Here is a 56,208-nt window from a genome sequence, read left to right on the forward strand (position 1 = left end):
TGCCGGGGCGGGGATCCCGTCGCGGCGGGCCAGGGTCCCGGCCATCGGGCGGAAGGGGACCACGAACGGGTAGACGCCGCGCTCGATCAGCGCCGCCGCACCCGCCACGAGCTCGTCGGGATCCTCGCCGAGGCCGATGAGGAGATAGGTGGACACCTGGTTGCGGCCGAAGACCTCGACCGCGCGGTCCCAGGCGGCCTCGTACTCGGCCATCGGGACGGCGCCCTTGCCCGGCATCCACTCCCGGCGGATCCGGTCGTCGAGCGACTCGACGTGGATCCCGATCGCGGCGGCGCCGGCGTCGTACAGGTCGTCGATGGTGCGCAGGTCGCCGGGCGGCTCGATCTGCACCTGGATCGGCAGGCCGGGCACGGCGGCGAGGACGGCCCGCACCGAGCGGACCAGGTTGCGGGCGCCACGGTCGAGGCCCGTGGTGGTGCCCGTGGTCATGACCATCTGCGTGATGCCGTCCAGCCGGACCGCGGCCTCGGCGACCTCGGCCAGCTGCGCGGGCGTCTTGGCCGCCACGGTCGCCCCGGCGCGCAGGGACTCCTCGATCGTGCAGAACCGGCAGCGCTGCTCCTCCGCGTACCGGATGCAGGTCTGCACGACCGTGGTGGCCAGGACGTTCGTGCCGTGCAGGCGGGCGATCTGCTCGTACGGGATCCCGTCCGCCGTTCTCAGGTCGTAGAACTTCGGCCGATGCACGACGCGGAGGCTGAGGCCGGTGTCCACCTCGCCGAGCCAGACCTTCTCGTCGCGGACCTCGTACGGGGAAAGGGTGTTGATCGGCAGTGCCGCATGTCGGCCGTCGACGATGACATGCCCGTCGTCGCTGGGACCGGCCCCGGCGGGGCGGCGCACGGGAGTGGGCACCCGCACGCCGCGGACCGCGAGGTCGGCATGGACGTCGAGCGACATCAGAACATGTACGTGCTGTTGATGATGGCGCCCTTGCGGGCGTAGTGGATCAGCGCGTCCTGCACGTCGAGCGGGTGCGTGGGGATGACGCCCTCGATCAGGTCCTCCTCACGAGCGCCGTGCAGCGACAGGCCGAAGCGGCAGGCGTAGACCTTGCCGCCCTCGGCGATGAACGTCTTGAGCGAGTTGTTGATGTTGTGCTCGCCCGGGAAGGCCGAGTTGCCCGTGGTCGGGAAGCCGCGCGTGGCCAGGGCGTTGAGCGAGCCGGGGCCGTAGAAGTAGATCGCCGACTCGAAGCCCTTGCGCAGCGCCCGGGTGGCCTGCAGCACCGCGACGAAGCTGACCGACGACTCGTGCGCGATGCCGTGGACGAGGGTGAAGTAGCTCTCGCCGTTCTCGGCCTTGTAGTCGGGGAAGACCTTGGTGCCGCCGTAGATGCTCGAGCCCTCGGGCAGCGACGGGTGCGGGATCTCGTTGAGAGACTGGGTCTCGAGGTCGCTGAGGTCGGTCATGGTGGGGCCCCTTATCCGTAGAGTTTCTCGAAGGTGTCGTGCAGGAAGGCCTGCTCGAGCGTGGTGCTGCCCACGGCGGCGCGCAGACGGGCCAGCTCGCCGGCGTGGTCGCCCCACGGCTCGTCGCTGGCGAAGAGCACCCGGTCGTGGCCGAGGCCGCGCCGGTCGATCTCGGCGGCGAGCCAGCGCGGCGCGAAGCCGATGGCCCACGACAGGTCGGTGTAGACCTGCTTGCCCGCGGCGATCCAGTCGAAGAAGCGCGAGCCGATCAGCTTGATGTGGCCGCTCATCCCGCCGCCGAAGTGGACGAGATGGATCCGGACGTGGTCGCCGTACCGGTCGACCAGGGATCCCACCCGGTCGATGTCGGATGCGGCGCCCGGCGAAGTGTGTACGTGGACGACCAGGTTGTGCGCCCGGGCCGCGGCGAAGACCGTGTCCACGCCGGGATCGTCGACGCTCCCGCCGAGCAGGAAGCTCATCTTGAGCGCCCGGACACCCGGCTCGCCGGCGTTGCGCAACGCCTTCTCCGTGCGGTGGGCGTCTTCCGCCCGGGCGGACACCCACAGGCCGGCGCGGATCCGATCGTCGCGCTGGGCGGCCTCGATGACGAGGTCGTTGAATCCAAAAGCCACGTCGGGATCGGGGACGCCGTAGTTGGGCAGGATCAGCGCCCGCTCGGTGCCCTCCCGGTCCAGATCTTTCAGCAGCTCGTCGATGGTCGCTCGCGCGGTCACGTCCGGCTGCACCGGCGGACCGCCATAGAAGGGGTACGCCGGGAGCACGCCCAGATGACGATGGGCATCGTTCGTCACGCCGCCCACCTCTCCAGATCGGGATACGTCTCGGTCGGCGTGCCCGCGAGCCAGCTGACCTCGTCCGTGACCCGTTGCCGGCGGGCCGCCGTGATGCGCTCCGCCAGATAGAGCGCGTCCCGGGACACGCCGGCGAACCGGCCCGACCCCCAGGTGTACTGCCACGGCAGCCCGAGGAAGTACAGCCCGGGGCAGCTGGTCACACCGCGCTCGTGCGTCGGGTAGCCACGGCCGTCGAAGACCGGCACCTCCACCCAGCGATGGTCACGGTGGAACCCGGTCGCCCACACCACCGCGCTCAGCCGGGCGGCGGGAAGTGCATCCACCGGCGCCGCACCGGGATCCCAGACGGGCACGTAGCGGGCCTCTGCCGGCGCTGCGATCCCCCGGGACTCGATGTGGCGGTCGATGGCGTCCTTGATGCCCTCGGCCACGGCGTCCGCCCGGTCCAGGTTCGCCCGGAGGTCGTCGCCGAAGGTAAGCGTGCCGTCCGCTATGGAGCGCAGGCGGCCGTACAGGTGCATGCCCTGACTCGCGAAGAGCCGCAGGTCGATGTCGCGGCCCCCGTCGCGGCCGGTCATGTAGTGGTTGGCGCGCAGCCGCACCTCGTCGGCGTCGCCGAACTCGTCGATGCCCTTGCGGTAGTGGCCCATCTCGTCGAGCCACGCGAGCGTGTCGCGCCCCCGGTAGCGGCGGGCCGCACGGGGCGCACTGCCGACGGCGAGGTGCACTGTCCTGTTCGCGAGATGGAGATCCTCCGCGATCTGACAACCGGACTGGCCGGTGCCGACCACGAGCACCTCGCCCTCCGGCAGCTGCGCCGGGTTGCGGTACTGCGAGGAGTGCAGCTGGGTCAGGCCCGCGGGCAGCCGCTCGGCGATCCGGGGCACGGCCGGGTTGTGGTACGGCCCGGTCGCCACGACCACCTGGTCGGCGGTGCACCGCCCGGCGCTCGTCACCAGCTCGAAGTGGTTCGCCAGGCGGCGCAGCCGGGTCACGGCGACGCCCTCGGCCAGCGGCGGGTCGAAGGAGGCGGCGTACTTCTCGAGGTGGCCGACGACCTCCGGGCCCGGCATGAACCCGTCCGGGTCGTCGCCGGCGTAGGGCCATCCCGGCAGGTCGCACTGCCAGTTCGGCGTGACCAGGCAGAAGGAGTCCCAGCGGCGGGTACGCCACTCGTGTCCGACGCTGTTCTTCTCCAGCACGACGTGGTCGATGCCGCGCTGCCGCAGGTACCAGCTCATCGCGAGCCCGGCCTGCCCGCCGCCGATCACGGCGACCGTGTGGTGCGTGTCCGCGACGTTCACGCGCCGACCCCCAGCACCGTGACGTCACCGGCGGGGAAGCGGGCCGCGTGCGCCTCGATCGCCGCGAGCGAGCGGGCGGCGTTGCCGCAGGGGAAGCCGTACGCGGCCTGCACGCGATCACTCGCGATGGTCAGCGCCTCGCGGCTGCGGGTCAGGAAGTCGGCGACCGGGAGGGACTGGCCGGCCTGGAAGTAGTCCTCGACGACCGTCGAGGGCGAATAGATCCTCTGCTCCGGCCCGCCGGGCCAGCGCACCGTCACAAAGCGCTCCGGCATGGCTCTCACCTCGCCGTTCTGAGGGGTGGTGAGAGCCAGTCAAAGGATGATCGATGTCGGCGAGGTTTCGTCCGGAACAACCGGGCGTTGAATAGTCCTCACTTGGAGTGGCCGTTTCCCGCCTGTTACGGGAAACGGCCGGCGAGCGTCAGTCGAACTCGGGGTCCACCCCGACCTTCTTGCACGCGGCGTCGAGCTTGAGGCCGGCCTTCTCGAAGCCCGCGCTGTCGCTCGCCGCCGCGGGGTCCGCCGCCTTGGCGGATTCCGCGGTCACCTTGGCCACCTCGCGCAAGGCCCGGGCCACCTCGCTGTCGCCCTCCGGCGTCGCAGCGGTCAGGTCCTTCCCGAGGTCGGTCAGAATCGTCCGGAACATCTCGTCGGCGTCGTCCCCGCCGCCCTGCAGCGCCTTGGTGAGCTGCTCGGCGAGCTCGGCCTTCATCTCCTTGCCCGCCGTCTTGACGGTCTGGCAGGCCTCCTTGTCGCTTTGGTCTCCCCCACCGTTCTTGTCGCCGGCCGGGGCGGACGAGGTGGCGGCAGCGGACGTGGCGGCGACGGTCGCGGGGGCGTTCTCCGCCTCGGTCTCCTCGCCACCACCACAGGCGGCGAGAGCGAAGGCGGCAGCAAGGACAGGAGCAGCAGTAAACATACGAAGGCGTTTCACAGCTGCGCAGCGTAGTGGATCATGGCAACTCGTGACCCCTCGTTTTCTCCTCCCCGCCGCACTCCTTCTCCCCCTGGCCGCTTGCTCGGGTTCCCCCGCCGCCGCGCCTTCCGCCGCCCCAACACCGCCGGCCGTCACTGTCGGCGGCCCGGGCTCGGCCTGCGAGCTGCCGGTGACGCTCGGCGTCGCGGACTCCTGGAAGCCCAAGGCCGTCTCCTTCGCGGCGGACGATCCCTTCGCCGAGCTCGCCCGCCGCGGCCCGCTCACCATGGCCTGCGAGATCGACGCCAAGCCCGCGGGCAACATCGGCTTCCTGCGCGTCTGGACCGGCGCCGGCCAGGACCTGCGCCCGGCCCTGCAAGCCTTCATCGGTACGGACGTCGTGTCGCCGCAATTCACGGACGTCACCATCGGCGGCAAGCCCGGCGTCGAAGTCGTCTACCAGAGCAAGAGCCAGCTCGACGACGAGCTCGAGAAGGAACGCGCCTTCGCCGTGCCGACGGCCGAGGGCATGGTGGCGGTCGTCCTCGACAGCTTCGACGACACCGAGCACGAGGAGATGCTGCCCGCGTACGAGCTGGCGAAGTCCACCCTCACCGTGACCGGCTGACCGCCCCCACCAGACCGGGCCGTTAGGGTTCTCGCATGGCAGCGCGCATCACCGAGCTCGTCCTGGACGCCCGCGATCCCGAGCTGCTGGCCCGGTTCTGGTGCGAGATCCTGGGCTACGCCGAGATCGACCGCGACGGCGACGACATCGAGATCGGCCCGCCCGGCACCGGATTCGGCGGCCCCCAGCCCACGATCATCCTGAGCCGCTCCGACGACCCGAAGACCGGCAAACTCCCCCTGCACATCGACCTCAACCCCACCGACCGCGACCAGGAGGCAGAGCTCGAACGCCTCCTGGCCGCCGGCGCCCGCCCCGCCGACGTAGGCCAGACCGGCAACGAATCCTGGCACGTCCTCGCCGACCCCGAAGGCAACGAATTCTGCCTCCTCCGCCGCCGCGTCCCGCCCGTGTGACCGCCCGGCATTCAGTGCGTCGCGCCGACCGTGGCGGCGGGCCCGGCCGACGGTGAGCACTGCCTCGGCCGCCTGCCCGCGGATCTCAAGACGCCAGGTGGAATCCATCACGGGCAGGCCGGACGGACCCTCCACGCGGGCGACATCTGCCGTTGCGCGGGTGATCTGACGCTTGCGCTTCGCGACGAACATGGTGCGATCATCGGCTCGGCCACTGTCCATCCGGGACGTATCTCCTGGGAACGACAGACTTTCCGTAATGACATTCTTGGTCGAAACGATGGTGCCTTGCGGCTCATGCTCGCCCGCGCGGGCGTTCCTGGTTCGTCCCGGGCCCTGCTGGACGACTTGCTCACCGCTCTCGACCGGAGAGAAGGTGCAGTGCAGTTCCGGCCCGCGGGTGATGCGGCAGCTCTGCGATCCCACCGCGTTCCGCCGGCTCTGTGGGCCGTATCGGGGAATCTCTCGGGTGAGCAGGCCGCCGGTGTCGACGACGAGCTGGTGGACCGTTGGACGGAGCGGCTGGTCGATGTGCTCGGCGACACGCGCAAGGCCGTTCGCCAGGTCTTCGAGTGGGTGGGGTCCGCGACGTGGCCGGCGGAAGCGGTTGCGGGCGACGGTCAGCTCGCACGTCGGATGCTGGAAAGGTTCAGCATGAGCGACGTCGCAGCGGAGCTGCCGTTGCTGTCGGAGCCGCGGCAGCTCATGGGCGCCGTGGCATGGGCCGCCTTTCAGCAGGACGACGCCTCGGTCATGGGTGCCGTGGGACCAGCGCTGACCGGCTTGCTGGCACGGTCACGGATGGCGGGCACTTGGACTCCGCGGACGGCGGGAGCAGATTCAATGGGGTAGTTGCCGATTCAGCATCTGCGAAAGCGCACGTTCAGGATCGCTCGCCGGCCGGCCCGCGGATCTCGACTCGCCAGGTGGCATCCATGCCGGGCGCGTCGAGCGGACCGTCCACAGTGCAGCCGCTGTCGGCCGGCTGCCGATCGCCCCAGGAGCCGGGGGCGCTCATTGCGAACAGGACGTCGCCCGCAGAATCCATTCGCAGCTGAGTTCCCTGCAGGAAGAGTCGCCGATGCCGGCGGGCACCAGGTACAGCTCCCGGACGATCTTGCTTGCGTGAGCTGCGGTGACGGCTGTACGACGTGCGCTTTCCTGCGCCGCCGACTCCTGCGTTGTTCCAGCGGCCGGGCGGGAAGCGGACGGATGAGCATGCGCCGGCGCGGCGGCACCTACGAGTGCGACATTGATGAGTGCCGTGAAGGCGCCAACGATGACCTTCTTCATAGCGAGCCCCTCAGCGCCTTGACGGAGGCCCGGTGCCGGGCCGTGAGGTTCGGCAACCTTGAACTCCTCGGGCGGGGGCCTTCGCCGGTGCTCGGGTGTGCCAAGATCGGTAAGTGAGCTACGACCTGGCGGTGTGGGACGGCGACCGACCACCCGGCGACGAGGCTGCCGGAGAAACGTACGAGTCGCTGTTCGACCAGTACCTGGAAGCCGACGGTCCAACTCCACCGACGGCTCGGGTCCGCGCCTACGTTTCCGCAATCACGAAGCGCTATCCCGACACTGAGCCGGACAGTCCTTGGTCCAGTTCACCGATCGTCGACGACGCTGCCGGTCCGATCGTCTACCTCACTATGAGCTGGAGCCGGTGCGAGGAAGTTTCGGCGGCGGCGGCACAGCTTGCCGCGGAGCATGGCCTCGTTTGTTATGACCCGCAGATGGAACGGCTGCGACCGTAGTCGCAGGTCGCCGTCCTGGGGCTCGGCCCGGCGTTCAGTCAGGTCGGCTCGACAGCGAACGGTCAGCGGGCGCCGGGGACCAAGGGCCGGCCTGTCGAAAGGGCGGGCACAGCGAGCGGTCCCGGCGCGCTCGGTCAGGAGAGGGCGCTGCCGGTGCTGCGGGCGCTCAGGATCAGCGCGGCGGCGCCGAGGGCGGTGGACATGCCGGCCAGGGCGGCGGGTTCGACGGTGAGGGGGGCGGTGGCGACGGGGAGGGCGGTGCGGTGGAGGCTGGCCCGGATGGGGTCGAGGAAGAGGTCGCCGGCGTCGGTGAGTTCGCCGCCGATGAGGATGCGGTCGGGGTTCCAGACGTTGACGACGGTGCCGAGGGCTTCGCCGAGGTGGCGGCCGGCGGTGGTGACCAGGTCGCGGGCGAGGGGGTCGCCGGCTCGGGCGGCTGCGGCCAGCTCGGTGAGACCGGGCCAGGGGCGGCCGGCGGCGTGGGCGCGGCCGAGGATGACGGCGCCGCCGGCGTACTGTTCGAGGCAGCCTCGGTTGCCGCAGCGGCAGGGGTCGCCGGCGCGGTCGAGGGTGACGTGGCCGATCTCGCCCGCGGTGCCGGCGGCGCCCCGGTAGAGGACGCCGTTGATGACGAAGCCGGCGCCGATGCCGGTGGCCGCCTTCACGTACATGAGGTTGCGGCTGGTGCGGGCCCGGCCGAAGATGTGCTCGCCCAGCGCGCCCAGGCTGGCGTCGTTGCCCGCGGTCACGGGGACGCCGTCGAGCGCGGCGCCCAGGATCTCGCCGGGGACCAGGCCCGCCCAGGCCGGCAGCCACGTGTCCGAGCCGATCCGGCCGTCGAGGGTCAGCGGCGCGGGGACGGCGAGGCCGGCGCCCAGCACCGCGCCCGGGGTGAGGCCGAGACCGGTCAGCAGCTCGCGGGCCAGGGCGGCGGCCTCGCGGAGGACCTCGGCCGGGCGGGTGTCGGCGTCGGCGGAGGCGGACACGGCCCGCGACGCCAGGATCTCCTGCCCCGCGCCCACGACGGCGACGCGCAGGTGGCGGCGCGCGACATCCGCGCCGACGGCCACGCCGTAGGAGCGGGCGACGGCGGGCGGCCGGAGAACCTGCGACGGGCGCTTCTCGGCGGGCATGCGGTCGATTGTCCTGGTAGCGCCCCCGGCCCACGCACCGGGGTGCGGCCCGGCGGTCCCGGTGCGCGCACCGGGACGCGGCCCGGCGGTCCCGGTGCGCGCATCCGGAAGCGGCCCGGCGGCTATGGAAGCGCTCCCGGAAGCGGCCCGGCGGCTATCGAAGCGCACCCGGAAGCGCGTCGCCCTGGCGGACGAGGCCGCTCTGGTACGCCAGGACGACCAGCTGCGCCCGGTCGCGTACGCCGAGCTTGGTCATCGCCCGGTTGACGTGCGTCTTCGCGGTCAGCGGGGAGACGAACAGCCGCTCGGCGATGTCGTCGTTCGAGAGGCCGTGCGCCACCAGGACCAGGATCTCGCGCTCACGCTCGGTGAGCAGGTCGAGCCCCGGCGCCGTCCCGGCGGGCGGGCGCAGGCTGGTGAGGAAGCGGCTGACCAGCCCGCGGGTGGCCTTCGGCGACAGCAGCGCCTCGCCCGCGGCGACCACCCGGATGGCGTGCAGCAGGTCCTCCGGGGCGACGCCCTTGCCCAGGAAGCCGCTCGCGCCGGCCTGCAGGGCGAGCACGACGTTGTCGTCGTTCTCGAAGGTGGTGAGCACCAGCACACGCACGCCCACCAGGTCGTCGTCGGCACCGATCCGGCGGGTCGCCTCCAGGCCGTCCATCCGGGGCATGCGGATGTCCATCAGTACGACGTCCGCCCGCTCGCGCCGCGCGAGATCGATCGCCTCCCGGCCGTCGCCCGCCTCCCCGACCACGGCGAGCCCCGGCTCGGAGTCGATGATCATGCGGAAGCCGGCCCGGATGAGCGCCTGGTCGTCCGCGAGCAGAACCCGGATCGTCACGCCGGCTCACCCTTCAACCGGCGCAGCCCGAAGCCGAGCGGCTCGCAAGAGGGCTCCGGGGAAGACGGCAACGGCGAAGGCGACGCGAAGGACGCCGTGGGCAGAACGGCATGCACCCGGAACCGCCCGTCGCCAAGCGCACCGGCCGTGACCTGCCCGCCCGCGGACGTGGCCCGCTCGCGCATGCCGACGAGGCCGTAGCCGGTGCCGGACTGGTCGAGACCCGCGCGGACGTCGTTGGTGACCTCGACGATCACGCCGCTGGGCGCGTACTCGACGAGCAGATCGGCCACCCCGGTACCGTACCGGTGGGCGTTGGTCAGGGCTTCCTGCACGATCCGGTACGCCGCCAGGTCCACGACGGCGGGCAGCTCGCGGACCTCGCCGCGCTGCTTCGAGCGTACGCGGAAATCGGTGGAAGTGAGCCCGGCCACCAGCTCGGGCAGGCGCGTCAGTCCCGGGGCCGGCTCGGTGCTCTCCGCCTCGCCCTCGTCGCGCAGGACGCCGACCACCGACTGGATCTCGCGCAGCACCGTGTCGGACGCCTCGCGGATGCGGCCCAGCACCGGGCCGACCTGCTCGGGGCGGCGGGGCAGCACGTGCGCCGCCGCGCCCGCCTGCACGCTGATCACCGCGATGTGGTGGGCGACGACGTCGTGCAGCTCGCGGGCGATGCGCATGCGCTCGTCGAGGACCCGGCGCCGCGCCTCCTCCTCGCGGGTCTGCTCGGCGCGGCGGGCGCGTTCCTCGACCTCCCGGATGTACGCGTGGTGCGAGCGCTTCGCGTCCCCGGCGGCGGCCGCCATGAAGATCCAGGCGACGGGGCCCAGGGTCGCGAACCGCCACCAGTCGTCGACCGCGACGACGAGCCCGGCGACATAGAGCGCGGCGGACGCGGACACCGCGCAGATCCAGCCCTGGCGACGGCCCTCGTGCGCGGCGATGGCGAACGTGGTCACGCCCAGCGCCGCGATCAGCCCGTAGTTGCTCACCCCGTTGAGGATCGCGCCGACCGAGGCCACGGTGATGACGCCGAGCGCGAAGAGCGGCTTGATCCGGCGCAGCAGCACGCCCACGAAGGCGCTCAGCGCGACGAGCGTGTCGCCCACCGCGGGATGGCCGTCGACCGCCGCCTTCTTCATGACCGCGAAACCCAGCACGACGGCGAGCAGCAGATCGAGCAGGATCGGCCGCTCCAGCTCCCGTTTCCACGCCTGGACATCGCTTCGCATCACCCTTGCACGGTACGCGGCGCGGGGTGCCCGTACGTCGTCCGCGCGCAGTAGCCGGGCTCCGGCGCCCGTACGACGAACGCGGTAGCCGGGTGTCTACGGCCGGACGACGCTTTCGGCCCCCGATGCCAGAAGGGTTCTGTGCCATGGCTACCTACCTGTACCGGCTCGGGAAGCTCAGCTTCCGCCGCCGCCGACTGGTCCTGGCGCTGTGGCTCGCGGTGATCGCGGCCCTCGGCGCCGGGGCGTTCACCCTGAGCGGGCCGACCGCGGACAGCTTCGAGATCCCGGGCACCCCGGCGCAGGAGGCCCAGGACCTGCTCGCCGCCCGGTTCCCGCAGGCGGGGGCCGGCAACGCGCAGGCCCGCGTCGTCTTCGCCGCCCCGGCCGGCACCCGGCTCTCGTCGGAGCGCGCCGCGATCGAGGAGACCGTCGCCGAGCTGCGCAAGGGCGCTCAGGTCGCCGACGTGACCGACCCGATGCAGGCGGTCAACCCGACCGGGACCGTGGCGTATGCCCAGGTCACGTACAAGGTGCAGCCGCCCGGCCTGACCGAGGCCGACCGGGAGGCGCTCACCGGGGCCGGCGACCCCGCCCGGGCCGCGGGACTGACCGTCGAGGCGGGCGGCGACGCGCTGCAGACGCCGGTCGAGATGGGCGCGGGCGAGGTCATCGGCTTCGGCATCGCCGCCCTGGTGCTGCTGATCACCTTCGGCTCGCTCGTCGCCGCCGGGCTGCCGCTGCTCACCGCCGTCTTCGGGGTGGCCGCCGCGATGGCCGGCGTCCAGATCCTCAGCGGCTTCGTCGACCTCAGCAGCAACACGCCGATCCTCGCGCTGATGCTCGGGCTGGCGGTCGCGATCGACTACGCCTTGTTCATCGTGTCGCGCTACCGGCACGAGCTCGCCGCCGGGCGTACGCCCATCGAGGCCGCCGGGCACGCGACCGGCACCGCGGGCTCGGCCGTCACCTTCGCCGGGCTGACCGTCGTCATCGCGCTGGCTGCGCTGGCCGTCGTCAACATCCCGTTCCTGACGCAGATGGGCCTGGCCGCCGCCGGGGCGGTCGTGGTGGCCGTCGTGATCGCGCTGACCCTGCTGCCCGCGATGCTGGGCTTCGCCGGGCCGCGGGTCGCCAAGTCGCGGCGGGTCTTCCGGGGGGCTTCTCCCGCTGGGCGGCGGTGGGCCCAGCTGGTGACGCGGCGGCCGGTGCTCTGGACGGTCGCGTCGGTGCTCGGGCTGCTGGTCGTGGCGATTCCGGCGCTGGACCTGCGACTCGGGCTGCCCGGCGACAACGTGGCCGGCCCCGAGACAACCCAGCGGAAGGCGTACGACCTGCTGGCCGACGGATTCGGACCGGGCTTCAACGGGCCGCTCGTCGTGGTCGTCGACGCCGCCGGGGCCGATCAGGCGGCCGCCACCGTGCGGTCGCTGCCCGACGTCGCCATGGTGACCCCGCCCGTGGTCAACCCGGCCGGGGACACCGCGATCCTGCAGGTCGTCCCGGCCAGCGGTCCCGACGACGCGCGGACGACCGACCTGGTGCACGCCATCCGCGACAACGGACTGGTCGTGACCGGCCTCACCGCCGTGAACATCGACATCGCCGCGCGGATGGGTGACGCGCTGGGTCCGTACCTGGCAGTGATCGTGGTCCTGGCGTTCCTGCTGTTGACCTTGCTCTTCCGGTCGCTGCTCGTGCCGGTGAAGGCGATCGCGGGCTTCCTGCTCAGCGTGGTCGCGACGTTCGGCGCGGTGGTCGCGGTCTTCCAGTGGGGCTGGCTGGCCGACGTCTTCGGCGTCGCCGCGACCGGCCCGATCGTCAGCATGATCCCCGTCCTGTTGATCGGCATCGTCTTCGGCCTGGCCATGGACTACGAGGTCTTCCTGGTCAGCCGCATGCGCGAGGAACACGTCCACGGCGCGTCCCCCCGCGACGCCGTCGTCAACGGCTTCGCCCACGGCGCCCGCGTCGTCACCGCCGCCGCCATCATCATGATCAGCGTCTTCGCCGGCTTCGTCCTGGCGCCCGACCCCACCATCAAGTCCATCGGCTTCGCCCTCGCCGCCGCCATCCTCTTCGACGCCTTCGTCGTCCGCATGACCCTGGTCCCGGCCGTGATGACGCTGCTCGGGCGGCGGGCGTGGTCGCTGCCGCGCCGGCTGGACCGCATGTTGCCGGACGTGGACGTGGAGGGCGAGCGGCTGCGGGCCCCGGAGGCCGTCACCCCGTCGTCTCCCTCGTCGCCGTCTGACCTGGTGGGAGCGGGCCGGTAGTTCCGCTGGTCCGGTGGCCGGTCGCCCCCCTCGCCGGGGCGGCCGGCCACGCTGCATCCGGATCTGTGCCGACCGACCCTTATGCTGCCCGGCGTGGAGTCCCACCGGCCGTACGAGAGCCGCGACCTCGAGCTCGGCGCCGCCCTCCGGTCCTGGGCCGACCGGCAGCCGGCCGACAGCGACTGCACTGTGGACGGTCCGCTCGACGCGCCCGGCATGGATCCCACCTGGCGAGTCGAGATCCGCGGGCCGGCCGGCGAGGCGATCCTGAACCTGTTCTACGGTCCGGTCGTCGACGTCACCGCCGTTCGCCGGACGGACCTTTTCGTCGGCGGCGCGGAGGACCTGACGCCCGCCGAACTGGTCGCCATGGTCGACGACCTGCGGCAGGCGACCCAGGACGGGGCCATGCCGGCCTGGTTGCGCCGGATGCCGTACGACGGTCCGGCGCACTGAGCGCTTCCGCCTGCTGAGCACGCCGGCAACTTGGCCCGGCTCATATCGGACCCTGGTCCTGCCGCGCGCTGACCGCGGCGGGCCGAGTGCGGCTGAAGCGTGAGATCGCGGCCAATTCCTGGTTCTTGCAGCGGCTTACGTGCCGTCGTCACGCGTGGCTGAGTGATCGGCGGATTGCGTCGCGTACCGAGTCGTCCTGCTCAGTCTTGAGGAAATTGCTGAGTGCATGCGCCAGTCGGGGAGCCAAGTGTCGGCCACCGGGTGCATTCGTGCACATCATGATGGCCGCAAGAGATCGAACACGAGGCGACGGATCCGTCATGGCCACGGGAAGCAACGAGCGACCACGTTCTCCTTGGGCAGCCATCGCTCGCACGATTGTTTCTCGTACCGTCGGATGCGGTTCCGTCGACAGAGCCTGTGACAGAACTGTCGGGAGGGAGCGGCTCGGCGCCGGGTAGGTGATGAATGTGTACGCGGCGGCCCGCCGCCGGGTGGCACGCGCATCGGCGAGCAGGGTCGTGAGCAGTTCGCCCTCGTCTCCGGCCATCTGCTGTGCGAACCACGTCAGGTCCCGATGTCCGGACAAGGTGAAGTCAAGCCATCGCTCGTACCAGGAAAGAAAGCCGGCGTCGGAATGAAAGTAGGGCGCGAAGAACCGGTCGGCGTTGACTTCGGCCAGACGGCCGTGACCGGGTCCAGCGACCACCAGGACGGTGTAATCCGAGCAACCGCGGTACACCACGGTGACAGCGCCAGGATATGGACGAAGGTCATCGCTGTATCCTTCGGTGAACTTCTCGGGAAGCTCCGCATCCGGGATCAGTGGGAACGCTCCGCCGGGCCGAGCTGGTCCGCTCAGCCACCGGTTCATGGGAAGCAGCCCGTAAGTGGGGCCGTATCCGCCGTGACCGACGCGGGTGACGAACTGGCGGAACTCTTCGGGAAGCCGGATACCGTGGAGCTTCTCGAAGGTCATGACTTCTAGTGCATGCCCGGCTCGATGTCCGGCAGCACCCCCCAGCATGCCGACGGCAGGGCGGGACGCGTCGACGCCCGGGAGAAACCGCCGATCAGGTGAGGACGCGGAAGGGGGTGCCGTCGGGGTCGGTGAGGGCGTAGCGCCCCCGGTCGTCGGGCCCGTCGACAAGGGTCGCGCCCAAGGCGACCAGGCGGTCGAGGTCGGCGGCCGGCGCGGCGAGGTCGAAGGTCACGCGGTCGGCGCCCGTGCGGTCGCCGTAGGGCGGGCCACCCCAGGTGATCTTCGTGCCACCGCGCGGGGACTGGATGGCGGTTTCCTCGTCCTGATCCCAGACGAGGGGCCAGCCCAGGGCCGAACTCCAGAATTGACCCACCGCGGGCGACCCGTCGCCGGCGAGGGCGCCGATCAGGCCGGTGTCCTTGAGGAAATTGTTGCCGGGCTCGATGACGTCGACCTCGTTGTCCTCCGGGTCGGCGAGCACCACGTGCCCCTCGTCGCCGGTCTGGCCGACGTCCCAGTGCTTGCCGCCCAGCTCGAGGATCCGCGCGACCTTCTCCTGCTGGTCCTCGAGCGAGGTGCTGGTCAGGTCGAAGTGGGCCAAGTTCTGGACGGTCTTCGGCGTGGTGGTGTGCCGGAAGCGGATGCGGTAGCCGCCCTCGACGACAGGGGCCAGGGCGGCGTCGGCGTGGGGGTCGTCGACGAGCGGGCGGCCGAGGACATCGGACCAGAAGCGGGCGAGGCCGGCGGGGTGCAACGCCGCGAAACAGATGGCGTCGAGGTGGGCGGTCATCGCCGCAGCCTAAGGCCGGCCGGGTGAGAAAGCAGCCGCTTTAGTGGTGCGGCGGGCGTCGCGCCAGGCGGTCAGGGCGGTGCGCAGGCGCGGGGAGGTGACCGGTTCGCCGCGGCGGCGCGCGGTCACCGCGGCGACCAGCGCGGGCGGGCCGGCGACCTGGGTGGCGGCGCGGGACTTGGTGAGCAGGGTGCCGGTGGCGACGGCGTGGCGGCCGCGGGCCATCGAGGTCAGGCTCAGGTCGGCGAAGGCCGGGTCCAGGAAGAACCAGGGGCGGCGGGCGGCCCACGCCCAGTAACCGGTGAGCTCGGCGCGGGCGGCGGCCCGTACGTCGTCGGGGGTCATGGGTGGCAGCAGGGTGCGGGGGTCGCCAGCGAGCCGGCGACGAGGAGGTCCGTCACCCAGCCCAGGGCGGCGAGCCGGTCGCCGAGGTGCCGCAGTGCTTCCACCCGTCAAGGTTTTCACAAGGATCAATGACACAGGGGGCGCCGGTCTCGATGAAGTTCGATAGGTTCGGGCCGACTCGACCTCGCGGGCCCCCGGGCCCGCCGGAGGAAAGGACGTTCGACCGTGCGACGACTTCTGGTGGCCGCAGCCGCCACCGCGCTCGTTCTCGCCGGAACGGGCACCCCCGCGCAGGCCGCCCCCGTGGACGGCAGCGCCGGGATCGGCGACGTGTACTACCCGGACTACGGCAACGGCGGGTACGACGTCTCCCACTACGACATCCGATTGCGCTACTGGCCCGACTCGGACCGGCTGACCGGCACGACCACGATCCTCGCTACCGCCGAGCAGGACCTGCGCTCGTTCCACCTCGACTTCGTGCTCGACGTCGCGTCGGTGCAGGTGAACAACCGGCCCGCCACGTTCCGCCGCGAGGGCGACCACGAGCTGGTCGTCACGCCGGCGCGCACGCTCGCCGCGGGGCAGTCCGCGACGATCGTCGTGCAGTACTCGGGCGTGCCGTCGAGCAAGGTGGCCGCGGGCTACACCGCCTGGATCCGCACGCCGGACGGCGCCGCCGCGGTCGGCGAGCCGGAAGAGGCGTGGTGGTGGTTCCCGAGCAACGACCACCCGGCGGACAAGGCGACCTTCGACGTCTCGGTCGCCGTGCCGGACGGCGTGGAGGTGCTCAGCAACGGCGTGCAGCCGCGGGCCAACACCCGGGAGCTGCTCGGCTGGACCCGGTGGTACTGGCGGTCACCCGCCCCGCAGGCCACCTATCTGGCGTTCATCACCATCGGCCAGTACGACATCACGCGCGACGTGACGGCGGACGGCACCCCGGTCATCAACGCCTACTCGGAGCTGCTGCCGGACGACTTCGACGCCGCCGCGCGGGCCAGCGTCGAGCGTACGGCCGAGATCACCGACTGGGAGACCACGGTCTTCGGCCCGTGGCCGTTCAACGCGCGCGGCGGTGTCGTCACGCCGCCGAACACGCTCGGTTTCGCGCTGGAGAACCAGACGCGCCCGAACTACTCGGCGAACTTCTTCCGGGGCGGCTCCAACACGTACGTCGTCGTGCACGAAAACGCCCACCAGTACTTCGGTGACTCGGTGTCGCTCGAGCAGTGGCGCGACATCTGGCTGAACGAGGGCTTCGCCAGCTACGCCGAGTGGCTGTGGTCGGAGAAGCAGGGCGAGGGCACGGCCGACGAGGTGTTCGACTTCGTCTACGCCACGGCCCCCGACGACGTGTGGAGCGTCCCGCCGGGCGACCCGGGCGTCCCGGACCTGTTCAGCAACTCCGTCTACGACCGCGGCGCCATGACCCTGCACCAGCTGCGCAAGACGGTCGGTGACGACGACTTCTTCACCATCCTGCGTACGTGGGTCGCGGACCACCGGCACGGCAACGCGACCACGGACGACTTCATCGCCCTGGCCGAGAAGATCTCCGGTCAGCAGCTCGACGAGCTGTTCGAGGCGTGGCTCTTCACCCCGTCCAAGCCGGCCGTGGTCTCCACGCTGACCACGCCGAGCGAGCCGAAGTCCTTCGACAAGATGCGACAGGCGCACCTAGCGACCTCGTAGAGCACTGCTCAGCTGGGCGGCCAGGTTCCGGGGCAACTGCGGGGCCTGGCCGGTCAGCACCTTGGCGACCTCGGTGTGCAGGACCTCGCTGAAGTCCACATAGTACGGCGACACGGGGCGCAGGCGGGCGCTGTCGACGGCGGCGCGCAGGGTTTCGGCGTACGGGAACCGCTTCTTGATCGTCTCGTCCTCGTAGACGCGGGCGCGCGTGGCGGCGAAACCGCCCGGGTCGAAGAGGGTGCGCTGGCTGGGCTCGCTGGTCAGGAACTCGATGAGCGCCTGGGCCGCCCGGGGCTGCTCGCTGCGCTCGCTGACGGCGAGGTTCTGGCCGCCCAGGACGCTCGGGCCGGGCAGGCGATCGACGGCGAAGGGCACCGGGGAGTCGCTGCTCTGCATCGCGCGATAGGCGACCGGCCAGTTGCGCATGAAGAGCACCCGTCCGTCCGCGAAGGCGGTCCGGCTGCCCGTCTCCTCGAACGTCGTCGAGTCCCGCAGCACCACCGGCCCCGGCTTGAGCCGCTCGACCGCCGCGTCCCACTTGGCCAGGTCGAGGGTGACCGTGCCGCCCTCGTCGATCGTCAGGTCGCCGCCCTCGGCCCAGACCGCCTCGAGGATGTTGACCGTGAGGCCCTCGTAGTCGCCGAGCTGCCCGGTGTACGCGGCCTCGAAGCCGGGCCGCGGCTTGATGTCGGCCCAGGTGAACGGTCCCTTCAAGCCCTGGTCGGCGCGATAGTAGAGCAGCCCGGCGTCGGTGTTGAAGGGCAGCGCCCACAGCTTGCCGTCGTAGACGCAGGTCTCCAGGGGCTTCTTCATGAAGGACCGCTCCGGGGGTACGGCCAGCCGGCCCGCGTCGATCGGCCGGATGAGCGGGCGCCCCGACGGCGGGTGCGCGAAGAGCGCCGTCCACGTCGAGTCGAGGTTGAAGATGTCCGTCTCGGTGTCCTGGGCCCGGGCCATCATCTCGATCAGCTGCTCGTCGGCGACGCGCGGGATCGGCTCGATGCGGGCCTGGTTGCGGGGGTGGCTCTTGTTCCAGAGTTCGATCAGAGCCTGCCTCTGGCCACCGGAGCTGTCATCGGCTCCGCTGAGGACGACCAGCTCACCGGGCTCCAGCTCGGGCTCGGCGACGAACGGTCCCCACAGGAACAGCGCCGCCACCAGCGCCGCGCCGGTCACGTTGCCGATGGCGAAGAGCCACCACGGCTTCCCTCTCATCCCCACACCGCCCGGAACATCCCCGTCAGGACCGACTCCGGCGAGTCCTGGCCCGCGTCGAAACAGCGGCCCCCGGTGCCGGCCGCCAGCCGGTCGAGCTTCGCGCCGGCGCAGCTCACGTCGCCGGTGGCTATGACGAACACGCGCACGCCCGCCGATCGGCTCACCGCGGGCGGCGGCCGGCCACTGCTGTCCCGGCCGTCGGTCAGGACGACGAGGGCGCGCAGGTCGTCCCGCCCCGAGCCGGCGCGCAGGATGTCGGTGCCGCGCGCGATGGCCGCGTACAGGGGGGTGCCGCCCTGCGGGGTGACGGGCGCGACTGCCGCGCGTACCTGGGAAGGGGCCCGGGCGCCGCGGGGCGCGACCGGCAGCACCTCCCGGACCGACTCCCCGGCGAAGGTCATGAGGCCCAGCCGGTCGCGGCCGCCGAGCCGCCCGGCCGCGCGCTCCACCGCGGCGAGGGCGCTCTCCCAGCGGGTCCGCGTCGGGTCGGCGGTCACGGTGTCCATGGACCCGGACGCGTCCAGCGCCACCAGGAACCGCCCGGCCCGGCGCGCGGCCTCGTAGCTCGCGGTGATCTTGCGGCGGGTGGCGGCCGCGGGCTCGGGCTCGGCGATCCGAGAGAACGGCCAGTCCGGGTCGGCCCCGAGGGCGCCGGTCAGCGGCGCGCCGATGGCGATCCCCGTCGGCCGCAGCCCGGCCCGCAGCAGCTCGGCGCGCCCGTCCGGCTGCACGAGCCACCGCGCGAACCAGTCCGCCACCTCCTGGACCCGCGTCGACTGCACCCGCAACGGCCAGTGCAGGGTCACCACGCTCTTGGCGACCTTGGGGGTGAGCTCGGGATAGTAGGCGATCAGCCGGTCCTGCGGGCCGGGCGCCGCGACGGCCTCGAGACACGGCGAGCTGCCCTGGTTGAACCGGACGAGCTGCTGCTCGGTGAGCACGAGCGACGTGCGGCCGCGGAGCCGGCCCTGGCGGCAGAGCAGGTCCGTCTCGCTGTCCAGCGGGAAGCGGCCCGCGTCGGCGGCCTGCTCGATCGGCCGCTCGATCTGGTCGCGCGCCGTGGTCGCGCCGACAGTCCCGTCGTCGTAGAGCTTGGTGGTGGCCATCAGCGCCACCGCCGAGTCGGCCGGGTCGGCGCGGACGACGCCGCCGGCCTTCCGGGCCAGCGCGAAGAGCTCGGGCCAGCTCTTCTCGGCGCGCTGTCCGGCGGGCAGTTTCACCCGGGCGGGGACGCCGAGCACGATCGGGGTCTCGGCCACCTGACGGACGGTGTGGATCGGGTCGTCGCCGGGCGGCGGGAGATCGCTGTCGGCGCCGGGCAGCCACAGGTCCGGGTGGGGTCCGACCTCCGCCAGGTACGCGCGGCCGTTCTCGTCGGTGCCCCAGCCGGTGCGCAGCCCGTCGGCCATCGTGGCACCCGGCACCGGATAGACGTAGAGGTCGGCGGTGCGGCAGCCGTGGCGGCCCCGCGCGACCCAGTCCTCGAAGGCCTCGGCGAGCTGGCGCGAGGCGGCGAGCCCGGCGGGGTCGGCGGCCACCCGGACGCGCGCCGGGGCGGGACAGCCACCGTCGGCGACCCGGCTGTCGGCCTGGACGGCGCAGCCGGCGAAGAGGAGGGCGGCTGCGGCGGGTGCGGCCAGCTGGGCCCACTGCCCGCGGCTTTTCCCGCGTACGGGAGGCGGGGCCGGCCGGGCGGGCGGCACCTCGACGACCTGCGGCACTTCGGCGCCGGGGCGGGTGGCGACGCGCAGCAGCCCGATCACGTTGTGCGCCGTGTACGTGGGCTGCTGGCTCGCCGTGGCCCCGAGCTCGCGCATCCGCTCGGCGACGTGGAGGAAGAGCTCGTGGGTGTCGACGACGCCGTCGCCGTTCAGGTCGGCGGCGCCGGTGGCCAGGCCGTGCACGACACAGCGGGTGAAGATCCCGCCCGTGTTGCCCTCGATCGCCTGCTGCACGCTCGTCGCGGCCGCGATCACGACATGCCCGCGCCCGTCCCGGGGCATCCGGCCCGCCGCGGTCCCCAGCGGCTTCGGCACGAACGGCGACGCGATCATCAGCGCCGGCGTCTCGTCGAACGCCCCGGCGTAACAGCAGTCCAGCAACACGACGATGCGCCGGGCCGCGCTGCTCTCCATCTCGCCGGCGACGTCGGGCGCGGCCAGCGCGGTGTGGAACAGCTCGCCCGGCTGCGTGTCCTCGACGGCGAAGAACAGCCGCCCCTTGTCGTTGCGCACCCCGTGCCCGGCGATGTGCAGCAGCAGCGTGTCCTCGGGCCCGGCCTCGGCGAAGAACCGCGCCACGCCCCCGGCCGCCGCGTGCAACGTCGGATCCCGCAGCACCTCGACCTCGAAGCCGCCGATGCCGGGCGCCGCGAGGACAGCCCGCAGCTCGTCGGCGTCGCGCGCGGTTCCGGGCAGCCGGTCGTACCGGGCGTCCCGGTACGACTCGGTGGCGATGATCAGAGCCCGCCGCCGCGGGCCCGGGGGCGGTTCGGGGCTCAGCGTCGCCTCATCTCCCGAATGAAGGCGTCGATCAGCTTCCGGCGCTCCTCGGCCGACGGGTTGTCCAGCGCGATCTCCTTGCCGTCGGGCATGCGCAGGTGGATCGAGCCGCGCCGGTTGCCCGGCCGGTGCAGCCACTCCCCCAGATAGCTGAGCACGCCGCCCAGCACCTCGGGGGTCATGGCGATCGTGGCCAGCAGCGTGCCGACGGCGATGATCTCGGGACTGCGCAGGTCACCGCCGGGCCGGTCACCGGCCGCGACCGGCACCCGCTCGCGCTCGGCCCGGCGCACCTCGTCGAGCCCCCGCAGCTCGGCGAGCAGCCGCAGGGCCGCCTGATCGGTCGCTTCCGCGTCCCCGTAGTCGAGTGTGATCCGTGCCACTGTTGTCGTCTCCACGACCCCACAGCCTACACAGTGGAGTCAAGATCACACTCTTGGTGATCAATGCAGAGTGGCCTGATCGGCGGCGCTGCGCCCCGACTCCCAGCCCTCCTCGTTGTCCACCCGGAAACCGCGCCCCCGGACCGTACGCGGGAAGGCCTTGTCTCTTGCTTCTTTCACCTGGACCTCGCGCGAGGCCAGCACCGGCAGCAGCGACGCGGCGTCCCGGGCCCCGGCCAGCGCCGCCCGGTCGGCCTCCGCGAGCCGCTCCCCGATCCGCACCGCATAGCCGACCAGGAACGACTGCCGGAACGTCTTGAGCCGCGCCCGCCCCGCCTTCCCGCCCGGCGGCTCGGCTCGCGACATCGCCCGATGCGCCTGCACCAGCAGGGACGCCTGCAGCAGATCGACCGCCGCCAGATCCGCCTCGAACCCGAAGACCGTCGCGAACCCGAACTCCGGCGACCACACCACGTGGCACCGGTTGGCCCGGGCCACCGCGTCCAGCAGCGAGGCCTTCTCACTCTCGTACGGGTGATCGATGCCGATGCGCCGCGCGTGCGGGGTCACCGTGATCCCGTCGGCGCCGCCCGCCAGCACCGCCTCGTCCAGGCTGTGCTTCGAGATCAGCTCCTGCGCCTTGGCGCTGAACGCCTCCGCCTCGGCCGGGAAGGTCGTCGACTCCGCCTTCGCCAGCAGCGCCCGCACCCGGTTGAGCAGGGCGTTGTCTGTCCTGGTGCCGGCGCCGGCGACCCGCGCGACCTGCCCCGGCGGGGGAACGAGCGTCTCGATCGGCGGCAACGTGGCCAGCACCCGGAGCGTCCCGAGCACCGCGTCGATCAGGGTCACCCGGTCGGCGCGGCGGTGCCGGGTCACCTCGGTCAGATAGGTGGCGTCCGCGCCCCACCAGACCTTCGCCCCGAGCTCGCCGGCCTGCTCCCGCCACCGGGCATCGACCGCGCGCGGCTTGAAGTGGCGCAGATGGGCGGCCGTGGCGTCGGCGATCAGCGGCGCGGCGGCCGGGTCACCCCGGCGGGCGACCACCCGGTGCAGCTCGACGGGCTGCCACCCGGCCCGGAACAGCCGGGCCACGCCGTCGAACAACGCCCCGGCCAGCACCGGATCGACCTCCGCGGCGGGCGCGACGGTGAGCAGGTCGAGGCCGCTCTCGTACGCGATCCGCCCGCCGACGATCCCCGCCACCGTCTCCCCTGCCGCACTCACCCTCCCAGCGTATTTCGCGCCGATCCCGCCCGATTGGCCGCTCGCCTCTTTGCGCGCCGCATCACAGGGGGCCGGCGCTCGAAAAGATGTTGCGGGAGGGGGTCGTGGCGGGCGACAGTCTTCGCATGACGTTCTGATCAGCGCTGCCGCGCTCTTTGCCGCGAGCGGGCCACCGATCCGTCACACCCCTTCACGTGCCAGGAAGAGCATCCCACCCTTCCTCGTCGGCTCGGACATCGGCTGCGGGATCGCGGTCTTCCCGATCCGCCTCAAGCGCCCGGTGCCCGAGCGCCTCGCCGCGCGCTTCCCCGACCTCGACACCCCGCTGGACCCCGGCCTCGTCGATCTCGCCGGCCTCGGCTTCGGCAACCTTCCCGCCGGGTACGCCGACCAGCTCGCCACCGTCGGCCGGGGCAACCACTTCGTCGAGCTCGCCCGGGTCGACGAGGTGCACGACAAGTCCCACCCCGTCGCGGAGACCGAGCTCGTGCTGATCGTCCACAGTGGCTCACGCGGACTGGGCGAACGCATCCTGCGCGCCCACACGGAAGTCCACGGCGCGGGCCCGGCGCCGGACGCCGACTCGTACCTGCAACAGCACGACGAGGCCGTACGCTGGGGATCACTGAACCGCCGCCTCATGGCCGCCCGCGTCGCCGAGGCGCTCGGCGCCACCGCCCAGCCGGCGATCGTCGACGAGTGCCACAACTCCGTCGAGGTCCGGGACGGCCTCTTCCTGCACCGGAAGGGCGCGGCGAACGGCGACGGGCGCGACGTGCTCGTGGCCGGCACGCGGGGCACCCGCTCGTACCTGGTGAAGGGGCACGCCGGGGCCGGCGCCAACTGGTCGGTGGCGCACGGGGCCGGCCGCAAGATGTCCCGCTCCGACGCCCTGCGGCGCAACAAGGCGAAGCACACCGTCGAGGAGCTGCGCCGGACGCCGCTGGGATCCCACGTCGTCTGCGGCGACCGTCAGCTGCTGTTCGAGGAGGCGCCCGGCGCGTACAAGCGCATCGAGCAGGTCATCGGCGACCTCACCCGCCATGGTCTCGCCACGCCGGTGGCGACCACAGTGCCGCTCGTCACGTACAAGACGCTCGGAAAGCACCGCTGACGCCGTCGGGCCTTTGTAAGCCGTGGGCGAGTCGTCTGCCTCCGAGACTGGGGCTGCGGGCGGGTCGTGTGCCGGCAACCACCCGGCCCGCCCGCAGCGGCGGGAACCGGGCCCGGCGACCGGCGGGGGCGGCAGCCGGGGCCCGGTTCGCGGCCGGCCCCGCCGAGGGCAGGCGGCGAGGCACGGCGGGAGGTAGTCGGGGCCAGTCTTCTCCTGCTGTGTTACGGGTCCGCTAACGTGCGCCCATGACGTTCTCGATCGTGGCGCGCTCGGCCGACGGCCGCGCGCTGGGTGTGGCGGTGGCCAGCAAGTTCCTGGGCGTGGGCGCGGCGGTGCCGGCGGCGCTGGCCGACGTCGGGGCGGTGGCGACCCAGTCGTACGCCAACCTGGCCTACCGCCCGCAGGCCCTCGCCCTCCTGGGCACGGGCGTCGCCGCGACCGAGACCGTGGCGGCGCTGCTCGCCGGGGACGCCGGGCCGGTCGACCACCGGCAGGTCGGCGTGGTCGGCCCCACCGGCGACGGCGCCACCTTCACCGGCACGGCGTGCCACGACTGGGCGGGCGGCACGGCCGGCGACGGCTACGCCATCCAGGGCAACATGCTCGCCGGCCCCCAGGTCGTCGAGAAGATGGAGGCCGCATGGCTCGCCGGCACCAGCATCGACCGCCTGGCCCATAGGCTGCTCGCCGCGCTCCGGGCCGGCGACGACGCGGGCGGCGACCGGCGCGGCCGCCAGAGCGCGGCGCTGCTGGTGGTGGCCAAGGGCATGGGCTACGGCGGCACCAGCGACGTCCTCGTCGACCTGCGCGTGGACGATCACGCCGCGCCGGTCACCGAGCTGGGGCGCCTGCTGGAGATGCACACGCTCTACTTCGAGCGTCCCGACCCGGCGACATTGCTGGAGCTGACCGGCCCGCTGGCCGACGAGGTGCGCGACCGCCTGTCCGCCGCCGGCCATTCGGGCGATCTGGACGAGGCGCTCGCCTCGTGGGCCGGCATCGAGAACCTCGAGGAGCGCATCGTCCCCGCCGCCATCGATCCGCTGGTCCTGGCCCACCTCCGGGCCGCTCAGCCCGAGTCCGCCACGGTCGCGGCCCCCGGTTCGCCACTCCCGCCAGGATCGGTCCCGGCCGACAAGCCCAGCGCCGCCCGAGCACCCCGTCCGCCGGCCTGAGCCCGGCACAGCCCCGCGCGCCATCCCCGGCCGGCGGCCCTGGCCACCAGACGCGGCTGCCCCGGGCGGCGGCGAGGCCGGCGACGATGGTGAGGCCTGGGCCGGAACCGGTCAGCCCTCCCGCAGGTAGGTGAGAACGGCCCGGACCCGCCGATGGTCGTCGGAGGCGGGCGGGAGGTCGAGCTTGGCCAGGAGGCTCCCGATGTGCTTGGCCACGGCTGCCTCGCTGACGCTGAGGGTGCGCGCGATCGCGGCGTTCGACCGGCCCTCGGCCATGAGGGCGAGAACCTCGCGCTCCCGGGTCGTCAGGCGCCGGAGCGGATCCTGACGACGGCCGAGAAGCTGACGGACGACCTCGGGATCGACGACCGTGCGACCGGCGGCCACCTGCTGCACCGCCTCCACGAACTCGGTCACCTCGCCGATCCGATCCTTCAAGAGGTAGCCGACGCCCGCCGACCGCCCCGAGTCGAGCAACTCGGCGGCGTAGGTCTGCTCGACATACTGACTGAGCACCACCACTGGCAACTCCGGATCCGCGGCGCGCAACGCGATGGCCGCCTGAAGCCCCTCGTCACTGAACCCCGGCGGCATCCGGACATCGGTCACCACCACATCCGGCCGACACTCCGGCACGGCAGCCAGCAGGCCGGGCGCATCACCGACCGCAGCCACCACCTCGTGCCCGAACCGCCGCAACATCCCGGCGATCCCCTCCCGGACGATCAGCCCGTCCTCGGCGATCACCACCCGCACAACAACCCCCGCCCCACACCAATCCTCACAACCCGCCCACCGGCCCCGCTCCGCCAACCCTCACGACCCGCACGTGAGCCCCATCGCACCACCACACGCCAAGCCCCACCACAACGTTCGACGGCTGCAGCCCGCAGAGGTCCCGGCTCGAGGCGGTCATGGCACGCACGGGATCTCGACGTGCACGAGGGTAGAGCCGCCGGGCGGGCTCGACAGGGCCACACTGCCGTGTGGTCATGGCACGCACGGGATCTCGACGTGCACGAGGGTGGGACCGCCGGGTGGGCTCGACAGGGCCACGCTGCCGTCGACAGCGGCGACGCGGTCCGCCAGGCCGACGAGACCGGTGCCGCGTTGCGGATCGGCGCCTCCGCGCCCGTCGTCACGAACGTCGAGGATCAACCGCCCCGTGAGCACAGCGGCCGAAACTGCCGCCCGGGTCGCCTGGCTGTGCTTGGCCACGTTGGCGAGGGCCTCGACCACGACGAAGTAGGCCGTCACCTCGACCGGCTCGGGCAGCCGCCCGGTGAGCCGCAGGTCGAGGTCGACCGGCACGGGCGCGTGGCCGGCCGCCTCGCCCACCGCGGCCGCGAGGCCCCGGTCGGTGAGGATCTTGGGGTGCACGCCCCGGATCAGCTCGCGCAGCTCGGCGAGGGTCTCCCGCGCGAGGCTCTGCGCCGTCGCGAGGGAGGTCGCCGCCGGTGAGCCGGGCGGCACCTCGAGCCGGGCCAGGCCGAGCTGCAGGCTGAGGGCGACGAGCCGCTGCTGGGCGCCGTCGTGCAGGTCGCGCTCGATGCGGCGGCGCTCGACCTCGAAGGCGTCGACGAGACGGGCGCGCGAGCGGGTGACCTCGACGAGCTTGGCGTCGGCGTCGTCGCTGCGCGGGGCGAGGATCGCGCGGGCCATCGCGGCGCGGGCACCGGCCCAGGCCGTGACCGGGTAGGCCGCGATGACCAGGGCGACGGGCGCCACGGCCATCAGCGGGATGGTGAGCCACAGTGAGCGCTCGTCCATGTAGAACGGCCCGAAGAAGAAGGCCGCCGGCACGAACAGAGCCAGCGTCACCACGGCGGCGTCCATCCAGCACAGCACGGCCGCGGACACCATCGTGTAGCCCAGCTCGCGCCACGTCGCCTGCTCGCGGAGCCGGAGCGTCAGCCAGCTGCGCAGCCCCGGCGCGGGCGGCCGGCGGTGCGGGTCGGGCAGCAGGTCGTGGTCGATCAGCCGCATCCGCCAGCGCTCGAGGCGCCCCACGGCGACCCCGCAGAGCAGCGTCGCCACGTAGCCCGCCAGCCCGACGACCACGACCGACAGCACCAGGCCCGCGCCCAGCATCGCGCCCACGGCGAAGAGCGTCGCGAAGCCGACGACCGCCCCGCCGGCCAGATAGGCCAGCGAGCGCCACGGCCACGACGACACCAGGAACCGGGTCGGTCGCATCGTGAGCGCCTCGAGGGCGTTGCGGACAGGCATGGCGGCCAAGCTACCGCGCGCAATCGGCTTCGTCGGTAGTGCAGGCGATACTCTTATTGGCTAGCAGGTGCTACCGACAGCAGCCGGAAAACGAGCGAGTCTTGCCGGCATGTCCATCACCCAGCTCCGCACCGCGGTCGAGCTCCGAGCCGTCACCAGAGTCTATGACGCCGGCACGGCCGTGACCGCGCTCGACGCCGTCGACCTGGCGATCCCGCCCGCCACCTTCACCGCGGTCATGGGCCCGTCCGGCTCCGGCAAGTCCACATTGCTGCGTTGTGCCGCCGGCCTCGACCGGGCGACGAGCGGCGACGTGATCATCGACGGCGTCGCGGTGGGCAGCCTGTCCGAGCGGGCGCTGACGCGGCTGCGGCGCGAGCGGGTCGGCTTCGTCTTCCAGGCGTTCAATCTCATCCCCGCGCTGAGCGCCGAGCAGAATGTCGCCCTCCCCCTGCGCCTGGCCGGCAAGCGCCCGGCGCCCGGACAGGTCGCGGCGATGCTGGCCGAGGTGGGTCTGGCGGACCGGGCCGGGCACCGCCCGAGCGAGCTGTCCGGCGGGCAGCAGCAGCGGGTGGCCCTCGCGCGCGCCCTGGTGAGCCGGCCGGCGGTGCTGTTCGCCGACGAGCCGACCGGCGCCCTGGACACCAAGGCGTCCCGCGAGGTGCTGCGCCTGCTGCGGCTCGCCGTCGACCGGCACTCGCAGACGATCGTCATGGTCACCCACGACCCTTACGCTGCGGCCCACGCCGACCAGGTCGTCTTCCTCGCGGACGGACGCCTCGCCGGCCGGCTGGCCGCCCCGTCCCACGCCACCGAGATCGCGGTCCGCATGGCCGAGCTGGAGGAGCGATGAGCCTCGCGTGGAGCATGGTGCGGCACCGCTTCGCCGCCTTCGCGGGCACATGCGTGGCCGTCGCCCTCGGCGTGGCCCTGATCGCGGGCGCGGTCACCCTCTGGGCGTCGTCACGCCCGCAAGCCCCCGAGCGCTACGACGCCGCCCCGGTCCTCGTCCACTCCCCGAGCGTCGGCAAGGGCTCGGACGGCTACACCGACTATCGCTCGTGGACAGCCGGCGAGGCCGACGACCTCGCCGCCCGGCTGGCCCAGGTCCCCGGCGTGACGAGAGCGGTGCCCGACCCGGTCTTCTACGCCCAGCAGCTCGAAACGGCCCAGCCGGCGCAAGCCGCGCAACGGGGAGAAGACGCGCAACAGCTGAAGACGGAGGAGACCAAGGGACACTCGTGGTCGTCGGCAACGCTCGGCGGCTACCGGCTGACGGCGGGGCGCGCTCCGGCCCGTACGAAGGAAGTGGTCTCGCACCAGCCGCCCGGCACCAGGATCGAGGTTCTCACGGCGCGCGGCCCGGAGACGTGGACCGTCACCGGCACCACCGACGGCCCCGGGCTCTACGTGACCGACAGCGACGCCAGGAAGAGGGCGGGTGGCGTACGCGTGATCGGTCTGACCGGGCGGCCGGACGTCGACCGGGTCCGAGCCGTGCTCCAGGAGCGCGGGCCGGACGGCGGGCAGGTGGGCGATCACGGCGACGCTGCACCGGGCGGGGCCGGCGCGATCGCGGACCGCGCCGGTCTCGAGGACGAGGAGATCACCCGGACCCGCTGGCTCGGCGCGCAGCTGATCATCGCGATGGTGGTGCTCGGGGCGTTCGTGGCGGTGTTCGTGATCGCGTCGACCTGCGCGCTGAGCGCGGCCCAGCGGCAGCGCGAGATCGGCCTGCTGCGCGCGGTGGGTGCCACTCCAGGTCAGGTCAGACGCCTGATGTACGCCGAGACGGCCGTCGTGGCGACCCTCGGTGGCCTGCTCGGGGTGCCCGTCGGCGCCCTCCTCGCGCCGCTGCTCGCGGAGCCGATGGTGGCGGCGGGGCTGGAGCCGGCGGGGTTCGAGGCGACGGTTCAGCCGCTGGTGCTGGCCGGATCGTTCGGGCTCGGCATCGTGGTCGCGCTGCTCGGGGCGGCCGCCGCGGCGCGCCGGTCGAGCCGGGTGCCCGCGCTGGAGGCATTGCGGGACGCGGCGGCCGAGCGCCGGGCGATGACGTGGCCGCGCGGGGTGGCCGGGGCACTGAGCGGGCTGGCCGGGGCGGCGCTCACCGCGGCGTTGCCCGCCCTGCCGCTGACCACCCAGACCACGGCGGCGCTGGGCGCGGCGATGCTCCTGCTGGTGGCGGCGGCCCTGCTGGCGCCGGTCGTCATCGTTCCCCTGGTACGCGTCCTCACCCGCCCGTGGCGCACCACGGCGACCGGGATGCTCGTGCGCGAGGGCACGCTGACCGGGGTACGCCGGGTCGCGTCGACGGCCGCGCCGGTGCTCCTGACCGTGGGCTTCACCGTGCTCCTGACCGGCAGCATCGCCACGATCAACGAGAGCACCGGCCTCGACGAGACAGCGAAGCTGCCCGTCTCCCACGTCGCGGCGCCCGACGGCACGCCCGGGATCAGCGAGGCCGTGGCAGCCCGGCAGCCCGGCGAAGCGCCCCTGCCCAGCGAGGTGGTGCTGACACTGAACGGCACGACGGCCGCGTACGAGGCGACGGGCGAGACGGATGTGACCGGCGCCGTGCTCTCCGACCGGATCGCGCATCGGCCGGCGGCGGTGGAGGTGACGTTCGCGGACGGGGAGACCGTGCGGCTGCGCGTCACCGGCACCCATGACGGCCCGGCCGAGTTGATCACGCTGCCGCGGGCCCAGGTGCGCGAGCACGACCCGGACGCCCTCACCGATCACATCCTGCTGACCGGGCCCGCCGTGCCGGGGCCGGGCCTGAAGGTGCTGACCAGCCACGACTACGTCCAGGAGCTGATCGAGGAGGAGGACGGCATCGTCCGCGTGTTCCTGCTCGTGCTGATCACGCTGACGGCCGGCTGGACCGCCCTCGCCGTCGCCAACACGCTGCTGATGGCCACGGCCGCCCGCCGCGACGAGTTCCGGGCGCTGCGCCTGGCCGGCGGCGGCACGGTCCACGCCCTCCGGGTCGCCGGCGCCGAGGCCCTCCTGGCGGTCGCGGCGGGCACGGTGCTCGGCGGCGGGGTCGCGCTCGTCACGCTGCTGGGCATGCGCCGCGCGGTGGAGGCCGAGGTGGGCCAGTCCGTCGACCTCCAGATCCCGTGGACCCAGGCCACAGCCGTGGTCCTGACCTGCGCCGTCATCGCCGTGGCCGCCACCAGCATCCCGATCCTGCGCCGGCGACCCACCTGAGACCGCGGCCACCACCAGCACCCCGGCCCTGCGCCGGCGAAGCGCTGAGGAGGGACGCAGCATGAGCAGCCCGGTGCCACGACAGCGAACCATCCGCGAGCCGGGGTGGCGTCGCGAGCACGACGGCCCGGTGACGACGGGCCGCTCAGGACACGCGGCAGATGACGAGGAGCTGGTCCTGGTCCTGGAGGGGCGCCAGGGTCTCGTAGGACACGGTGAGCGGGCCCGCGCTGGGGTGGCGCATCAGCTTGCGGCCGCGGCCGGTCACCTTCACGTCGCGCTCGGACCAGCGGCGGGCGAGGGCGGGGTCGGCGGTGATCTCGGCGACGAGGGCGGCCAGGACCTCGTCGCCGGGGTGGGCGGCCCAGGCGGCGCGCACGTAGGCGATCGCCTCGCGCACGACGCTCTCCCGGTCGGCGTAGAGGTCATGCATCTCGGGGCGCAGCAGGCACATCCACATGGCGTTGCGGCGCTCGGGCGGCAGGGTGTCGAAGTCGAGCAGCAGCCGCGCGATCGGGTCGTTCCAGGCGAGGATGTCGTAGCGGTGGTTCAGGACCATGGCGGGCAGCGGCGCGAGATCGGCGACCAGGCGGGTCAGCGAGGGCGCGGCGGCGGTGGCGGCCGGGCCGGCGGTGCGGGGGCGTTGCCCGGCCAGGTCGAAGAGGTAGGCACGCTCGTCGGGAGCCAGCCGGAGCGCCCGGGCCAGCCCCTCGACGACGTCCGCCGAGGGGCGCAGCCCGCGGGCCTGTTCCAGCCGCACGACGTAGTCGATGCTGATCCCGGCGAGCTCGGCGACCTCCTCGCGGCGCAGCCCCGGCGTCCGGCGCGAGTGCCGGCGCTCCGGCAGGCCGGCCTCCCGCGGGTCGAGCCGCTCCCGCCGGCTCCGCAGGAAGGCCGCCATCTCCAGGGTGCGAGTCGTCATGATCGCCGCAACACCGCGAGCGGAACCCGCCTTCCCGCGCCCGCGACCACCGAAGAAACGAGCACGCGCCACCGAGAGCGAGCACGCGAGGCCGAGAGCGAGCACGCGAGGCCGAAAGCGAGCACGCGAGGCCGAAAGCGAGCAAGCGACGCCGCCGGCAGAACGAGCCGACCCGAGCGCCACACCACCGGCCGACCGCGACGAGGCGAACACGAGCGCCACACCGTGGGCCGGCCACGGCGAGGGTGGGACCGGCCTTCCCAGGAAGTGTTCTCCCTTATCGCCGGCGCCAGGCGAACGCAGACTTCTGGCTGAACCTGATCATCGGCCCTGGAGGATTCGCATGGCGCTCACTCTCGACACCTATCGGCTGCTCGGCCGCTCCGGCCTGCGCGTTTCGCCCCTGGCCCTGGGCGCGGCGACCTTCGGCAACGAGTGGGGGTGGGGCGCCGGGGCGGACGAGGCGCGGCGGGTATTCGACCGCTACGTCGAGCGCGGCGGAAACTTCGTCGACACCGCCGTCACCTACGGGACGTCGGAGCGGCTGCTGGGCGAGTTCACCCGCGGGCGGCGGGAGAGCCTGGTGCTGGCGACGAAGTACTCGACGCTGCGCCGCCCCGGCGACCCGAACTCCGGCGGCAGCAGTCGCAAGAACCTCTTCGCGTCGGTGGAGACGAGCCTGCGTGAGCTGCGGACGGACTATCTGGACCTGCTCACGCTGCATGTGTGGGACACGCTGACGCCGGTCGACGAGATCATGCGCGGGCTGGACGATCTCGTACGCCAGGGCAAGGTGCTCTACGTCGCGATCTCCAACACGCCGGCCTGGCAGGTGGCGCGCATGCAGACGATTGCCGACCTGCGCGGCTGGGCCCCGCTGGTCGCGCTGCAGATCGAGTACAACCTTATCGAGCGTACGGGCGAACGCGATCTGATCCCCATGGCGCAGGAGCTGGGGCTCGGCGTGACCCTGTGGTCGCCGCTGGCCGGGGGCGTGCTCACCGGGAAGGACCCCGGGGACAGCGCGCGGCACAGCTTCAACGTCGCGCTGGGCGGCATCACCGAGCGCGCCCGGGAGATCGTCGCCGTGGTCAAGGAGGTGGCCGCGCAGTCCGGGCGTACGCCGGCGCAGGTTGCTCTGGCCTGGGCCCTGCAGCAGCCGGGAGTCGCCGCACCCGTGCTCGGTGCCCGCACGCTCGCGCAGCTCGACGACAACCTGGGCGCCCTCGACGCCGAGCTCACCCACGATCAGCTGGCCCGCCTGGACGAGGTCAGCGCGATCGACCCCGGCTTCCCGCACGCCCTGCTCGCGAGCGCCCACATCCGCACCCAGACGAGGGGCGACCTCACGATCCAGCCGAAGTGATCCAGCCGAAATGATGTATTCACCCAGCCCGCGTCGCGTGATTGGCTGAGACGGTCGTCACATACCGCCGGAGGCTCCCATGCTCAACCTGTCCGTTTTCCTCGAGGACAGCGCCCGCCACCACCCGGACCGGGCCGCGGTGGTGCTGGGCTCGCAGCGGCTGACCTACGCCCAGGTGGACGCGGCGGCGAACCAGGTGGCGAACCTGCTCGTGGAGCGGGGCGTCCGGCCCGGCGACAAGGTCGCGCTCTCCTGCCCCAACCTGCCGTACTTCCCGGTGGTCTACTACGGCATCCTCAAGGCCGGCGCGGTCGTGGTGCCGCTGAACGTGCTGCTCAAGGGGCGCGAGATCGCCTACCACCTGGCCGACTCGGAGGCGAAGGCGTACTTCTGCTTCGAGGGCACGCCCGAGCTGCCCATGGGCGCGGAGGGCGAGAAGGGCTTCGAGGCGACGCCCGGCTGCGAGCACTTCTTCCTGATCACCGCCGACCCGGCCACGAACTCGATGGTGGGCCAGTCGCCGGTCTTCGAGACGGTGCTGGCCGGCGAGGGTGACCCGGCGGTCATCCTCTACACGAGCGGGACCACCGGGCAGGCCAAGGGCGCCGAGCTCAGCCACTCCAACCTGATCCTCAACGCGCTGACGTGCAACCGGTTGTTCGGGGCGAAGGAGGCGGACGAGACGCACCTGCTCGTGCTGCCGCTGTTCCACTCGTTCGGCTCGACGGTGAACATGAACGCCGGGTTCTCCACCGCCGCGACGCTCGTGCTCATGCCGCGGTTCGAGGCGGCCGGGGCGGTGAAGTTGCTGGAGAGCGAGAACGTCACCTTCTTCGCGGGCGTGCCGACCATGTGGTGGGGCCTGCTCAACGCGCTCACCGCGGGGGTGGACGTCGAGCGGATCGCCCGGACCATGCGCACGGCGGTCAGCGGCGGGTCGGCGCTCCCGGTGGAGATCATCAAGGAGGTCAAGGAGCGGCTCGGGCTGACGATCCTGGAGGGGTACGGGCTGTCCGAGACCTCGCCCGTCGCCACGTTCAGCCCGGTCGGGGCCGAGCCGCGGCCGGGCTCGATCGGCCTGCCCGTCTGGGGCGTCGAGGTCAAGCTCATCGATCCGGAGTGGGGCCCGATCGAGGGGCCGGACGAGATCGGCGAGATCGCGATCCGCGGGCACAACATCATGCGCGGCTACTACAACCGGCCCGACGCGACCGCCGAGGTCATGCGGGACGGCTGGTTCCGCAGCGGTGACCTGGGCCGGCGCGACAAGGACGGCTGGTACTACATCGTCGACCGGGCCAAGGACATGATCATCCGGGGCGGCTTCAACGTCTATCCGCGGGAGATCGAGGAAGTGCTGCTGACCCATCCCGGGGTGTCGCTGGCGGCGGTCATCGGGGTGCCGCACCCGAGCCACGGCGAGGAGGTCAAGGCGTACGTCATCCGCAAGGAGGGCGCCACGGTCACCGAGGAGGAGCTCGTGGCCTGGGGCAAGGAGCAGATGGCGACGTACAAGTACCCGCGGCTCGTGACCTTCGTGGACAGTTTGCCGATGACCGCGACGGGCAAACTGCTCAAGCGAGCCCTGGACTGAGACCCGAACGGGGGATTGATCGTTTGCGTGGGTAGGGCACAGTGGCGGTGTGACCGCTCCGCCACGCCCCGCTCCTGCTCCGGTCCGCCCGGCGCCGCCGGCCACGGGCGTTCCCGGCCCCCGGCACGCCGCCGCGGTCGCGGAGCCGCTGCCCCCGGGCAAGGTCCGCCGCAGCCGGGCCGCCTCGCGCCTGCGCCGGCTCGGGGCGCAGCGCGGCACGACGCCGGGCCGGTTGCGGTTGCTCCTGGCCGGTCTGCTGGCGCTCGGCCTGCTCACGGGCACGGCCGCCGCGGTCACGGCGGCCTCGGCCGCGTCGGCGACGGACCGGCTGCGCGACAACGCCCAGCCGCTGCTGCTCGAGGCGGAGACCGTCTTCTCGGCCCTGGCGGACGCCGACGCCACCGCGGCCCAGGCGTTCCTGACCGGCGGGCTGGAGCCGGCCGACCTCACCCAGCGCTTCGACGACGACCTCGAGCGGGCGGCGACGGCCCTCACCTCGGCGGCGCGGCGCACGCCGGCGGAGGGCGGGGCCGGCGTGGCGATCCAGACCCTCAACGGCGGGCTCTCCCGGTACGCGGCCCTGGTCGCCACCGCCCGCGCGAACAACCGGCAGGGGCTGCCCGTGGGCGCCTCCTTCCTCGCCACGGCGTCCCAGCTCAACCGCGACCAGCTGCAGCCCGGGGCGGAGCAGCTGCTCCGGCTGGCGCAGCGGGAGGTGGCGGACGGCTACGGCGACGCGACCGCCCCGGGGTGGTCGCGGGTGCTGACCGTACTCATCGTCGTGCTGCTCGCCGCGCTGGTCGCCGTGCAGGTGCAGGTGAGCCGGATCAGCCGGCGCACGTTCAATGTCCCGCTGGTCGCCGCGACCGGGGTGACCCTGCTGCTCGCCGCCACGATGGCTTTCGTCTTCACGCTGCAGCGCGACCATCTGGCCGGCACCGCCGCCGACGGATCGCGGCCGATCGCGCTGCTGGCCGAGGCCCGGCTGCTGGCCCTGCGCGAGCGCGGCGACGAGGCGCTGACGCTCGTCTCCCGGTCCGGCGGCACCGGGCAGTACGAGACCGACTTCGACACCGCCGCCACGCGGATGCGCGAGGTGCTGGGCGACGCGGCCGCCGCGACGCGGGGCACCTCGGCGGCGCAGATGGTGGAGACCGCGCGGGACCGGCACACGGCCTACGCCACCGCGCACGCCCAGGTGCGCAAGCTCGACCAGGACGGCTCGTACGACGAGGCTGTGAACCTCGCCGTCGGTAAGGGCACCACCAGTACGTTCTCCGCGGTCACCGGCAGCCTGGACTCCGCGCTGACCGACCGCCGCGAGGCGTTCGCCGACCAGATCGGCTCCGCCGGGCGGGGGCTCGGGGTGCTGACCGTGTTCGCCCCGCTGCTCGCGCTGGCCCTCTGCGTGCTGGCCGGCCTCGGCATCCGCGCCCGGCTGGAGGAATACCGATGAGGCGCTCCCCCGCGCTCGCCGTGACGCTGACGGCCCTGCTCGCGCTGACCGGGTGCGGCTCGGCGGCCGTGTCGCTGCCCGAGATCTCGCTGCCGCAGGCGCCGCCCGCCGCCACCCAGGCGCCCGCCCCGGCGGCCGCGTCGTGCAACCCGAAGGCCAGCCTGCGGCCCCCGGACGAGCTGCCGGAGCCGGGGAAGATGCCCGCGGGCTCGTACATGCGCACCATCCAGGACAAGGGCCAGCTGGTCGTCGGGACGGGCCAGGACACGCTGCTGTTCAGCTCGCGCAACCCGCTGACCGGCGCGGTCGAGGGCTTCGACGTCGACCTGGCGCGCCTGGTCGCGCAGGCCATCTTCGGCGACCCCGACAAGATCGACATTCGCGTGCTCGGGTACGCCGACCGCGTCACCGCCCCGCAGCAGGGCCGCGTGGATCTCGTCGCCGGCACGATGACCGCCACCTGTGCCCGCTGGACCCAGGCCGACTTCTCGTCCGTCTACTACCAGGCGGCCAAGCGCGTGCTCGTGTCGACCAACTCCGGGGCGCAGAGCCTGGCCGGGCTGGCCGGCGCCAAGGTGTGCGCGGCCCAGGGGTCGACGTCGTTGCAGACCATCGCGGCGTACAAGATGCCCAGCGTCACGGCCCTGCCGCTGGAGGCGGTGGCCCGGCCCACGTTCGGCGAGTGCCTGGTCGCGCTGCAACGCAACGAGGTGGCCGCGATCTCGGGCGACGACGCGGTGCTCGCGGGGCTGGCGGCCCAGGACCCGTACACCAAGGTCATCGGTCCTCGCCTCTCGGAGGAGCCCTATGCGATCGCGTTGTCGAAGAAGCACCCGGAGTTCACCCGGTTCGTGAACGCTGTGCTCGCGAAGGCCCGCGCCGACGGCACGTGGCAGCGGACCTGGACGCGCTGGCTCGGCGACCTGGGCCCGGCCCCGCAGCCGCCCGCCGCCGAGTACAAGGACTGACCGCGCCGATGACCCGACCCTCCCCCACCGACCGGGCCGACGCGGAGCTGGCCCGGCTCGAGCGGGCCGTGACCGCGATCGCCGCCAACCTGGTCGACCTCGACGACAACAGCGACCGCAAGGACCTCGACCGCGGCCCGCTGACCGGGCGGACGGCCCGCGAGTGGGCCGACGCGACCACCGCGCTGACGCAGCTGTGGGACGGGTACGCCATGCTGACCGCCGTGATCAAGGAAGCCCGCGCCCTCCGCTCGCAGCGCCGCTTCTCCGACCGCGAGCGCGCCGAGTACGCCCACCGTGTGCTCGGCAGCTCGATCACGCTGTCGACGACCACCGTGCCGCTGGCCCGCCGCGGCCTGCTGGGGGCCCGGCATTCGAGCACCACGTGTACGCCCGGCGAGCTCCTCTCCGCGATGGAAGCCGCCTTCGCGACCGCCGTCGCCGTGGTCACCGAGGCCGGCGAGCACTGGCACCGCCTGATGCCCGCCGCCGCCGCGGCCGCCGCCCGGGTCGCGCACCTCAAGGGGCTGACCCGCTCGGTGACCCTGGAGGAGGCCGACCGGCGGCTGGACGGGTTCACCGCCGCGCTCGCCACCGACCCGCTGGGTTGCGACGAGACGACCCTCGACGCGGTGCTGTTCCTGCTGGAGAAGGCCGACGCCGAGCGGACCTCCGCCGGGGAGCTGCGCGAGTCGCTGGTGCAACGGCTGGCCGACGCGCACAAGCTCGCCGCCGGGCTGGCCGGGGCCGCGCGGACCGCCGCGGCGGCCGAGCACGCGGCGGGCACCCGCTTCAGCGAGCACGACCTGGTCGTGCCGGGCGGCCCCGACCTGCGCCCGGATCTGGTCGCGCTGGACGCCCTGGCCGCGGCGGGCCAGTGGGACGCGATGAGCCCCCGCCTGGCAGCATGGACGCGCGCGGCCCGGGAACGGCTCGCCGCGCTGGAAGCGGCCACCGCGCACAACACCGGGCTGCTGGCCCAGCGCAACGAGCTGCGCGGGCGGTTCTCGGCGTACCGGGCGAAGGCGGCCGGGCGCGGTCTGGCCGAGGACGCCACGCTCGCGCCGCTGGCCGCGCGGGTGCAGGAGGTGCTGACCACGGCACCGTGCGCGCTGGAGGAGGCGCGGACGGCGGTGGCGGCCTATCAGGAGGCGGTGACGGCGCTGACCCGTCCGACGGAGGTCCGGCCATGAGGTGTGCGCGCAACTGCCGGGGCACCATCGAGGACGGCTACTGCAACACGTGCGGCATGGCGCCGTCGAAGAACGCGCCGGCGCCGGCCGCCACTCCGGTTCCGGCCCCGGCCCCCGCGCCCGGTGGCGGGTCCGAGCGCACGGCGACGGCCCGCCGGCCCCGGTCGTCGGCGACCCGGAGCGCGGGGCGGAGCACAGCGCTCAGCACCCGTACGGGCGGATCGGCCCGCACCGGCAGCAGCCGCACCGGATCGCGGCGGCGCTTCGGGGGCGGGCTGGTGGACGTCGCGCCCCTGCCGCCGCGCGACCCGGCCGGCGCCGTCATGCCCGTGGCCGAGGTGCCCGAGGACAAGCGCTACTGCCCGAACTGCAACAACCCGGTCGGCCGCGCGCGGGGGGACCGCCCCGGGCGTACCTCCGGCTTCTGCCCGTCCTGCGGCGAGCCCTTCGACTTCGCGCCCAAGCTGTCGCCCGGTGACCTGGTCGCCGGGCAGTATGTCGTGGTCGGCGCGCTCGCGCACGGCGGGCTCGGGTGGATCCACCTGGCCACCGACCGCAACGTGTCGGACCGCTGGGTGGTGCTCAAGGGCCTGCTCAACGCGGGCAGCGCCGACGCCCTGGCCGCCGCGGTGGCCGAGCGGCGGTTCCTGGCCGAGGTCGAGCACCCGGGCATCGTCAAGATCTACAATTTCGTCGAGCACGACGGCGCCGGCTACATCGTCATGGAGTACGTCGGCGGCGCCTCGCTCAAGGACATCCTCAAGCAGCGCTGGGCCCGCGCCGGGCATCCCGACCCGATGCCGGTCGACCAGGCGCTGGCCTACGTCCTGGAGATCATGCCCGCCTTCGGCTACCTGCACGACCGCGGGCTGATCTACTGCGACTTCAAGCCCGACAACGTCATCCAGACCGGCGACCAGGTCAAGATGATCGACCTCGGCGGCGTGGTGCACATCGACGACCAAGATGCCGCCCTGTACGGCACCCTGGGTTACCAGGCACCGGAGATCGCGCAGGCCGGGCCGTCGCCGCAGAGCGACATCTACACGATCGGCCGGACGCTGGCGGTACTCGCCACCGACTTCCGCACCGTGCAGACCGTCCACCGCGACAGCCTGCCCGCGCGCGACGAGGTCGACGTCTACCAGCGGCACGAGTCGTTCTATCGGCTGCTGCAGCGCGCGACCCGCCCCGACCCGGCCGAGCGGTTCGTCGACACCGCCGAGATGACCGAGCAGATGCTCGGCGTGCTGCGCGAGGTCCTGGCGACCGACGGCACACCCCGGCCGGCTCCCTCGCGCTTGTTCACGGGCGAGCTGCGCACCGACGTACGCCCCCAGGCCGGGCACGAGCACGACGACGGGCCGGACTGGCGCTGGCTGCCCGTGCCGCTCGTGGACCTCGCCGACCCGGCCGCCGCGTTCCTCGCCTCGGTCACGGTCACCGATCCGCGGGCGGTGCTGGCGCTGCTGGGGCGGGCGCCGGAGCACACCGCCGAGGTGCAGTTGCGGGCGCTCCGGGCGTACATCGATCTGGGCCGCGACGCCCACGCGGAGGCCGCGCGGCTGCTCAACGCGATCGTCACCGAGTTCGGCCACGACTGGCGGGTCGCCTGGTACGAGGGGCTGCTCGCGCTGGCCGGCGGCGACACCGGCCGGGCCCGGGACCGCTTCGACGCCGTCTACTCCGCGCTGCCGGGCGAGCCGGCCCCCAAGCTGGCGCTGGGGCTGAGCCTGGAGGCGGCCGGGCGGCACGCCGAGGCGGCGGAGTACTACGACGTGGTGAGCCGCACCGATCCCGCGTACACCACGGCGGCGGGCGGGCTGGCCCGATGCCGGCTGGAGGCGGGCGACCGCGACGGGGCGGTCGAGGCGTACAACCGGGTGCCCGGCACGTCCGCGGCGTACCGGAGCTCGCAGGTCGGCGCGGTGCGGGCGCTGGTCCGGGCGCGGCAGGGCAGCCTGGCCGACGTGACGGCGCTGGCCACGGCGGCCGGCATGATCGAGCGTCTCGAGATGGAGACCGCGCAGCTGGCGGCGTTGCGGGCGGAGTTGCTGGAGCGGGCGTTGACGGCTTTGACCAACGGGGCGAAGCTCCCCGGGACTGTGCTCGGGGACACCGCCGCACGCGGGCCCGCGGCCGAGCGGGACGTGCGGTTCGCGCTCGAGGCCGCGTACCGGGAAATGGCGCGCGCGGCCGCGGGGTTCGAGAAGATCCGCCTGGTCGACCTGGCCAACGCGGCCCGGCCGAGGACCCGCACGTGAGCGCCCCGGCCGACTGCGCGGCCTGCGCCGACGAACGCGCGGCGGGCGCGGCCTTCTGCGAGAGCTGCGGGCAGGCCCTCGCCACGGGCGCGGAGCGGGAGCCGGGCACCGACTGTGCGGCCTGCGGAGCCACGGGCACGGTCGGCGCCGACGGGTACTGCGAGAATTGCGGCATGCTCGCCGGCCGGCCCCGGGACCACGTCGAGGCGGACGCCCACGAGGTGGCCGCCGCGGTGAGCGACCGCGGGCTCCGGCACCACCGCAACGAGGACGCCATGTGGCTGGCCGTGCGCGGGAGCGACGCCGACATCGTGGTCTGCGACGGGGTGTCCGCGTCCTTCGACCCCGACGTCGCCTCCGAGACGGCCGCCGAGACCGCGGGCAAGGTGCTCGCCGGTCCCGCCGACGACGTGGCGGCACACGTGGGCGCGGCGATCAGTGCCGCGGCCGACGCGGTGGCCGCCCTGGCCGGCTCCGGCGACCCGCGCCGGGCCGCGTCCAACCCCGCCTGCACGATCGTCGCGGCCTGCCGGCGCGGGGACACCATCGGGTACGGGTGGGTGGGCGACAGCCGGGCGTACTGGGTGCCCGCGTCCGGAGCGGCGAGCCGACTCACCGAGGACGACTCGTGGGCCGCGCACGCCATCGCCCTCGGCATCGACCCGGCGGCCGCGATGAACGCCCCCAACGCCCACGCCATCACCGCCTGGCTCGGCGCCGACGCGGGCACCGTGCGCCCCCGGACCGGCACCCTGCGCCCGGACGGGCCCGGCACGCTGGTCCTGTGCTCGGACGGCCTGTGGAACTACCTCGTCCCGCTCGACGACTTCGCCGCCGCCGTCCGGACGGCCGTCCGCGACCACCCCGCGCCGCTCGAGGCCGCGCGGGCGCTCGTGACGCTCGCCGTCGACGCGGGCGGCGCCGACAACATCACCGTCGCTCTGCTTGCCGTCTAGGGAGGATGTGCATGGCCTACACCGCCGAAGCGTTCCAGAACGAGTACCTCGCCCTGGGCGCCACCGAGGTCGACGCCATCGTCACCGTCACGTCGACCGGGGCGGAGGGCGGGCGGCGGACCAGCGGCGCGACCGAGATCATCATCGTGGACTGCTCGGGCTCGATGCAGGCCGAGGGCCGGATGGCCGCCGCCCGGCACGCCGCCAAGGCCGCGGTCGGGTGCATCGACGACGGCGTCCACTTCGCGATCATCGCCGGCGTCAGCACCGCCCAGCAGCTCTTCCCCGACCCCGGCGAGCTGGCCGTCGCCTCGCCGCAGACCCGCGCGGAGGCCGTCCGGGCGATCGACCGGCTGCAGGCCAACGGGGGTACGGCCATGGGCGCCTGGCTCAAGCTGGCGCACCGGCTCTTCGGGCTGCGCCCGGGCGACATCGCCCACGCGATCCTGCTGACCGACGGGGAGAACGGCGAGTACGGCGGTTACCTGGAGAGCGTGCTGACCGAGATCGGCGGCTCGTTCACGTGCGACTGCCGGGGCGTCGGCACCAACTGGCAGGTCTCCGAGCTGCGCAAGATCGCCAACGCGCTGCTCGGCACGGTGGACATCGTGGCCCGGCCGGAGGACCTCGCCACCGCCTTCGAGCAGATGATGACCGCCGCCATGAGCAAGACCAGCGGCGACGTCCAGCTCAAGGTGTGGACCCCGATCAAGGCGGTGATCCGCTTCGTCAAGCAGGTCGAGCCGCAGGTCGTGGATCTCACCGGCAAGCGGGTCGAGGAGGGCCCGCGTACGGGTCTCTACCCGCTCGGCGCGTGGGGCGCGGAGAGCCGCGACTACCACATCTGCGTGCAGGTCCCGGCGGGCATGTCCGGTGACGAGATGCTCGCCGCCCGGCTGTCCGTGATGGAGGGCGACACGGTCCTCACCCAAGCCCTGGTCCGCGCGGTGTGGACCGGCGACGCGGCGCTGTCCACGCGCATCAACCGGCAGGTGGCCCACTACACCGGGCAGGCCGAGCTGGCCGAGGCCATCCAGGCCGGCATCGAGGCCCGCAAGCACGGCGACGACCACACCGCGACGATCAAATTCGGCCGGGCGGCCCAGCTGGCCCATCAGAGCGGCAACAAGGCCACCGAGGACCTGCTGTCGACGGTGGTCGACATCGAGGACGCCGCCACCGGGACGGTCCGGCTCCGCCGCAAGATCGACGCGGCCGACGAGATGGCCCTCGACACCCGGTCCACCAAGACCGTCCGGGTGGGACGGCAGCAGTGACCGCGACCTGCCCCAAGGGCCACGAGTCGGAGACGGACGACTTCTGCGACGTGTGCGGTGCGAAGATCGGTGCGCCCGCCCCGGCGCCCGTGCCCGCCGCCACCTCGGCCGCACCCGCCGCCGGCGCTGACCCCTGCCCGCACTGCGGGATGCCCCGGCTCAGCGCGGGCCGCTTCTGCGAGGACTGCGGGTACGACTACCAGACCGGCAAGGTGCCCGTCCTGAGCGCGGCGCCCCCGGTCTTTGCTCCCCCGGCCCCCGCCCCCTCGGCCTCCGTCCCCTCGGCCTCCGCCCCCTCGGCCTCCGCCCCTTCGGCTCCCGTCCCGGACGCTGAGTGGACAGCCACGGTGGCGGCGGACCGCGACTACTTCGAGGCGAACGGCATCGAGGGCGTCGACTTCCCGGAGAAGACATCGACGCGCGAGGTGACCCTCACCCCGCCCCAGCTGCGCATCGGCCGCCGCAGCGTCGCCAAGGGCACCACGCCCGACATCGACCTCAGCGAGGACGACCCCGGCGTCTCCCACAACCAGGCGCTGCTCACCCAGAGCGTGAGCGGGGTGTGGCTGGTCGCCGACCTGGGCTCGACGAACGGCACGTACCTGAACGACGAGCAGACCCCGCTCGCCGAGGGTCACAGCCGCCCCCTCGCCGACGGCGACCGCGTCCACGTCGGCGCCTGGACGACGATCACCCTGCACGCTCCGGCCTAGGGTCTGTTTCGGACGGGGCGTCGGAGCGAGGCCGAGTCCAGGTTTCGTCTGGGTGTGCGCCGCGGGCGCCCTCATCCCGGTGTTGGATGGGGGTGTTCGCGGCGTGCGGCCAGGCGGAAGCTGGGCCGGCCGCAGCCCGGCGATCCCGTCCGAAACAGACCCTTAAGTCCCGTTCTTCTCGTTCCCCGGCCCGCCGATCGCTGGGGGCCGGGCCGGGATGCCCGCGACGGAGGCCGTCCACGCGGTCTCCTCGAACTCCTTCACCCGGAACGTGTCGCGGGTCAGCCGGTCCTGCCACACCTCTTTGACGAGGTTCCGCAGGTCCTGATCGTCGTCGGCGGGTGCGCCCCCGGTGAGGCGCTCGGCGGCCAGGCGGTGGAAGGGCTCGGAGAGGGCGACCGTCAGCGCCGCGGGGTGCTCGCGGCGGCGGAGCTTGAGGGTGCGCGAGTCGAGCAGCCGGAACACCAGGTTGACGTCGTCGCCCACCCACCCCCAGCGATCACGCTGCGCGTGGCCGACGTGCACCACGCACCGCAGCAGCATCGTGGCCTCGCCGGCGCCGCGGTTGCCGTCGTCCACGGACCGGGCCAGGGCGGGCAGCGCCGTGCGGATCACCCGCAGTGGATCGGTGCCGCCCGGCAGCAGGAGCAGGACACCGTCGCCCCGGTCGAGCACGTCGTGCGGGACGGGTCGCCCCAAGCCTGCCCGCAGCACGCCGACCGCGGCATAGAGCCGCCGGCGGAGGCGCCGCTGGTCCTCGAAGGCGCGGCGGCCGAAGCCGGTGATGTCGAGGCCGACGAGCACGACCGCCCGGGGCCGCTCGTCCCGGCCGGCCAGGCGGGCCAGCCGCCCGGCCAGGCGGGTCGCCACCGTGGTCACCTGCGTCCGGAGGAGCCCTGTCGCCGGGACCACCTCCTGGAACGCGCGCCGGTACGGTACCGGCCCAGCCTACGCGCCCCGCGCTCGCCGCGATCTTGTCGTTCGGCTGCGCGGCGCGGGGGCGGCGGGTTAGGTTGCGCGCGATGAAGGACGAGCGGATCGGGACGGTGCACCGCACCCAGGTGATCGACCTGCTGAACCAGGCGCTCGCCGAGGGGCAGCTGCACGAGCCGGACTACGACACCCGGATCGTGGCGGTGAGCACGGCCACGTACGCGTCGGACCTGCTCGAACAGGTCCAGGATCTCCCGCCGCGCCTGCAGTGGGACCCGCGCAACGCCGCGCCGCCCACGCCTCCGAGCCGCAACGCCGGCCGCGCCGCCCTCGTGCTGGGCATCCTGTCGGTGCCGTCGTCGGTGTGCCTGGTCGGCGGCGTGCTCGGCGTGGTGGCCGTCGTGCTGAGCTTCCGCGGCCGGGGCGCCCACGGGGTCGGCCCGGCGCTGATCGGCCGCGCCCTGGGCATCATCGGCACCGCCCTCGCCATCGCCGCCGCCGTCGCCCTGGTCGTCGCCCTCCACCGGCCGACGTCCCCTTGAGAAAGCTGTTCAGGCGCCCCACAGCTCGGCGGCGGCGGCCTTCCAGAGCTCGGCGTTCCGGGCGAACAGTGTCGCCCCGGCGCGCGGCCCGCGGATGCCGTCGCTGCCCCCGTGCACGCCGCCCGCCTCGGTGACGATCAGCGACGTCGGGGCGAAGTCCCAGAGCTGCCCGCGGGTCTGCAACGCCAGATCCATCTTGCCGTCCGCGACCAGCAGCGCCGCGTGCAACTCCCACTGCGTCTCGAGCGCCCGGGCGACCAGCGGCGCCGCGATCAGCCGGTCGGACTCCAGATAGTTGGGCGGCGCCGGGATCACGCCCACCGTGCTGCCTTTCAGGGTGTCCGGGCGGCCGGCCGGCACGTGGACCGGGCGGTCACCCGTACCGTCGGAAGTGAAGGCGCCGCCCCCGCGCGTCGCCCACCACACCTGGCCCATCGCCGGGATCGCGGCGACACCGACGGTGATCTCGCCCGCCTCCTCCAGCGCGATCAGAATCAGCCACCGATCGTCGCCGGACACGAAGCTCGCCGTCCCGTCGATCGGATCGACGATCCACCGCCGCGCCCCGTCCCCGGTCGCGCCGCCCTCCTCGCCGAGGATCGCGTCGTCCGGGCGGGCCGCACGCAGCACCGCGCGGACGGCCTCCTCGGTCTCACGGTCGGCCACCGTGACGACACTGCCGTCCGCCTTGACCTCCCGCGGCAGCTCGGCCAGCGCCGCGTAGTGCCGCAACGCGACCGCCGCCCCCGCCTCCGCCGCCTGCCTGGCCACCTCAAGATCCGTCAGCACGCTCCCAGACTAGGTCCTGACCGCGGCCGGCGGTCCGGGCCTATCGTCGACCCATGCATCGCAGCCGCCTGTACGGTCTCTTCATCGACACGCCGGCCCCCGACGCGGACGCCGCCGGCGCCTTCTGGTCCGGCGTCTTCGGCCCCCCGGCCGTCCCCGAGCCCCACGAGCCCGAGTTCCGCATGCTCGCCGGCGCCGTCCCCGGCCTCGCCCTCGGCGTCCAGTCCATCGGCCCGTCCGACGCCCCCCGCTACCACATCGACATCGAAACCGACGACGTCGACGCCGAAACCGCCCGCCTCACCACCCTCGGCGCCGTCGAGATCAACCGCTGGCTCGACTGCCACACCCTCCGAGCCCCGGGCGGCCACCTCCTCTGCGTCATCCCCGTCCACAGCGACCGCACCCTCTTCGACGCCGAGGCCCGCACCTGGCCGTAGCCGCTTCCGGGAGATGACGGGGGCCGAGCGGGACGGACCGTTAGGGTCACCGGGTGAGTGACGAGTGGCTGACCGGGCGGGCCGCGGCCGCCGAGCGGGAGACCGGGACGACCTTCGACCTGGCGGAGTGCGTGCGGGAGCCGATCCACCTGCTCGGCGGCGTCCAGTCGTACGGCGCGCTGGTCGCCCTGCGTGACGATCGGATCGCCGTCGTCAGTGACAATGCCGGGCGCGTGCTCGGGCAGGATGACCTGCTCGGGGCGTCCGTCGGGCGGCTGCTGAGCGCGGAGCAGCGGAAGGCGCTGGACGGCGGGGCCGAGACGCTCGCGCTCGACGCGTTCGATGTCACCGTGCACATGTCCGGTGAGCTGCGGGTGCTGGAGTTCGAGCCGGTGTCCGCGCAGCCGGCGGAGTTTCGCGCGGTGCAGCAGGCGCTCGTCCGGCTGCAGCGGGCGGGCACCGTCGTGGAGGCCTGCCAGGCGGCCGTACGCGAGGTGCGCGCCATCACCGGCTACGAGCGCGTCGTCGCGTACCGGTTCGAGTCGGCCGACGGGCCCGGCGAGGTCATCGCCGAGGAGGTCGCCGAGGGGTGGGAGCCGTGGCTGGGGCTGTGGTTCCCGGCGACGGACATTCCGCCGCAGGCGCGCCGCCTCTACGAGCGCAACTGGATCCGGGTCATCACGGATGTCGACGACGAGACGGCTCGGCTGACCGGCACGGAGCAGCTGGACCTGTCGTTGTCGGTGCTGCGGACGGTGTCGCCGTTCCACCTCGAGTATCTGCGCAACATCGGCGTCGTGTCGTCCATGTCGGTGTCGCTGTTGTCGGGCGGCCGGCTGTGGGGGCTCATCGCGTGTCACGGAAAGGCGCCCCAGATCCTCGGGCCGCAGGTGCGGTCGGCGTGCGAGTTCTTCGGCGTCGCGCTGTCGCTGCAGCTGGCGGCGTTGCGGGACCGCGACGAGACGGCCGCCCGGGAGGTGGCGCGGACGGAGATAGCCCGGCTGCTGGGGCGGCTGTCGGCGGACATGTCCGGGTGGCTCGCGCGGGTGCCCGAGGGGCTCGAGCGGGTCGTGGACTGCGACGCTGTGGGCGTACGGATGCAGGGCAAGCTGGTGGGGCCGGAGAGCGTGACCGGCCTCCTCGCGGCCCTGCCCCCGCTGGAGGCCGGCCAGGTCTGGCACAGCGACCGCCTCGGTGAGGAACTGGGTCTGACGATCCCGGACGCCGCCGGGGCGCTCGTGTTGCCGCTGAGCGCCTCCGGTGACTGCATCGTCTGGCTGCGGGGCGAGCGCGCGGTCGAGCGCCGCTGGGCGGCAGACCCCGACAACCCCGTCCTCCTGGGTACGCACGGCGAGCGCCTCACCCCGCGCGGCTCGACCGCGGTCTTCCGGGCCTCGGTCCGCGGCCGCAGCCGCCCGTGGTCCGCGGCCGACCTGGCCATGGCCGTCGAGCTGGGGCGCTCGATCGTGGAGATCGCCGTGACCCATGCCAACGACCTCACCGCCCTCAACACCGAGCTGAACCGCAGCAACGTGGACCTGGACTCGTTCGCGCACGCCGCCGCGCACGATCTCAAGGAGCCGTTGCGGGGCATCGCGAACCAGGCGGCCTTCATCGTCGAGGACGCGGGCGCCACGATGGATGCCGACACGGCGCGGCGGCTGGCGACCGTCCAGCGGCTGGCGACCCGGATGGACGAGCTGCTCAACGCCTTGCTGCACTATTCGCGGCTGGGGCGGGCGGATCTGCGGCGGGAGCCGATCGAGCTGCGGGCGGCGGTGGTGCGCGCCCTCGACGTGGCCGGGCCGCGGCTGGAGGAGGCCGGCGTCGAGGTGGCGCTGCCGGCGCCGGGCGACCGGGTCCACGCCGACCCCGTCCTGCTCGACGAGGTGCTGGTGAACCTGCTGGTCAACGCGGCGAAGTACGTCCGGGCGGAGGGGCCGCGCCGGGTCGCCGTGGCGCTGGAGGGCAGCGAGATGATCGTCCGTGACAACGGCATCGGGATCCCGCCGCACCTGCGCGAGCAGGCGTTCACGCTCTTCCGGCGGCTGCACTCGGGTGGCGAGGGCTCCGGGGCGGGGCTGGCGATCGTGCGCCGCATCGTCGAGCGGCACGGCGGTCAGGTGCGGGTGGCGGAGTCCCCCGGCGGCGGCACGACGGTCGGGGCGACCTTCCCCCAGTAGTCCAGGGTCTGGCGCAGCACCGTGCGGAACAGCGCGAAATTGATCGGCTTGTAGATGTAGCTGTCCGCGCCGGCGGCGAAGCAGGCGTCCGCCTCGGCCTGGTCCTCCGACGAGGTGAACACCACGAGCGTGAGGCCGGCCAGGGCGGGCTCGGCGCGGACCCGGCGGATCACCTCGAGGCCGCCCTCCCCCGGCATGTTGAGGTCGAGCAGCACGAGGCGGGGCAGCTCGGCGCCCGGGGCGGTCAGCCGGGGCAGCACCTCGGTGCCCGCCCGCAGGAACTCGACCCGCACCTGCGGGTGGGACCGGCCGATCGCCCGCGCGATGGCCTCGACGTCCTCGTCGGAGTCCTCGACGACGAGCACGAGATAGTCACTCACCGGAGGCTCGCAGGGCCAGCACGGCGATGTCGTCGGCGCCGGTCGTGCCGAACTCGGCGGCGGCCCGGCTCAGCTCGTGCACCAGCTCGTCGAGCGGCGCCCCGTTCAGCTTGTCGAGGGCCGCCTCGAGCCCGGCGTCCTCGAAGAGCCGCCCGCACGCGTCCCGGCTCTCGGTCAGCCCGTCGGTGAACATGAGCAGCGTGTCGCCCGGGCCGAGGAGCAGCCGCGAGCGCCCGACGGACGGCTTCCTGACGACGCCGAGCGGCACCCCGCCGCCGCGTCCCGGCTCGGCGGGCCCGCCCCGGCGCAGCACCACGGGCGGCGGGTGGCCGGCCGAGGTCCACTGGACGCTGAGGCCGCCGCCGGCCGGCCGGATCAGGCCGACGCCGGCGGTGACGAAACGCCACGAGCCGTCGCGCAGCAGGCCCGCGTTGAGCCGGCCGAGCGCCCGGGCCGGGGACACGCCCTCCTGCAGCAGCGTCCCCAGCGTGTGCCGGGACATGCCGGTGAGGGCGGCGGCCTCGACGCCACGCCCGCAGACGTCGCCGATGAGCGCGGCCAGGACGCCGTCGGCCCGCACGACCACGTCGTAGAAGTCGCCGCCGACCTCCAGGACCTGATCCCCCACCGTGTACGACGCGGCGAGCGCCACCCCGGCCGGGGCGGGCAGGCGGCGGGGCAGGAGGTGCTGCTGGAGGGCGATCATCTCGCGGCGGCGCTGCTCGTAGAGCTCGCCGTTGTCGATCGCGAGCGCGGCCCGATGGGTCAGGTCGCGCAGGAAAGCCGGCGACGGGATGAGCTCGTCGCCGCGGTCGAAGAGGAAGAGCAGCACCCCGACGACCCGCCCGCGGGCGCGGAGGACCTGCGCGTCCACCGTACGGGTCCAGCCCGTCACCGCCCGGAGCCGCTCGGGCCGGCCCGCCACCGCCCGGCCGGCGAGCTCCGCCAGCGCCCCGGCGGCCGCCGCGTCGGCGAGCATCGCGTCGAGCTTGCGCATGTCCACGTGCACGGCGCTGCGCAGCCCGAGCTCGTCGTCGGAGCACACGTAGACCAGGCAGCCCTCGGCGATCGCGGGCACCGCCATCCGGGCGACCCGCTGCAGGGTCTGCCCGGTGTCGAGCACGGCGTCCATCTGCAGCGACGCCTCGGCCAGCAGGGCGTCGCGCACCTGCTCCTCCTCGGCCGCCCGGCGCGCCCCGAGCCGGCGCACCGCCTCGCGGGTCACGTCGACGACCTGGCCCAGGCACTCCGTCAGGGACGGCGCGTCGGCGTCGGCCGAGGCCAGCAGGAGTATCGAGCCGGACAACTCACCCGGCACCTCGAACCCGGCCGCCACCACCCGGTGCACGCCCTGCTCCCGCAGCTCCGGCGGGATCTCGGCGCCCCCGGTCGCGAGCAGCCGCGCCGCCTGCGCCTCGTCGACGGGCAGGCCCCGCCAGCGCAGCGCGGCGATCCCGGCGCCGTCAGCCGCGTGCCGCACACCCCACACGGCGATCACGCCCGGCAGCGCCTGCAGCGGCGGGAGGACCAGCGCGGCGAGGTCCTCGCGCGCGCCGATCGTCGCGACCGCACGCCACAACCGGTGCAGGGCCGTTGCCCACACCTGACCGCCCCCGCTCAAGCTCACCTCCCCGCCGCCGCCGTTCCCCTCACAGAATGCCCGGTCAGAGCGCCGTCTGGTATGCCAGCACGCCGCGGTTCACCGCGGTGATCGCCTTGCGCGCCGCCGCCCGCACCCCCGGGGTGGCCGCCGAGGCGTCCTTGAGCTGGGCGAGCAGGTCGAGCACCTGGCGCGCCCAGCGCACGAAGTCGCCCGCCGGCATGTCCGCGTCGTAGTTGTGCCCGCTGGCCAGCACCTTGGCCAGCGGCTCGCCCCGGGCCCACCGGTACATCGGCCAGACGAATCCGGCGTCCGGCTCGCGGGTCAGCGACAGCTGGTGGTCGGCCTCCTGCGCCTCGATCTCGGCCCACAGCCGCTGGGTCGCCTCGACGGCGGTCGTGGTGGCCCCCTTGGGCACCGACGCCCGCTCGTCGCCCTCGCGGCGCGACTCGTAGAGCACCATCGACACCGCGGCGGCCAGCTCCTCGGGCTCGAGCCCCTCCCAGACGCCCTGGCGCAGGCACTCGGCGACGAGCAGGTCGGCCTCGGTCCAGATCCGGCCCAGCATCCGCCCCGCGTCGGTGACCTCGCCGTCTTCCGACAGATAGCCCCGCTGCGTCAGCACCGCGACGACCTGGTCGAACGTGCGGGCCAGCGAGCCCGTACGCCCGGCGACCTTGTCCCGCAGCGCCTGGGTGTCACGCTCGAGCCGGTGCCGGCGCTCGGCGTAGCGGGCGTGCTCCTCGCGGTCGGGGCACTGGTGGCACGGGTGCTGCCGCAGCTGGATCTTGAGCAGACTGATCTCCGGGTCCTCGCCCGGCGCCACGCCCTTGCCCCGGCGGCGGCCGCCGCTCTGCCGCTCGTGCCGGTCATAGCCCGTGGCGCTGACCGCGGCGGCCAGGTCGCGGCGGGCGGCGGGCGAGCGCGGGTTGAAGTGCTTGGGCACGCGGATGCGGTCGAGCACCTCGGCCCCGGCCGGGAAGTCGCCGGGCCCGACGCGACCGGCCCATCGGTCCTGGGTCAGCACCAGCGGCCGCGGCTCGCCGAAGCCGCCGCCCGGCGGCTCGAGCACCACGGCCAGCCCGGCGCGCCGGCCCTGCTGGACCCGGATCACGTCGCCGACGCGCAGCCGTTCGAGGGAGGACACCGCGGCGGCCCGGCGCTGCTGGGAGCCCTGCCGCGCGATGGCCCGCTCGCGGTCGGCGATGGCGATGCGCAGCCCGAAGTACTCGTCGAAGTCGCCGTGGTGGCAGGCGGCGTCCTTCGCATAGGTCTCCATGGTCTCGACGTTGCGCTGCACCTGGCGGGCCAGGCCCACCACCGAGCGATCGGCCTGAAACTGCGCGAAGGACGACTCCAGCAGGTCGCGCGACTTCTCGGCGCCGACCGTGCCGACGAGATTGACCGCCATGTTGTACGACGGCCGGAAGCTGGACCGCAGCGGATAGGTGCGCGTGGAGGCCAGCCCGGCGACGTGGCGCGGGTCGACCTCGGGGCTCCACAGGACGACGGCGTGCCCCTCGACGTCGATGCCCCGGCGGCCCGCGCGCCCGGTGAGCTGGGTGTACTCCCCCGGGGTCAGGTCGACGTGGGCCTCGCCGTTGAATTTCACCAGGCGCTCGAGCACCACACAGCGGGCCGGCATGTTGATGCCCAGCGCGAGGGTCTCGGTGGCGAAGACCGCCTTGACCAGCCCGCGCACGAAGCACTCCTCGACCGCCTCCTTGAAGGCGGGCAGCATGCCGGCGTGGTGGGCGGCGACGCCGCGCTCGAGCCCGTCGAGCCACTCCCAGTAGCCCAGCACGGAGAGGTCCTCCGGCGGGATGCTCGCCACCTTGGCCTGGGCGATGTCGCGGATCTGGGCGCGCTCCTCGTGGTCGGTGAGGCGCAGCCCGCCGGACAGGCACTGCTGCACGGCGGCGTCGCACCCGGCCCGGCTGAAGACGAAGAAGATCGCGGGCAGCAGGTTCATCCGGTCGAGCCGGTCGACCACCTCGGGGCGCGGCGGCGGCTGCCAGCGGCGGGACCGGCCGCCGCGGGAATTCCACCCCGGGCCGGCCGTGCGGTCGGTCATCTCGAGCCGGCGCAGCATCTCGCGGGTGTAGCGCAGCAGCTCGGGGTGCACGTCGTGCTTGCGGGCGGCGTCGGCGTCGTGGAACAGGTCGAACATCCGCTTGCCGACCAGCATGTGCTGCCACAGCGGGACCGGCCGGTGCTCGGAGACGACCACCTCGGTCTCGCCGCGCACGGTGACGAGCCAGTCGGCGAACTCCTCGTAGTTGCTGACCGTCGCCGACAGGGAGACGAGCGTCACCGAGGCGGGGAGGTGGATGATCACCTCTTCCCAGACCGCGCCGCGGAACCGGTCGGCGAGATAGTGCACCTCGTCCATGACCACGAACGCCAGGCCCTGCAGGCTCGCCGAGCCCGAGTAGAGCATGTTGCGCAGCACCTCGGTGGTCATGACCACCACGGGGGCGTCGCCGTTGATCGCGTTGTCGCCGGTGAGCAGGCCGACCTTCTCGGCGCCGTAGCGCTCGACGAGGTCGTGGTATTTCTGGTTGGACAGGGCCTTGATCGGGGTCGTGTAGAAACACTTGCGGCGGGTGCCCGAGCCGTCCGCGCGCAGCGCCAGGTGCACGGCGAACTCGCCGACCACCGTCTTGCCGGCCCCGGTGGGGGCGCAGACGAGCACGCCGCTGCCCTTCTCGAGGGCCTCGCAGGACTGCCGCTGGAAATCGTCGAGGTCGAAGCCGACGTCGAGCATGAAGTCGTCGAGCGCCGGGAACTCGGCCACGCGGGCCGCCCGCCGTCGGGACTCCGCGTAGCGTTCGGCGGGGGATGTCATGAACCCAAGGCTAATGCGTGGGTGTGACAGAACGAAGATCCTCGCATCACAGCGACGATCATGGCTGGCCGGGCGGTTGCCGACAGCGCGGTCGCGGACGGTCGGTATGGTGCACGGCGTGCCGGATGCCGCCGAATCGACCTCAGCCGCCCCGCGTCGCCAGGTCGACGCCGTGCTCTTCGACTTCCACGGCACGCTCGCGCAGGTCGAGGACGCCGTGGCCTGGGTGATCGCCGCCGCGGCGGCCTGCGGCAGCACCATCGACCGGGGCAAAGCGACCATTCTGGCCGACCGGCTGGTCACGGCCGGGCGCGCGGGCGGCCCGCTGCCGCGCCGGGTCCCCATCCATCTCGCCGAGCACTGGGCCGACCGCGATCTCTACGAGCACAGTCACCGCGCGGCCTACACGGGCCTCGCCGCCACCGTGAGCACGGACGTGGAGGGGCTGGCCGACGCGCTCTACGAGCGGCTGCTCGCGCCGGACGGCTGGCTGCCCTACCCCGACACCGAGCCGACCCTGCGCACCCTGCACGACGCGGGCATCAAGGTCGGGGTGGTCAGCAACGTGGGCTTCGACATCCGGCCACTGTTCGCCGCGTGGGGTTTCGACGGCCTGATCGACGCGTGGGCGCTCTCCTACGAGGTCGGGCGGACCAAGCCCGACCCGGCGATCTTCCTGCGCGCGTGCGGCATGCTCGGCGCCGACCCCGAGCGCACGCTCATGGTCGGCGACTCCCCGGCCGACGCGGGAGCGGTCCAGGCCGGCTGCGCGGCGCTCGTCCTCCCGGCGGCCGAGCCCGGCCGCCCCAACGGCCTGGGTGCCTCGCTCGCCCTCGCCGGGTGCGCCGGCTGATCTCACCGCGCCGGTCGCGCTTCCTTCAGAGGTACGTGTCCACGAGCGTGCCCGGCGCGGGCTGACACCCGGCTCAGCGGAGCAACCGAACCGCACCCGGCTCGCAGCGGACGGTCAGCTCAAGGGGCCCGATCCGCTCGCCGTCGGCGTACGCGACGATGTCCGGCGCCTGGATCCGCACCTCGCGGGCGCGGTGCGCACGGACCCGGGGATCCGTCAGGTGGGTGCCGTGGCGCAGCCGCGGCTTGATGCGCATCAGCGCGACCCGCCCCAGCGGCGCCGCGACCACCACGTCGAGCAGCCCGTCGGTCAGGTCGGCGCCGGGGCAGATCCGCAGCCCGCCACCGTAGCGCGGCCCGTTGCCGATCGCCACGAGCACGGCCCGGCAGCTGTGGTCGACGCCGTCGAGCACGAGCGTGTAGGGGCGGGGGCGCAGCCGGGCCAGCTCCAGCACCACGGCGACGTCGTAGCGGCGGGGCCCGCGCGGGAAGCGCATCCGGTTGGCGAACTCGTTGACGATCGCGTCGAACCCGGTGGCCAGGACCGCGGCGAACCAGCGCTCGTTGCCGTGGCTGTCCGTGATGTGCCCGACGTCGAGCGCGGCATGGCGCCTCTCCGCCCAGGCGGCGGCCAGCTGGTCCAGGCTCCCGGCGCCCGCCGCGGCGGCGAAGTCGTTGCCTGTCCCCGCGGGCACCACCCCGAACAGCGTCTTCGTGCCGGCGACGGCTTGCAGGGCCCGGTGCACGGTCCCGTCCCCGCCGACCGCCACGAGCGCTGTCACGCCCTCGCGCACCGCTTGACGGCACGCCTGCTCGGCCTGCGCGCCGCTGGTCGCGGTCAGGATGCGTACCGTGGCGGTCCGGCCCAGCCGGTCCACGACGGCCGGAAGCAGACCGCGGTGCCGGCCCCGCCCCGCCTCGGGGTTGGCCAGCACCGCGATCGTGTCCATCGGTCTTCTTACGTCATGTCGTCGAAGCGGCGCTCGATCGGCATCGGCTTCTCGACCGGGGTGGGCGCATCGACCGGGGCCGGCCCGTCGATGCGGTCGGAGACGCCGACGGGCACGCGCTCCTCCTCGAGGGGCGAGATCGCGTCGTCGTCGATGCCCTCGTAGATCTCCTTGCCGCGGCCCTTGCGCTTGTCGTAGATCAGCGCGACGCCGACCGCGATCAGGTAGAGCACGATCATGCAGGCGGCAAGCAGCGTCATGCCGAACGGGCCCGGGTCGGGCGTGGCGATCGCGGCGAACGCGAACGACACGAAGACCATGATCCGCCACCAGCCGAGCAGCTTCTTGCCGCTGACCACGCCGGTGAAGTTGAGCATGAGCAGGACCAGCGGGAACTCGAACGCGACGCCGAAGATCAGCATCATGTTCGTGACGAAGGCGACGTAGGACTGGACCTCGAGCTGGGTCGTCACGCCCAGGATGCCGGCCTCCTGGATGAAGGCCAGGCTGTGCTTGATGACGAAGTAGGCCAGAATCGTGCCGCCGGCGAACAGCGGGGCGGCGATGCTGACGAAGACGTAGGCCCACTTGCGCTCGTGCCGGTGCAGGCCGGGCGCGATGAACGCCCACAGCTGGTAGAGCCAGACGGGCGCGCCGAGGATCAGGCCGATCCACAGCGCGATCTTCAGCTTGACGATCAGCGGGTCGACCACGCCGAGGACGACGAAGTTGCAGACCCGCTCACCGCTCGAGTTGATGATCCACGAGCTGTCCAGCGAGCAGTAGGGCGCCTTCAACAGGTTGAAGACCCAGTTGGAGACGATGAAGCCGACGATCAGGCCGCCGACGATGCCGAGGGCGGCGACGAACAGCCGGTTACGCAGCTCCCGGACGTGGTCCAGCAGCGTCATCGAGCCGTCGGCGGCCTGCTCGAACTTGCTCGGCCCCTGACGGCGCAGGGAGAGGTTCACGGAGGATCAGCGGTCCTTGGTCTGCTGGACCGGGTTCACGTAGTCCGGAGCCGGGGGCTGCGGCGGCTGGTAGGGCTGGCCCTGCGGCTGCCCCTGCGGCGGCTGGTAGCCGGTGGGCGGCTGCTGGTAGCCCGCGGGAGGCTGCTGGTAGCCGGGCGGCGGGGGCGCGTAACCCTGCTGGACCTCGCCCTGCAGCGGCTGGTAGCCGCGCTGGGCCTCGGCCTTCTCCGCGTCGTTGTTGTCGTCGACCAGGCCCTTGGTCTCGGCCTTGATGATCCGCAGCGAGCGGCCGAGGGAACGGGCCGCGTCGGGCAGCCGCTTCGCGCCGAACAGCAGCACGAGCACGACGACGAAGATGGCGATGTGCCATGGCTTGAGAGCGCCCATGGGGTGACTCCACTCGATTGGATCAGGGGCGGGACGATGCGGGGTCCATCGTACGTGTGGTTCCTGGGAGTGACCCCTCCCGCACCCGTTTGTTTGGCGATAGTACGAACGGATTTCCGGACAACCGTCGCGGAAGGCCGCACGCTACCACGGGGAAGGAGCGCTCTGTAAAGAGTGCTTTCCGTTCTCGCCCCGTCCCGCTTTGATCACGGCTACCTGCTCCTGGGCGATCTCCGCCTTGTGTTGCACCGCCAGGATCGTCTGCTGCAACTGCTCGGCGTCGGCCTGCAGCTTCAGCGCCTCCTCCTGCCTGCGCATCAGCTTGCGCATCGCCCGGTCGAGCTCCGGCAGCCGCCGCACGACGGACATCCCGGCGATGCCGAGGAGCACCAGCCCCAGCACCACCACGGCAATCACGATCCACTTGACCATGTCCGACACTCTACGGAGCCGCGTAGCGGTCCAGCGCGGCGGCGGCCTGGTCACGGATCCGTTCGATCAGCTCGGGCGGCCCGAGCACGGTGACATCGGGACCGAGCCCGAGCAGCA

At 73.2% G+C, this 56,208-nt stretch carries 53 protein-coding genes and 1 pseudogene (2 of these 54 running past the window's edge); 24 read left to right on the forward strand and 30 right to left on the reverse strand.

What is annotated here, in order from left to right; translation table 11 throughout:
- The 6 genes from RAN62_RS34060 to RAN62_RS34085 all read right to left on the reverse strand — a co-directional run.
- Nucleotides 1-921: the 5' portion of an MSMEG_0568 family radical SAM protein gene (locus RAN62_RS34060; protein WP_305788954.1), read on the reverse strand. It extends 132 nt beyond the left edge of the window; the window shows 921 of its 1,053 coding nt (coding positions 1-921); its start codon is at nt 919-921; its stop codon lies beyond the left edge, outside the window.
- A complete protein-coding gene (locus RAN62_RS34065; RefSeq protein WP_305788955.1) occupies nt 921-1,433 on the reverse strand; it encodes an MSMEG_0572/Sll0783 family nitrogen starvation response protein in 513 nt (170 codons plus the stop codon). Before RAN62_RS34065 ends, RAN62_RS34060 begins: the two co-directional genes overlap by 1 nt.
- A gap of 11 nt (nt 1,434-1,444) precedes the next feature.
- Nucleotides 1,445-2,248, reverse strand: a complete 804-nt coding sequence (locus tag RAN62_RS34070; RefSeq protein ID WP_305788956.1) for an amidohydrolase family protein — start codon at nt 2,246-2,248, stop codon at nt 1,445-1,447.
- Entirely contained in the window at nt 2,245-3,555 is a 1,311-nt protein-coding gene (locus RAN62_RS34075) for an MSMEG_0569 family flavin-dependent oxidoreductase (protein ID WP_305788957.1), read from the reverse strand. The genes RAN62_RS34070 and RAN62_RS34075 overlap by 4 nt, the downstream gene beginning before the upstream one ends.
- Nucleotides 3,552-3,830: an MSMEG_0570 family nitrogen starvation response protein gene (locus RAN62_RS34080; RefSeq protein WP_305788958.1), complete on the reverse strand. Its 279-nt coding sequence runs from the start codon at nt 3,828-3,830 to the stop codon at nt 3,552-3,554. The genes RAN62_RS34075 and RAN62_RS34080 overlap by 4 nt, the downstream gene beginning before the upstream one ends.
- 148 nt (nt 3,831-3,978) lie before the next feature.
- Entirely contained in the window at nt 3,979-4,491 is a 513-nt protein-coding gene (locus RAN62_RS34085; RefSeq protein WP_305788959.1) for a hypothetical protein, read from the reverse strand.
- Between the two features lie 31 nt (nt 4,492-4,522).
- Here RAN62_RS34085 and RAN62_RS34090 point away from each other — a divergent pair, with 31 nt between their 5' ends.
- Genes RAN62_RS34090 through RAN62_RS34100 form a run of 3 tightly spaced genes read left to right on the forward strand, consistent with a single transcriptional unit; the run spans nt 4,523 to nt 6,369 of the window.
- Entirely contained in the window at nt 4,523-5,101 is a 579-nt protein-coding gene (locus RAN62_RS34090; RefSeq protein ID WP_305788960.1) for a lipoprotein, read from the forward strand.
- 35 nt (nt 5,102-5,136) lie between these two features.
- Nucleotides 5,137-5,517 (forward strand): VOC family protein, encoded by a 381-nt coding sequence (locus RAN62_RS34095; RefSeq protein ID WP_305788961.1) that lies wholly within the window; start codon nt 5,137-5,139, stop codon nt 5,515-5,517.
- Nucleotides 5,518-5,547: 30 nt separating this feature from the next.
- Nucleotides 5,548-6,369 carry a hypothetical protein gene (locus tag RAN62_RS34100; RefSeq protein WP_305788962.1) on the forward strand — a complete coding sequence of 274 codons (822 nt, stop codon included), beginning with the start codon at nt 5,548-5,550 and terminating at the stop codon, nt 6,367-6,369.
- A 162-nt stretch (nt 6,370-6,531) separates the two neighbouring features.
- Here the strand turns inward: RAN62_RS34100 and RAN62_RS34105 are convergent, their stop codons facing one another.
- Complete coding sequence (locus RAN62_RS34105) at nt 6,532-6,810, reverse strand: hypothetical protein (protein WP_305788963.1); 279 nt, start codon at nt 6,808-6,810, stop codon at nt 6,532-6,534.
- 113 nt (nt 6,811-6,923) lie between these two features.
- On the opposite strand from RAN62_RS34105, the gene RAN62_RS34110 reads away from it, so the two are divergent.
- Nucleotides 6,924-7,268 carry a hypothetical protein gene (locus RAN62_RS34110; protein ID WP_305788964.1) on the forward strand — a complete coding sequence of 115 codons (345 nt, stop codon included), beginning with the start codon at nt 6,924-6,926 and terminating at the stop codon, nt 7,266-7,268.
- A gap of 134 nt (nt 7,269-7,402) precedes the next feature.
- On the opposite strand, the gene RAN62_RS34115 is transcribed toward RAN62_RS34110, so the two are convergent.
- From RAN62_RS34115 to RAN62_RS34125, 3 genes are all read right to left on the reverse strand, one after another.
- On the reverse strand, nt 7,403-8,401 hold the full coding sequence (locus RAN62_RS34115) for an ROK family protein (protein ID WP_305788965.1): 999 nt from the start codon (nt 8,399-8,401) through the stop codon (nt 7,403-7,405).
- A 154-nt stretch (nt 8,402-8,555) separates the two neighbouring features.
- Entirely contained in the window at nt 8,556-9,242 is a 687-nt protein-coding gene (locus RAN62_RS34120; RefSeq protein ID WP_305788966.1) for a response regulator, read from the reverse strand.
- Nucleotides 9,239-10,474, reverse strand: a complete 1,236-nt coding sequence (locus RAN62_RS34125; protein ID WP_305789076.1) for a sensor histidine kinase — start codon at nt 10,472-10,474, stop codon at nt 9,239-9,241. Before RAN62_RS34125 ends, RAN62_RS34120 begins: the two co-directional genes overlap by 4 nt.
- A 146-nt stretch (nt 10,475-10,620) precedes the next feature.
- Between RAN62_RS34125 and RAN62_RS34130 the strand changes: the two genes are divergently transcribed.
- Together RAN62_RS34130 and RAN62_RS34135 are read left to right on the forward strand one after the other, a co-directional pair.
- A complete protein-coding gene (locus tag RAN62_RS34130; protein ID WP_305788967.1) occupies nt 10,621-12,750 on the forward strand; it encodes an MMPL family transporter in 2,130 nt (709 codons plus the stop codon).
- A gap of 93 nt (nt 12,751-12,843) precedes the next feature.
- Complete coding sequence (locus RAN62_RS34135) at nt 12,844-13,206, forward strand: hypothetical protein (RefSeq protein ID WP_305788968.1); 363 nt, start codon at nt 12,844-12,846, stop codon at nt 13,204-13,206.
- Nucleotides 13,207-13,354: 148 nt separating this feature from the next.
- On the opposite strand, the gene RAN62_RS34140 is transcribed toward RAN62_RS34135, so the two are convergent.
- From RAN62_RS34140 to RAN62_RS34150, 3 genes are all read right to left on the reverse strand, one after another.
- Nucleotides 13,355-14,185 carry an SMI1/KNR4 family protein gene (locus RAN62_RS34140; protein WP_305788969.1) on the reverse strand — a complete coding sequence of 277 codons (831 nt, stop codon included), beginning with the start codon at nt 14,183-14,185 and terminating at the stop codon, nt 13,355-13,357.
- A gap of 94 nt (nt 14,186-14,279) precedes the next feature.
- Complete coding sequence (locus RAN62_RS34145; RefSeq protein ID WP_305788970.1) at nt 14,280-14,978, reverse strand: VOC family protein; 699 nt, start codon at nt 14,976-14,978, stop codon at nt 14,280-14,282.
- A 9-nt stretch (nt 14,979-14,987) separates the two neighbouring features.
- Nucleotides 14,988-15,323, reverse strand: a complete 336-nt coding sequence (locus tag RAN62_RS34150) for a hypothetical protein (RefSeq protein WP_305788971.1) — start codon at nt 15,321-15,323, stop codon at nt 14,988-14,990.
- A gap of 225 nt (nt 15,324-15,548) precedes the next feature.
- On the opposite strand from RAN62_RS34150, the gene RAN62_RS34155 reads away from it, so the two are divergent.
- Nucleotides 15,549-17,018: a M1 family metallopeptidase gene (locus RAN62_RS34155; protein WP_305788972.1), complete on the forward strand. Its 1,470-nt coding sequence runs from the start codon at nt 15,549-15,551 to the stop codon at nt 17,016-17,018.
- Here RAN62_RS34155 and RAN62_RS34160 read toward each other — a convergent pair.
- From RAN62_RS34160 to RAN62_RS34175, 4 genes are read right to left on the reverse strand one after another with little or no spacing between them, the layout of a single operon-like run.
- Entirely contained in the window at nt 17,004-18,233 is a 1,230-nt protein-coding gene (locus RAN62_RS34160) for an extracellular solute-binding protein (RefSeq protein ID WP_305788973.1), read from the reverse strand. The two genes, RAN62_RS34155 and RAN62_RS34160, sit on opposite strands and share 15 nt — an antisense overlap.
- Nucleotides 18,230-20,737 (reverse strand): caspase, EACC1-associated type, encoded by a 2,508-nt coding sequence (locus RAN62_RS34165; RefSeq protein ID WP_305789077.1) that lies wholly within the window; start codon nt 20,735-20,737, stop codon nt 18,230-18,232. Before RAN62_RS34165 ends, RAN62_RS34160 begins: the two co-directional genes overlap by 4 nt.
- Nucleotides 20,734-21,135: a hypothetical protein gene (locus tag RAN62_RS34170; RefSeq protein WP_305788974.1), complete on the reverse strand. Its 402-nt coding sequence runs from the start codon at nt 21,133-21,135 to the stop codon at nt 20,734-20,736. Before RAN62_RS34170 ends, RAN62_RS34165 begins: the two co-directional genes overlap by 4 nt.
- 45 nt (nt 21,136-21,180) lie before the next feature.
- Nucleotides 21,181-22,344: a DUF2786 domain-containing protein gene (locus RAN62_RS34175; RefSeq protein ID WP_305788975.1), complete on the reverse strand. Its 1,164-nt coding sequence runs from the start codon at nt 22,342-22,344 to the stop codon at nt 21,181-21,183.
- 214 nt (nt 22,345-22,558) lie between these two features.
- Between RAN62_RS34175 and RAN62_RS34180 the strand changes: the two are divergent.
- Nucleotides 22,559-23,458: pseudogene (locus tag RAN62_RS34180) on the forward strand (RtcB family protein); the annotation flags it as partial.
- Between the two features lie 245 nt (nt 23,459-23,703).
- Entirely contained in the window at nt 23,704-24,633 is a 930-nt protein-coding gene (locus tag RAN62_RS34185; RefSeq protein WP_305788976.1) for a DUF1028 domain-containing protein, read from the forward strand.
- Between the two features lie 111 nt (nt 24,634-24,744).
- Here RAN62_RS34185 and RAN62_RS34190 read toward each other — a convergent pair whose 3' ends face one another.
- Together RAN62_RS34190 and RAN62_RS34195 are read right to left on the reverse strand one after the other, a co-directional pair.
- Nucleotides 24,745-25,389, reverse strand: coding sequence for a response regulator (locus tag RAN62_RS34190; RefSeq protein WP_305788977.1), 645 nt, complete (start codon nt 25,387-25,389; stop codon nt 24,745-24,747).
- Nucleotides 25,390-25,623: 234 nt separating this feature from the next.
- The gene (locus RAN62_RS34195; protein ID WP_305788978.1) at nt 25,624-26,862 is read right to left on the reverse strand and encodes a sensor histidine kinase; all 1,239 of its coding nucleotides are present in this window, start codon (nt 26,860-26,862) and stop codon (nt 25,624-25,626) included.
- A gap of 109 nt (nt 26,863-26,971) precedes the next feature.
- On the opposite strand from RAN62_RS34195, the gene RAN62_RS34200 reads away from it, so the two are divergent.
- Nucleotides 26,972-27,715 (forward strand): ABC transporter ATP-binding protein, encoded by a 744-nt coding sequence (locus RAN62_RS34200; protein ID WP_305788979.1) that lies wholly within the window; start codon nt 26,972-26,974, stop codon nt 27,713-27,715.
- Complete coding sequence (locus tag RAN62_RS34205) at nt 27,712-30,075, forward strand: ABC transporter permease (protein ID WP_305788980.1); 2,364 nt, start codon at nt 27,712-27,714, stop codon at nt 30,073-30,075. Before RAN62_RS34200 ends, RAN62_RS34205 begins: the two co-directional genes overlap by 4 nt.
- A gap of 145 nt (nt 30,076-30,220) precedes the next feature.
- On the opposite strand, the gene RAN62_RS34210 is transcribed toward RAN62_RS34205, so the two are convergent.
- Entirely contained in the window at nt 30,221-30,997 is a 777-nt protein-coding gene (locus tag RAN62_RS34210) for a helix-turn-helix transcriptional regulator (RefSeq protein ID WP_305788981.1), read from the reverse strand.
- 343 nt (nt 30,998-31,340) lie between these two features.
- Between RAN62_RS34210 and RAN62_RS34215 the strand changes: the two genes are divergently transcribed.
- The 9 genes from RAN62_RS34215 (at nt 31,341) to RAN62_RS34255 (ending at nt 42,784) form a co-directional block, all read left to right on the forward strand.
- Complete coding sequence (locus RAN62_RS34215; protein ID WP_305788982.1) at nt 31,341-32,363, forward strand: aldo/keto reductase; 1,023 nt, start codon at nt 31,341-31,343, stop codon at nt 32,361-32,363.
- A 79-nt stretch (nt 32,364-32,442) separates the two neighbouring features.
- Entirely contained in the window at nt 32,443-33,957 is a 1,515-nt protein-coding gene (locus RAN62_RS34220; RefSeq protein WP_305788983.1) for a long-chain-fatty-acid--CoA ligase, read from the forward strand.
- A gap of 49 nt (nt 33,958-34,006) precedes the next feature.
- On the forward strand, nt 34,007-35,413 hold the full coding sequence (locus RAN62_RS34225) for a GlnX family signal transduction membrane protein (RefSeq protein WP_305788984.1): 1,407 nt from the start codon (nt 34,007-34,009) through the stop codon (nt 35,411-35,413).
- Nucleotides 35,410-36,381, forward strand: a complete 972-nt coding sequence (locus tag RAN62_RS34230) for a glutamate ABC transporter substrate-binding protein (protein ID WP_305788985.1) — start codon at nt 35,410-35,412, stop codon at nt 36,379-36,381. Before RAN62_RS34225 ends, RAN62_RS34230 begins: the two co-directional genes overlap by 4 nt.
- A gap of 8 nt (nt 36,382-36,389) precedes the next feature.
- Entirely contained in the window at nt 36,390-37,574 is a 1,185-nt protein-coding gene (locus RAN62_RS34235; RefSeq protein ID WP_305788986.1) for a hypothetical protein, read from the forward strand.
- Nucleotides 37,571-39,838, forward strand: coding sequence for a serine/threonine-protein kinase (locus RAN62_RS34240; protein WP_305788987.1), 2,268 nt, complete (start codon nt 37,571-37,573; stop codon nt 39,836-39,838). Before RAN62_RS34235 ends, RAN62_RS34240 begins: the two co-directional genes overlap by 4 nt.
- The gene (locus tag RAN62_RS34245) at nt 39,835-40,794 is read left to right on the forward strand and encodes a PP2C family protein-serine/threonine phosphatase (protein WP_305788988.1); all 960 of its coding nucleotides are present in this window, start codon (nt 39,835-39,837) and stop codon (nt 40,792-40,794) included. Before RAN62_RS34240 ends, RAN62_RS34245 begins: the two co-directional genes overlap by 4 nt.
- Nucleotides 40,795-40,805: 11 nt before the next feature.
- Nucleotides 40,806-42,071 (forward strand): vWA domain-containing protein, encoded by a 1,266-nt coding sequence (locus RAN62_RS34250; protein ID WP_305788989.1) that lies wholly within the window; start codon nt 40,806-40,808, stop codon nt 42,069-42,071.
- Complete coding sequence (locus RAN62_RS34255; RefSeq protein WP_305788990.1) at nt 42,068-42,784, forward strand: FHA domain-containing protein; 717 nt, start codon at nt 42,068-42,070, stop codon at nt 42,782-42,784. The genes RAN62_RS34250 and RAN62_RS34255 overlap by 4 nt, the downstream gene beginning before the upstream one ends.
- A 162-nt stretch (nt 42,785-42,946) precedes the next feature.
- Here the strand turns inward: RAN62_RS34255 and RAN62_RS34260 are convergent, their stop codons facing one another.
- The gene (locus RAN62_RS34260) at nt 42,947-43,654 is read right to left on the reverse strand and encodes a hypothetical protein (RefSeq protein ID WP_305788991.1); all 708 of its coding nucleotides are present in this window, start codon (nt 43,652-43,654) and stop codon (nt 42,947-42,949) included.
- A gap of 152 nt (nt 43,655-43,806) precedes the next feature.
- Here RAN62_RS34260 and RAN62_RS34265 point away from each other — a divergent pair, with 152 nt between their 5' ends.
- Nucleotides 43,807-44,259, forward strand: a complete 453-nt coding sequence (locus tag RAN62_RS34265) for a DUF1707 SHOCT-like domain-containing protein (RefSeq protein WP_305788992.1) — start codon at nt 43,807-43,809, stop codon at nt 44,257-44,259.
- A 9-nt stretch (nt 44,260-44,268) separates the two neighbouring features.
- Here the strand turns inward: RAN62_RS34265 and RAN62_RS34270 are convergent, their stop codons facing one another.
- Complete coding sequence (locus RAN62_RS34270) at nt 44,269-45,048, reverse strand: inositol monophosphatase family protein (protein ID WP_305788993.1); 780 nt, start codon at nt 45,046-45,048, stop codon at nt 44,269-44,271.
- A 53-nt stretch (nt 45,049-45,101) separates the two neighbouring features.
- On the opposite strand from RAN62_RS34270, the gene RAN62_RS34275 reads away from it, so the two are divergent.
- On the forward strand, nt 45,102-45,488 hold the full coding sequence (locus tag RAN62_RS34275; RefSeq protein ID WP_305788994.1) for a VOC family protein: 387 nt from the start codon (nt 45,102-45,104) through the stop codon (nt 45,486-45,488).
- Between the two features lie 53 nt (nt 45,489-45,541).
- Nucleotides 45,542-47,671, forward strand: coding sequence for an ATP-binding protein (locus RAN62_RS34280; RefSeq protein WP_305788995.1), 2,130 nt, complete (start codon nt 45,542-45,544; stop codon nt 47,669-47,671).
- Here the strand turns inward: RAN62_RS34280 and RAN62_RS34285 are convergent.
- The 3 genes from RAN62_RS34285 to RAN62_RS34295 are packed head-to-tail and all read right to left on the reverse strand — an operon-like array spanning nt 47,608 to nt 52,499.
- The gene (locus tag RAN62_RS34285) at nt 47,608-48,051 is read right to left on the reverse strand and encodes a response regulator (RefSeq protein WP_305788996.1); all 444 of its coding nucleotides are present in this window, start codon (nt 48,049-48,051) and stop codon (nt 47,608-47,610) included. The two genes, RAN62_RS34280 and RAN62_RS34285, sit on opposite strands and share 64 nt — an antisense overlap.
- Complete coding sequence (locus RAN62_RS34290; RefSeq protein ID WP_305788997.1) at nt 48,044-49,672, reverse strand: PP2C family protein-serine/threonine phosphatase; 1,629 nt, start codon at nt 49,670-49,672, stop codon at nt 48,044-48,046. The genes RAN62_RS34285 and RAN62_RS34290 overlap by 8 nt, the downstream gene beginning before the upstream one ends.
- A 43-nt stretch (nt 49,673-49,715) precedes the next feature.
- Entirely contained in the window at nt 49,716-52,499 is a 2,784-nt protein-coding gene (locus RAN62_RS34295) for a DEAD/DEAH box helicase (RefSeq protein ID WP_305788998.1), read from the reverse strand.
- Nucleotides 52,500-52,605: 106 nt separating this feature from the next.
- Here RAN62_RS34295 and RAN62_RS34300 point away from each other — a divergent pair, with 106 nt between their 5' ends.
- Nucleotides 52,606-53,352 (forward strand): HAD family hydrolase, encoded by a 747-nt coding sequence (locus RAN62_RS34300; protein ID WP_305788999.1) that lies wholly within the window; start codon nt 52,606-52,608, stop codon nt 53,350-53,352.
- 73 nt (nt 53,353-53,425) lie between these two features.
- Here the strand turns inward: RAN62_RS34300 and RAN62_RS34305 are convergent, their stop codons facing one another.
- The 5 genes from RAN62_RS34305 to RAN62_RS34325 all read right to left on the reverse strand — a co-directional run.
- Entirely contained in the window at nt 53,426-54,301 is an 876-nt protein-coding gene (locus RAN62_RS34305; RefSeq protein WP_305789000.1) for a diacylglycerol/lipid kinase family protein, read from the reverse strand.
- A gap of 8 nt (nt 54,302-54,309) precedes the next feature.
- Nucleotides 54,310-55,272, reverse strand: coding sequence for a twin-arginine translocase subunit TatC (tatC, locus tag RAN62_RS34310; protein ID WP_305789001.1), 963 nt, complete (start codon nt 55,270-55,272; stop codon nt 54,310-54,312).
- 6 nt (nt 55,273-55,278) lie between these two features.
- The gene (gene tatA, locus RAN62_RS34315) at nt 55,279-55,659 is read right to left on the reverse strand and encodes a Sec-independent protein translocase subunit TatA (RefSeq protein WP_305789002.1); all 381 of its coding nucleotides are present in this window, start codon (nt 55,657-55,659) and stop codon (nt 55,279-55,281) included.
- A 144-nt stretch (nt 55,660-55,803) separates the two neighbouring features.
- Nucleotides 55,804-56,091, reverse strand: a complete 288-nt coding sequence (locus tag RAN62_RS34320; RefSeq protein ID WP_305789003.1) for a hypothetical protein — start codon at nt 56,089-56,091, stop codon at nt 55,804-55,806.
- Between the two features lie 10 nt (nt 56,092-56,101).
- On the reverse strand, nt 56,102-56,208 hold the 3' end of the coding sequence (locus RAN62_RS34325) for a helix-turn-helix transcriptional regulator (RefSeq protein ID WP_305789004.1). It continues 868 nt past the right edge of the window; 107 of the gene's 975 nt are visible here — the last part of the coding sequence; its start codon lies off the right edge, out of view; the stop codon is at nt 56,102-56,104.

Source organism: Symbioplanes lichenis (genome assembly GCF_030709675.1).
GTDB classification, from domain to species: Bacteria; Actinomycetota; Actinomycetes; order Mycobacteriales; family Micromonosporaceae; genus Actinoplanes; species Actinoplanes lichenis.

Excerpts from the sequence above, each read along its gene's own strand:
- RAN62_RS34065 (WP_305788955.1), bottom strand. The coding sequence starts at position 1,433 with ATGACCGACCTCAGCGACCTCGAGACCCAGTCTCTCAACGAGATCCCG.
- RAN62_RS34080 (WP_305788958.1), bottom strand. The coding sequence starts at position 3,830 with ATGCCGGAGCGCTTTGTGACGGTGCGCTGGCCCGGCGGGCCGGAGCAG.
- RAN62_RS34095 (WP_305788961.1), top strand. The coding sequence starts at position 5,137 with ATGGCAGCGCGCATCACCGAGCTCGTCCTGGACGCCCGCGATCCCGAG.
- RAN62_RS34105 (WP_305788963.1), bottom strand. The coding sequence starts at position 6,810 with ATGAAGAAGGTCATCGTTGGCGCCTTCACGGCACTCATCAATGTCGCA.
- RAN62_RS34115 (WP_305788965.1), bottom strand. The coding sequence starts at position 8,401 with ATGCCCGCCGAGAAGCGCCCGTCGCAGGTTCTCCGGCCGCCCGCCGTC.
- RAN62_RS34125 (WP_305789076.1), bottom strand. The coding sequence starts at position 10,474 with ATGCGAAGCGATGTCCAGGCGTGGAAACGGGAGCTGGAGCGGCCGATC.
- RAN62_RS34130 (WP_305788967.1), top strand. The coding sequence starts at position 10,621 with ATGGCTACCTACCTGTACCGGCTCGGGAAGCTCAGCTTCCGCCGCCGC.
- RAN62_RS34140 (WP_305788969.1), bottom strand. The coding sequence starts at position 14,185 with ATGACCTTCGAGAAGCTCCACGGTATCCGGCTTCCCGAAGAGTTCCGC.
- RAN62_RS34145 (WP_305788970.1), bottom strand. The coding sequence starts at position 14,978 with ATGACCGCCCACCTCGACGCCATCTGTTTCGCGGCGTTGCACCCCGCC.
- RAN62_RS34150 (WP_305788971.1), bottom strand. The coding sequence starts at position 15,323 with ATGACCCCCGACGACGTACGGGCCGCCGCCCGCGCCGAGCTCACCGGT.
- RAN62_RS34160 (WP_305788973.1), bottom strand. The coding sequence starts at position 18,233 with ATGAGAGGGAAGCCGTGGTGGCTCTTCGCCATCGGCAACGTGACCGGC.
- RAN62_RS34185 (WP_305788976.1), top strand. The coding sequence starts at position 23,704 with ATGACGTTCTCGATCGTGGCGCGCTCGGCCGACGGCCGCGCGCTGGGT.
- RAN62_RS34195 (WP_305788978.1), bottom strand. The coding sequence starts at position 26,862 with ATGCCTGTCCGCAACGCCCTCGAGGCGCTCACGATGCGACCGACCCGG.
- RAN62_RS34200 (WP_305788979.1), top strand. The coding sequence starts at position 26,972 with ATGTCCATCACCCAGCTCCGCACCGCGGTCGAGCTCCGAGCCGTCACC.
- RAN62_RS34205 (WP_305788980.1), top strand. The coding sequence starts at position 27,712 with ATGAGCCTCGCGTGGAGCATGGTGCGGCACCGCTTCGCCGCCTTCGCG.
- RAN62_RS34210 (WP_305788981.1), bottom strand. The coding sequence starts at position 30,997 with ATGACGACTCGCACCCTGGAGATGGCGGCCTTCCTGCGGAGCCGGCGG.
- RAN62_RS34215 (WP_305788982.1), top strand. The coding sequence starts at position 31,341 with ATGGCGCTCACTCTCGACACCTATCGGCTGCTCGGCCGCTCCGGCCTG.
- RAN62_RS34220 (WP_305788983.1), top strand. The coding sequence starts at position 32,443 with ATGCTCAACCTGTCCGTTTTCCTCGAGGACAGCGCCCGCCACCACCCG.
- RAN62_RS34230 (WP_305788985.1), top strand. The coding sequence starts at position 35,410 with ATGAGGCGCTCCCCCGCGCTCGCCGTGACGCTGACGGCCCTGCTCGCG.
- RAN62_RS34235 (WP_305788986.1), top strand. The coding sequence starts at position 36,390 with ATGACCCGACCCTCCCCCACCGACCGGGCCGACGCGGAGCTGGCCCGG.
- RAN62_RS34240 (WP_305788987.1), top strand. The coding sequence starts at position 37,571 with ATGAGGTGTGCGCGCAACTGCCGGGGCACCATCGAGGACGGCTACTGC.
- RAN62_RS34250 (WP_305788989.1), top strand. The coding sequence starts at position 40,806 with ATGGCCTACACCGCCGAAGCGTTCCAGAACGAGTACCTCGCCCTGGGC.
- RAN62_RS34265 (WP_305788992.1), top strand. The coding sequence starts at position 43,807 with ATGAAGGACGAGCGGATCGGGACGGTGCACCGCACCCAGGTGATCGAC.
- RAN62_RS34275 (WP_305788994.1), top strand. The coding sequence starts at position 45,102 with ATGCATCGCAGCCGCCTGTACGGTCTCTTCATCGACACGCCGGCCCCC.
- RAN62_RS34295 (WP_305788998.1), bottom strand. The coding sequence starts at position 52,499 with ATGACATCCCCCGCCGAACGCTACGCGGAGTCCCGACGGCGGGCGGCC.
- RAN62_RS34300 (WP_305788999.1), top strand. The coding sequence starts at position 52,606 with ATGGTGCACGGCGTGCCGGATGCCGCCGAATCGACCTCAGCCGCCCCG.
- RAN62_RS34305 (WP_305789000.1), bottom strand. The coding sequence starts at position 54,301 with ATGGACACGATCGCGGTGCTGGCCAACCCCGAGGCGGGGCGGGGCCGG.
- tatA (WP_305789002.1), bottom strand. The coding sequence starts at position 55,659 with ATGGGCGCTCTCAAGCCATGGCACATCGCCATCTTCGTCGTCGTGCTC.
- RAN62_RS34320 (WP_305789003.1), bottom strand. The coding sequence starts at position 56,091 with ATGGTCAAGTGGATCGTGATTGCCGTGGTGGTGCTGGGGCTGGTGCTC.